This is a genomic window from Mycobacterium talmoniae (genome assembly GCF_001854525.1).
In the GTDB taxonomy this organism is placed as follows: domain Bacteria; phylum Actinomycetota; class Actinomycetes; order Mycobacteriales; family Mycobacteriaceae; genus Mycobacterium; species Mycobacterium talmoniae.
In genome coordinates, this window is sequence record NZ_MLQM01000018.1 from 1 (window position 1) to 49,456 (window position 49,456).

Annotated in this window: 44 protein-coding genes; 28 read left to right on the forward strand and 16 right to left on the reverse strand. The window is 69.0% G+C overall.

The genetic code is table 11. The annotated features are described in order from the left end of the window. The 3 genes from BKN37_RS05835 to BKN37_RS05845 form a co-directional block, all read right to left on the reverse strand. The coding region (locus BKN37_RS05835; RefSeq protein ID WP_165618297.1) for an AAA family ATPase at nucleotides 1-397 on the reverse strand (397 nt) is incomplete at its 3' end. A 9-nt stretch (nucleotides 398-406) separates the two neighbouring features. Then, a complete protein-coding gene (locus tag BKN37_RS05840; protein WP_071023115.1) occupies nucleotides 407-1,453 on the reverse strand; it encodes a DNA polymerase IV in 1,047 nt (348 codons plus the stop codon). Then, nucleotides 1,450-2,055 (reverse strand): TetR/AcrR family transcriptional regulator, encoded by a 606-nt coding sequence (locus BKN37_RS05845; protein WP_083341597.1) that lies wholly within the window; start codon nucleotides 2,053-2,055, stop codon nucleotides 1,450-1,452. Before BKN37_RS05845 ends, BKN37_RS05840 begins: the two co-directional genes overlap by 4 nt. A gap of 95 nt (nucleotides 2,056-2,150) precedes the next feature. Between BKN37_RS05845 and BKN37_RS05850 the strand changes: the two genes are divergently transcribed. Next, complete coding sequence (locus BKN37_RS05850; RefSeq protein WP_071023122.1) at nucleotides 2,151-2,696, forward strand: NAD(P)H-dependent oxidoreductase; 546 nt, start codon at nucleotides 2,151-2,153, stop codon at nucleotides 2,694-2,696. Nucleotides 2,697-2,885: 189 nt separating this feature from the next. Beyond that, on the forward strand, nucleotides 2,886-4,208 hold the full coding sequence (locus tag BKN37_RS05855; protein WP_242657106.1) for a sensor histidine kinase: 1,323 nt from the start codon (nucleotides 2,886-2,888) through the stop codon (nucleotides 4,206-4,208). On the opposite strand, the gene BKN37_RS05860 is transcribed toward BKN37_RS05855, so the two are convergent. Continuing rightward, nucleotides 4,184-4,858, reverse strand: coding sequence for a response regulator transcription factor (locus BKN37_RS05860; protein WP_071023127.1), 675 nt, complete (start codon nucleotides 4,856-4,858; stop codon nucleotides 4,184-4,186). The two genes, BKN37_RS05855 and BKN37_RS05860, sit on opposite strands and share 25 nt — an antisense overlap. 113 nt (nucleotides 4,859-4,971) lie before the next feature. On the opposite strand from BKN37_RS05860, the gene BKN37_RS05865 reads away from it, so the two are divergent. From BKN37_RS05865 to nrdE, 4 genes are all read left to right on the forward strand, one after another. Further along, nucleotides 4,972-5,637 carry a DedA family protein gene (locus BKN37_RS05865; protein WP_071023130.1) on the forward strand — a complete coding sequence of 222 codons (666 nt, stop codon included), beginning with the start codon at nucleotides 4,972-4,974 and terminating at the stop codon, nucleotides 5,635-5,637. A gap of 405 nt (nucleotides 5,638-6,042) precedes the next feature. Beyond that, a complete protein-coding gene (locus tag BKN37_RS05870; RefSeq protein ID WP_071023135.1) occupies nucleotides 6,043-6,282 on the forward strand; it encodes a redoxin NrdH in 240 nt (79 codons plus the stop codon). A gap of 57 nt (nucleotides 6,283-6,339) precedes the next feature. Then, nucleotides 6,340-6,789 (forward strand): class Ib ribonucleoside-diphosphate reductase assembly flavoprotein NrdI, encoded by a 450-nt coding sequence (gene nrdI, locus BKN37_RS05875; RefSeq protein ID WP_071023138.1) that lies wholly within the window; start codon nucleotides 6,340-6,342, stop codon nucleotides 6,787-6,789. Next, nucleotides 6,756-8,927, forward strand: a complete 2,172-nt coding sequence (gene nrdE / locus BKN37_RS05880) for a class 1b ribonucleoside-diphosphate reductase subunit alpha (RefSeq protein ID WP_083341599.1) — start codon at nucleotides 6,756-6,758, stop codon at nucleotides 8,925-8,927. Before nrdI ends, nrdE begins: the two co-directional genes overlap by 34 nt. Before the next feature lie 66 nt (nucleotides 8,928-8,993). Here nrdE and BKN37_RS05885 read toward each other — a convergent pair whose 3' ends face one another. After that, nucleotides 8,994-9,380: a DUF5997 family protein gene (locus tag BKN37_RS05885; protein ID WP_071023147.1), complete on the reverse strand. Its 387-nt coding sequence runs from the start codon at nucleotides 9,378-9,380 to the stop codon at nucleotides 8,994-8,996. A 28-nt stretch (nucleotides 9,381-9,408) separates the two neighbouring features. Between BKN37_RS05885 and BKN37_RS05890 the strand changes: the two genes are divergently transcribed. Beyond that, on the forward strand, nucleotides 9,409-10,122 hold the full coding sequence (locus tag BKN37_RS05890; protein ID WP_071023151.1) for a LysR family substrate-binding domain-containing protein: 714 nt from the start codon (nucleotides 9,409-9,411) through the stop codon (nucleotides 10,120-10,122). Between the two features lie 52 nt (nucleotides 10,123-10,174). Here the strand turns inward: BKN37_RS05890 and BKN37_RS05895 are convergent, their stop codons facing one another. Beyond that, nucleotides 10,175-10,900 (reverse strand): DUF6882 domain-containing protein, encoded by a 726-nt coding sequence (locus BKN37_RS05895; protein ID WP_071023154.1) that lies wholly within the window; start codon nucleotides 10,898-10,900, stop codon nucleotides 10,175-10,177. A 166-nt stretch (nucleotides 10,901-11,066) separates the two neighbouring features. Then, entirely contained in the window at nucleotides 11,067-12,251 is a 1,185-nt protein-coding gene (locus BKN37_RS05900; protein WP_071023159.1) for an NAD(P)/FAD-dependent oxidoreductase, read from the reverse strand. Between the two features lie 105 nt (nucleotides 12,252-12,356). Here BKN37_RS05900 and BKN37_RS05905 point away from each other — a divergent pair, with 105 nt between their 5' ends. The 3 genes from BKN37_RS05905 to nrdF all read left to right on the forward strand — a co-directional run bounded on the left by BKN37_RS05905 (nucleotide 12,357) and on the right by nrdF (nucleotide 15,874). Beyond that, the gene (locus tag BKN37_RS05905; protein WP_071023162.1) at nucleotides 12,357-13,094 is read left to right on the forward strand and encodes a TetR/AcrR family transcriptional regulator; all 738 of its coding nucleotides are present in this window, start codon (nucleotides 12,357-12,359) and stop codon (nucleotides 13,092-13,094) included. Nucleotides 13,095-13,260: 166 nt separating this feature from the next. Then, the gene (locus BKN37_RS05910; RefSeq protein ID WP_071023165.1) at nucleotides 13,261-14,796 is read left to right on the forward strand and encodes a flavin-containing monooxygenase; all 1,536 of its coding nucleotides are present in this window, start codon (nucleotides 13,261-13,263) and stop codon (nucleotides 14,794-14,796) included. Between the two features lie 103 nt (nucleotides 14,797-14,899). Beyond that, a complete protein-coding gene (gene nrdF / locus BKN37_RS05915; protein WP_095407006.1) occupies nucleotides 14,900-15,874 on the forward strand; it encodes a class 1b ribonucleoside-diphosphate reductase subunit beta in 975 nt (324 codons plus the stop codon). On the opposite strand, the gene BKN37_RS05920 is transcribed toward nrdF, so the two are convergent. Then, nucleotides 15,871-16,287, reverse strand: coding sequence for a hypothetical protein (locus tag BKN37_RS05920; protein WP_423212764.1), 417 nt, complete (start codon nucleotides 16,285-16,287; stop codon nucleotides 15,871-15,873). The two genes, nrdF and BKN37_RS05920, sit on opposite strands and share 4 nt — an antisense overlap. 171 nt (nucleotides 16,288-16,458) lie before the next feature. Between BKN37_RS05920 and BKN37_RS05925 the strand changes: the two genes are divergently transcribed. Continuing rightward, nucleotides 16,459-16,758 carry a DUF3349 domain-containing protein gene (locus BKN37_RS05925; RefSeq protein WP_071023261.1) on the forward strand — a complete coding sequence of 100 codons (300 nt, stop codon included), beginning with the start codon at nucleotides 16,459-16,461 and terminating at the stop codon, nucleotides 16,756-16,758. Nucleotides 16,759-16,762: 4 nt separating this feature from the next. On the opposite strand, the gene BKN37_RS05930 is transcribed toward BKN37_RS05925, so the two are convergent. Both BKN37_RS05930 and BKN37_RS05935 read right to left on the reverse strand, forming a co-directional pair. Beyond that, a complete protein-coding gene (locus BKN37_RS05930) occupies nucleotides 16,763-19,753 on the reverse strand; it encodes an MMPL/RND family transporter (RefSeq protein ID WP_423212763.1) in 2,991 nt (996 codons plus the stop codon). 418 nt (nucleotides 19,754-20,171) lie between these two features. Further along, nucleotides 20,172-21,224: an NAD(P)-dependent alcohol dehydrogenase gene (locus BKN37_RS05935; RefSeq protein WP_071023174.1), complete on the reverse strand. Its 1,053-nt coding sequence runs from the start codon at nucleotides 21,222-21,224 to the stop codon at nucleotides 20,172-20,174. Between the two features lie 178 nt (nucleotides 21,225-21,402). Here BKN37_RS05935 and BKN37_RS05940 point away from each other — a divergent pair, with 178 nt between their 5' ends. Beyond that, the gene (locus BKN37_RS05940; protein WP_083341603.1) at nucleotides 21,403-23,055 is read left to right on the forward strand and encodes a serine/threonine-protein kinase; all 1,653 of its coding nucleotides are present in this window, start codon (nucleotides 21,403-21,405) and stop codon (nucleotides 23,053-23,055) included. Nucleotides 23,056-23,182: 127 nt separating this feature from the next. Then, entirely contained in the window at nucleotides 23,183-25,096 is a 1,914-nt protein-coding gene (locus BKN37_RS05945) for a hypothetical protein (protein ID WP_071023180.1), read from the forward strand. Nucleotides 25,097-25,300: 204 nt separating this feature from the next. On the opposite strand, the gene BKN37_RS05950 is transcribed toward BKN37_RS05945, so the two are convergent. Then, a complete protein-coding gene (locus BKN37_RS05950; protein ID WP_071023185.1) occupies nucleotides 25,301-26,386 on the reverse strand; it encodes an iron-siderophore ABC transporter substrate-binding protein in 1,086 nt (361 codons plus the stop codon). A 141-nt stretch (nucleotides 26,387-26,527) separates the two neighbouring features. On the opposite strand from BKN37_RS05950, the gene ctaD reads away from it, so the two are divergent. The 9 genes from ctaD to BKN37_RS05995 all read left to right on the forward strand — a co-directional run bounded on the left by ctaD (nucleotide 26,528) and on the right by BKN37_RS05995 (nucleotide 36,278). Further along, the gene (gene ctaD / locus BKN37_RS05955; RefSeq protein ID WP_071023188.1) at nucleotides 26,528-28,261 is read left to right on the forward strand and encodes an aa3-type cytochrome oxidase subunit I; all 1,734 of its coding nucleotides are present in this window, start codon (nucleotides 26,528-26,530) and stop codon (nucleotides 28,259-28,261) included. Nucleotides 28,262-28,307: 46 nt separating this feature from the next. Then, nucleotides 28,308-29,540 (forward strand): phosphoserine phosphatase SerB, encoded by a 1,233-nt coding sequence (gene serB, locus BKN37_RS05960; protein WP_071023191.1) that lies wholly within the window; start codon nucleotides 28,308-28,310, stop codon nucleotides 29,538-29,540. Between the two features lie 119 nt (nucleotides 29,541-29,659). Further along, nucleotides 29,660-30,502: an ABC transporter ATP-binding protein gene (locus BKN37_RS05965; RefSeq protein WP_071023194.1), complete on the forward strand. Its 843-nt coding sequence runs from the start codon at nucleotides 29,660-29,662 to the stop codon at nucleotides 30,500-30,502. Further along, entirely contained in the window at nucleotides 30,499-31,317 is an 819-nt protein-coding gene (locus tag BKN37_RS05970; RefSeq protein WP_071023199.1) for an NUDIX hydrolase, read from the forward strand. Before BKN37_RS05965 ends, BKN37_RS05970 begins: the two co-directional genes overlap by 4 nt. Continuing rightward, the gene (locus BKN37_RS05975) at nucleotides 31,314-32,057 is read left to right on the forward strand and encodes an enoyl-CoA hydratase (protein WP_071023202.1); all 744 of its coding nucleotides are present in this window, start codon (nucleotides 31,314-31,316) and stop codon (nucleotides 32,055-32,057) included. The genes BKN37_RS05970 and BKN37_RS05975 overlap by 4 nt, the downstream gene beginning before the upstream one ends. A gap of 111 nt (nucleotides 32,058-32,168) precedes the next feature. Continuing rightward, nucleotides 32,169-33,308: a histidine phosphatase family protein gene (locus tag BKN37_RS05980; protein ID WP_071023206.1), complete on the forward strand. Its 1,140-nt coding sequence runs from the start codon at nucleotides 32,169-32,171 to the stop codon at nucleotides 33,306-33,308. 55 nt (nucleotides 33,309-33,363) lie between these two features. Beyond that, a complete protein-coding gene (locus BKN37_RS05985) occupies nucleotides 33,364-34,332 on the forward strand; it encodes a class I SAM-dependent methyltransferase (protein ID WP_071023209.1) in 969 nt (322 codons plus the stop codon). Further along, complete coding sequence (locus BKN37_RS05990) at nucleotides 34,329-35,495, forward strand: THUMP-like domain-containing protein (RefSeq protein ID WP_083341602.1); 1,167 nt, start codon at nucleotides 34,329-34,331, stop codon at nucleotides 35,493-35,495. The genes BKN37_RS05985 and BKN37_RS05990 overlap by 4 nt, the downstream gene beginning before the upstream one ends. A gap of 90 nt (nucleotides 35,496-35,585) precedes the next feature. Then, the gene (locus BKN37_RS05995) at nucleotides 35,586-36,278 is read left to right on the forward strand and encodes an esterase (RefSeq protein ID WP_071023219.1); all 693 of its coding nucleotides are present in this window, start codon (nucleotides 35,586-35,588) and stop codon (nucleotides 36,276-36,278) included. Between the two features lie 172 nt (nucleotides 36,279-36,450). Here BKN37_RS05995 and BKN37_RS06000 read toward each other — a convergent pair whose 3' ends face one another. Further along, nucleotides 36,451-37,740 (reverse strand): outer membrane protein assembly factor BamB family protein, encoded by a 1,290-nt coding sequence (locus BKN37_RS06000; RefSeq protein ID WP_423212765.1) that lies wholly within the window; start codon nucleotides 37,738-37,740, stop codon nucleotides 36,451-36,453. A gap of 113 nt (nucleotides 37,741-37,853) precedes the next feature. Here BKN37_RS06000 and BKN37_RS06005 point away from each other — a divergent pair, with 113 nt between their 5' ends. After that, a complete protein-coding gene (locus BKN37_RS06005) occupies nucleotides 37,854-38,591 on the forward strand; it encodes an acyltransferase (RefSeq protein WP_071023267.1) in 738 nt (245 codons plus the stop codon). A 25-nt stretch (nucleotides 38,592-38,616) separates the two neighbouring features. Continuing rightward, complete coding sequence (locus tag BKN37_RS06010; RefSeq protein ID WP_071023222.1) at nucleotides 38,617-39,120, forward strand: MarR family winged helix-turn-helix transcriptional regulator; 504 nt, start codon at nucleotides 38,617-38,619, stop codon at nucleotides 39,118-39,120. Nucleotides 39,121-39,132: 12 nt separating this feature from the next. On the opposite strand, the gene BKN37_RS06015 is transcribed toward BKN37_RS06010, so the two are convergent. Beyond that, a complete protein-coding gene (locus tag BKN37_RS06015) occupies nucleotides 39,133-41,208 on the reverse strand; it encodes an MMPL family transporter (RefSeq protein ID WP_071023226.1) in 2,076 nt (691 codons plus the stop codon). Nucleotides 41,209-41,289: 81 nt separating this feature from the next. Here BKN37_RS06015 and BKN37_RS06020 point away from each other — a divergent pair, with 81 nt between their 5' ends. Continuing rightward, nucleotides 41,290-42,594, forward strand: coding sequence for a PE-PPE domain-containing protein (locus BKN37_RS06020; RefSeq protein WP_071023230.1), 1,305 nt, complete (start codon nucleotides 41,290-41,292; stop codon nucleotides 42,592-42,594). Nucleotides 42,595-42,597: 3 nt separating this feature from the next. On the opposite strand, the gene BKN37_RS06025 is transcribed toward BKN37_RS06020, so the two are convergent. The 3 genes from BKN37_RS06025 to BKN37_RS06035 form a co-directional block, all read right to left on the reverse strand. Then, the gene (locus tag BKN37_RS06025) at nucleotides 42,598-43,842 is read right to left on the reverse strand and encodes a glycosyltransferase family 4 protein (protein WP_071023233.1); all 1,245 of its coding nucleotides are present in this window, start codon (nucleotides 43,840-43,842) and stop codon (nucleotides 42,598-42,600) included. Nucleotides 43,843-43,927: 85 nt separating this feature from the next. Next, nucleotides 43,928-45,454: a 1,4-alpha-glucan branching protein domain-containing protein gene (locus tag BKN37_RS06030; protein WP_071023238.1), complete on the reverse strand. Its 1,527-nt coding sequence runs from the start codon at nucleotides 45,452-45,454 to the stop codon at nucleotides 43,928-43,930. Next, a complete protein-coding gene (locus BKN37_RS06035) occupies nucleotides 45,451-46,248 on the reverse strand; it encodes a class I SAM-dependent methyltransferase (RefSeq protein ID WP_071023241.1) in 798 nt (265 codons plus the stop codon). Before BKN37_RS06035 ends, BKN37_RS06030 begins: the two co-directional genes overlap by 4 nt. A 209-nt stretch (nucleotides 46,249-46,457) precedes the next feature. On the opposite strand from BKN37_RS06035, the gene BKN37_RS06040 reads away from it, so the two are divergent. The 3 genes from BKN37_RS06040 to BKN37_RS06050 all read left to right on the forward strand — a co-directional run. Continuing rightward, entirely contained in the window at nucleotides 46,458-47,249 is a 792-nt protein-coding gene (locus BKN37_RS06040) for an electron transfer flavoprotein subunit beta/FixA family protein (protein ID WP_071023244.1), read from the forward strand. Between the two features lie 19 nt (nucleotides 47,250-47,268). Beyond that, nucleotides 47,269-48,225: an electron transfer flavoprotein subunit alpha/FixB family protein gene (locus tag BKN37_RS06045; RefSeq protein WP_071023247.1), complete on the forward strand. Its 957-nt coding sequence runs from the start codon at nucleotides 47,269-47,271 to the stop codon at nucleotides 48,223-48,225. Nucleotides 48,226-48,234: 9 nt separating this feature from the next. Beyond that, nucleotides 48,235-49,456, forward strand: a 1,222-nt coding sequence (locus BKN37_RS06050) for an AAA family ATPase (RefSeq protein ID WP_131823525.1), incomplete at its 3' end; no start/stop codon positions are given.

Consider the following 49,456-nt stretch of genomic DNA (forward strand, 5'->3'; position numbering starts at 1 on the left):
CCACCCCGCCCCCACCCCCCCCACACCCGCACCCGACCCCGCCAGCCGACGCGCCCGGACGCCGCGGGAGACCCAGAAGCACCAGCAAGCCGAAATCGTCGGCGGCGAAACCCAATTCCAGCGACACCGGTCGGGTGCGCGTGGTGCCCTGGCTGGTTCCGGTGCGCCGGGCACCGCGCAGTTGCTCGGGTCCGGCCCACAACACCGACTCCAGGCCGCCTTCGCGGGCCAGCGAGCCGATCACCTGGCCGGCGCCGCAGTCGGCCAGCAGCCGCAACGCCCGGTACAGCGAGGATTTGCCGGTGCCGTTGGCGCCGGTGACGACGGTCAGCCGCCCCAGCGGCAGCACCACCTCGCGCAGCGACCGGTAGCCGCGCACCGCCACCGTGGACAACATGCCCGCAGGCTATCGGGCCGGGGCGACAGCCGGCGGCATGGCCAGCTCCAGGCGCACCCCGAGCAGCCGGACCGGGCGATCCAGGTCGAACAGCTCGAGCACCTGCACGGCGGTGGCGGTGATAGTGGCGGCATCGGTGCTGGGCGCTTCCAGTTTGCGGATCTTGGTGCGGGTGTAGAAGGTGGTGGTGCGCACGGTGACCGCGACCCGGGTGACGATCCGCGCCTGGGCCACCACCTCGGCCAGCGTACGGTGCGCCAATTCGGTGACGGCCGCGCGCATTTCGGCCGGATCCGTCAGGTCGCGTGGGAAGGTGACGACGTGGCTGCGTGAGCGCGGTATCCACGGCTCGGTGCGCACCTCGTCATCGCCGCCGCCCTTGGCGAGCAGCAGCAGCCACAGCCCGGTGCGTGGCCCGAACGTCGCGGTGAGCAGTTCGGCGTCGGTGTGCGCCAGCTGCCGCACCGTGCTGATCTCCAGGGTGGCAAGGCGTTTCGTGGTCTGGGTACCCACGCCCCACAGCGCGTCGACCGGGCGTTCACCCATCACCGCCATCCAGTTGGCGTCGGTGAGCTGGTAGACCCCGGCCGGTTTGGCGAACCCGGTGGCGACCTTGGCGCGCTGTTTGTTGTCGCTGATCCCCACCGAGCAGTCCAGCCCGGTCTCGGCGGCGACCACGGTGCGGATCTGTTCGGCCAACGCCAGCGGGTCGGCCACCTCGGCGCCGATAAACGCCTCATCCCAACCCCACACCTCCACCGGGTGACCCAGGTCGCGCAGCAGGCCCATCACCTGCTCGGAGGCCTCGTCGTAGGCGGCCGGATCCGACGGCAGAAACGTCGCGTCGGGGCAGCGGCGGGCGGCGCTGCGCAGCGGCATCCCGGCGTGTACCCCGAACTCGCGGGCCTGATACGACGCGCAGGTGACCACCTTGCGAGCTTCGGTGGGATCGCCGTTGCCGCCGACGATCACCGGCCGCCCGGCCAGTTCGGGATGGCGGCGCAGCTCCACCGACGCCAGGAACTGGTCCAAGTCGACGTGCAGGATCCAGCTCATCGCCCGCAGAGCTTGCGCGCCAAGCTCTCCCACGCGTCGCCCAGCGCCTCCAGGGTCTGGCCGGGCTCGGTCAGCCGATGCTCGACGTAGTCGACATCCAGCAGCGCCAGCAGCGCGTCGGCCTGGGCGTCCAGGTCGCCGGTGCTGCCCGCGGTGGCCAGCAGCATCCGCACGTGGGTGCGGTGCACCGCGGCCGGGGCGCTGCTGCGGGTCTGCGGATCGCGGTTGGCCTCCGACAGCAGGGTGTGATGGGCGTGGACGAAGCACAGCCGCGCCCGCCCGAACGCCAGCAGCCGGTCCAGCGGCGGCGCATCCGGTCCCAGCGGGGGCGGGCCGAACAAAAACGCCTGCTGGTTGGCCCGCTCGTCGTCGTCGAGCAGCACCAGCATCAGCCCGGCGCGGCTGCCGAACCGACGAAACACGGTGCCCTTGCCGACGCCGGCGGCCGCGGCGATGTCGTCCATGCTGACCGCGTCCGCGCCGCGCTCGGCGACCAGCCGCCGCGCCGCATCCAGGATCAGGGCCCGGTTGCGGGCGGCGTCGCCGCGCTCCGGTGGCCCGGCGTCGGACACCGGCAGCGTGGGCAATCCGTCGACCCTCACAGCGTGTACTCTAGCCTCGCCGGAATAAACCGGACTGCGGTCCGGTTCAGACGTGCAAGGATGTACACCACGGATCGAAGGGATTTGAGTCAACGATGGCAGACATCACAGTGCTGGTGCTGGTGGGAAGCCTGCGCGCCGCGTCGGTGAACCGCCAGATCGCCCAGGTGGCGGCCGACAGCGCCCCCGACGGCGTGACGGTGACGGTGTTCGACGGGCTCGGCGCCTTGCCGTTCTACAACGAGGACATCGATACGCCGGCCGACACCCCGGCGGCGGTGACCGCGTTGCGCGACGCCGCCGCGGCCGCCGACGCCGCCCTGGTGGTCACCCCGGAATACAACGGGAGCATTCCCGCGGTGCTCAAGAACGCGATCGACTGGCTGTCGCGCCCGTTCGGCAACGGCGCGCTCAAGGACAAGCCGCTGGCGGTGATCGGCGCGGCGCTGGGGCAATACGGCGGGGTGTGGGCGCACGACGAGACCCGCAAGTCGTTCGGCATCGCCGGCCCGCGGGTGGTCGAGGCGATCAAGCTGTCGGTGCCGCTGAAGTCGCTGGACGGGGTGCACCCGGCCGAGCACGCCACGCTGGCGGCCGATGTGCGCGACGTGGTCGACAAGCTGGTCGCCGAGGTGAGCTGATCTCGCCGGCGCGGCGTTCAGCGTCTTCACAGCGGTATCGGGCCACGATGACGGGGCATGCGGTGTGACGCGACGACTCGGGAGGTGGCGGTGGCAGGGCGGATAGCCCGAGCGCTCGGCATCCTCGGGCGGTTCAACCCGCTGCAGGCCAGCGTGCGCACCCGGTCGGCGCTGGCGGCCGCGGTGGTGATGACGGTCTGCCTGGCGCTGGCCTGCGGGGTGCTGTTGCTGGTGCTGTACCTGTCGCTGGCCTACACCGGCCACACCGCGGCCGCCGCCCGCGCCGAGCGCATCGCCACCCAGTTGCGCACCGACGCGCCCCGTGATCTGGACCCGTCGCTGCTGGTGACCGACGGCCAGATCGGCGCCGTGCAGGTGCTCGACGACTCCGGGAAGGTGCTGGCCGCCTCGACCGGCGTGTCCCGCCGGCCGGTGGCGTCGCTGTCGCTGGCCGACGGACAGGTGCGTCGGCTGCGGGTCAAGAGCGCGGGGGTGGAGTACTGGGTGTCGGCCCGGGGCGTCGAAACGCCCGGCGGGACCGTCACCGTCGTGGTGGGCGTGGAGCGCGAGCCGGTGGAAGCCGTGGTGGAGACGGTGGGCATCCTGCTGGCCATCGGCGCGCCGTTCATCGTCGCGTTGGTGGCGGTGGCCACCTATCGGCTGGTGCGCGCGGCGCTGCGGCCGGTGGAGGCGATCCGCGCCCAGGTGGCGTCGATGTCGAGCACCGACCTGCGCCAGCGGGTCCCGGTACCGCGCACCCGCGACGAGATCGCCGAGCTGGCCCGGACCATGAACGCGATGCTCTACCGGCTGGAACGCGGCCGGGACACCCAACTGCGGCTGGTCAGCGACGCCTCCCACGAGCTGCGCAGCCCGCTGTCCACCATCACCACCGCCCTCGAGCTGGCCGCCGGCCGGCCCGACCTCATCGACACCGACCTGATCGACGAATCGTTGCTGCCCGAAGCCCGCCGGATGAATCAGCTGATCGACGACCTGCTGCTGCTGGCCCGCTCGGATGAGGGTGCGCTGGGGCTGCGTCACGACGACGTCGACGTCGACGACCTGCTGCTGGCCGAGGCGAGCCGGCTGGCCGGGCTGGGCGCGGTGGCCGCCGTGACCGACATTCAGCCGTGCCGGACCGTGGGCGACCGCGCGGCGCTGGCCCGGGTGGTGCGCAACCTGGTCGACAACGCGGCGCGCCACGCCACCAGCACGGTCACGCTGGGCTGCCGGCCGGACTCGGGTCAGGCCGTCATCACCGTCGCCGACGACGGCCCCGGCATTCCGGCGCCGGACCGGGCCCGGGTCTTCGAGCGGTTCGTGCGCCTGGATGCCGCGCGCGCCCGCGCGTCCGGGGGCACCGGGCTGGGCCTGTCCATCGTCGCGCAGGTGGTGCGCTCCCATCACGGCACCGTCACCGTCGGCGACGCGGACGGCGGCGGCGCGCTGTTCACCGTCACGCTGCCGCTGCAATCCGAGGCCGGTCAGGTGTCGGACAGCAGCCGGTAGCCCACCCCGCGCACCGTCTCGATGGTGGCCACGCCGAACGGGGCGTCGATCTTGCGGCGCAGATAGCCGACGTACACCTCGACGACGTTGTCGTCGCCCTCGTAGTTCGAATCCCACACCGAGCGCAGGATTTCGGCCTTGGTGACCACGTCGCCGCGGTGCCGCAGCAAGAACTCCAGCACCCCGTACTCGCGCGGGGTCAGGTTGATCACCGTCTCGCCGCGGGTCACCCGGCGGCGGGCCGGATCCAGGGCCAGCGTGCCCGCGGTCAGCACCGTCGGGCGGGCCGGGGCGCCGCGGCGCAGCAGCGCCCGCAGCCGCGCCACCAAGACGACAAAGGAGAACGGCTTGGTCAGGTAGTCGTCGGCGCCGATATCAAACGCGTCGGCCAGGTCGTATTCGCCGTCCTTGGCCGACAGCATCAGCACCGGCGTCCACACCTGCCGGGCCCGCAGCTCGCGCACCACCTGGTAGCCGCTGAGCCCGGGCAACATGATGTCGAGCACCACCACATCGAAGTCGCCGGTGCTGGCCGCGGCCAGTCCGTCCAGGCCGTCGTGTTCGACGTCGACGACGAATCCCTCGGCGACCAGGCCGCGACGCACCGTCTCGGCCAGCCGGGCTTCGTCCTCGACCAGCAGGACCCGCACCCCGCCCCCTTTCGCTGTCTCGCCCCAGTAGAGCAGATGGTCGGCGGGCTTCTCAGCGTCCCCACAGCGCCCACCGGCCAGTCTGGCCACAGATCGAAGGATTTGGAGGTCCGATGCTTGAGGTGCTCAACCCCGGCACGCTGATCGCGACGTTTGGGCTGGTCGGTCTGCTGGTCGTGGTGTTCATCGAAACCGGCCTGCTGCTGGGGTTCTTTCTGCCCGGCGATTCGCTGCTGTTCACCGCCGGCATCCTGGCCGCCCAGCAGCATCCGGCCATGCCGCTGTGGCTGCTGCTGCTCACCGTTCCGGTCGCGGCCGTCGCCGGTGACCAATGCGGCTTCCTGATCGGGGCGAAGGCGGGACCGGCGGTGTTCGAGCGACCCAGCGCCAAACGGCTGGGCCCGCAACACCTGGCCCGCGCCCAGGAATTCTTCGACCGGTACGGCCCGGTGGCCGTGCTGCTGGCCCGCTTCATCCCGGTGGCGCGCACCGTGGTCCCGGTGGTGGCCGGGGCCTCCCGGATGCCGCACCGCACCTTCCTGGGCTACAACGTGGTCGGTGCGCTGGCCTGGGGTGCCGGCGTCCCGCTGCTGGGCTACCTGCTCGGCGGGATCGCGTTCGTCGGCGACCACCTGGAAATGATCTTCACCGCGGTCGTGGTGGTCTCGGTGCTGCCGTTGGTGGCCGGCTATGCCCGAGACCGGATCCGTCGAGCCCTGGCCGCCCCCGCGGCGCTGCCCCGGCCGCTGGCCGAACCGGCGCTGGCCCACCAGCGGTAAGCCGTCCGACTTTGCTGGCCCGCTTTGCGGCCAGCGGCGTCGGCGGGGTTGTCGGTGGCCGGTGGTAGACCTGGTGTCATGACGAGCGGCACCGGTAAATGTGATCTGCGACACGCCGTGCGGCACGCCGCGGCAGGGCTTACGACCTGGGAATTTCACGAATGTTGTTCAGAACATCTTGTATCGCTTCTCAACGTCACCCACTAGGTGTAGTGTTTTGAGCACCGCCAGACCACAAGATCCACCCGAACGGCGGGCCACCAAGTCGGTCACCGGGAGTGTGATTGATACGGCCCTCCGAACGGGGAATTTCGCGGCCCGACGGTCCGCTGAACACCAGTGCGTAGGCAGTACCCGACCCGTTACCCGTCCGTTGTCAAATTTCGCTGAGGAGCTGTGCCGCCGATGACCATCACCGTGTACACCAAGCCCGCATGCGTGCAGTGCAACGCCACCTACAAGGCGTTGGACAAACAGGGCATTGCCTACCAGAAAGTCGACATCAGCGTGGACTCGGAAGCCCGGGACTACGTGATGGCGCTGGGGTATCTGCAGGCCCCGGTGGTGGTGGCCGGCGACGAGCACTGGTCGGGGTTCCGGCCCGACCGGATCAAGGCGCTCGCGGAGACCGCGCTCAGCGCCTAATCGGCGGTGTGTACGCGGGGTCGGCTCCGCGTGTGGGGGAGCACTTAGGAGGTCGTGATGCAGTCCGGCGGTTTGGTGTACTTCTCATCGGTCTCGGAGAACACCCACCGCTTCGTGCAGAAGCTGGGTCTTCCCGCGACCCGGATCCCGCTGCACGGCCACATCGAGGTGGACCAGCCCTATGTGCTGGTGCTGCCCACCTACGGTGGCGGGCACAAGACCCCGAACATCAACGACGGGGCCTATGTCCCCAAACAGGTCATCAAGTTTTTGAACAACGAACACAACCGGGCGTTGCTGCGCGGCGTCATCGCCGCCGGCAACAACAACTTCGGTGCGGAGTTCTGCTACGCCGGCGAGGTGATCTCGCGCAAGTGCGGGGTGCCGTACCTGTACCGCTTCGAATTAATGGGGACCGCCGAGGACGTGGAGACCGTCCGCGCGGGTTTGGCTGACTTCTGGAAGGACGACACGTGTCACCAACGGCCGCAACTGCAGAGCCTGTAACGACGTCCGCGCACACCGCGGAGCAGGGCGAGACGGACTACCACGCCCTCAACGCGATGCTGAACCTGTACGACGCGGACGGCAAGATCCAGTTCGACAAGGACCGCGAGGCCGCCCACCAGTACTTCCGCGAGCACGTCAACCAGAACACGGTGTTCTTCCACGACCTCGACGAGAAGCTGGACTACCTCATCCAGAAGAACTACTACGAGCGTGAGGTGCTCGACCAGTACAGCCGCAACTTCGTCAAGGAGCTGCTGGGGCGCGCCTACGCCAAGAAGTTCCGGTTCCCGACGTTTTTGGGCGCGTTCAAGTACTACACCTCCTACACGCTGAAAACCTTTGACGGCAAACGCTATCTGGAGCGGTTCGAGGACCGGGTCGTCATGGTGGCGCTGACACTGGCGGCCGGGGACACCGTGCTGGCGGAAAAGCTGGTCGAGGAGATCATCGACGGCCGGTTCCAGCCGGCCACGCCGACGTTTTTGAACTCCGGCAAAAAGCAGCGCGGCGAGCCGGTGAGTTGTTTTCTTTTGCGCATCGAGGACAACATGGAGTCGATCGGCCGGTCGATCAACTCCGCGCTGCAACTGTCCAAGCGCGGCGGGGGAGTGGCGTTGCTGCTGTCCAACATTCGCGAACACGGCGCGCCGATCAAGAACATCGAAAACCAGTCCTCGGGCGTCATCCCGATCATGAAGCTGCTGGAGGACTCGTTCTCCTACGCCAACCAGCTGGGCGCGCGCCAGGGCGCCGGGGCGGTGTACCTGCACGCCCATCACCCCGACATCTACCGGTTCTTAGACACCAAACGCGAGAACGCCGACGAGAAGATCCGGATCAAGACGCTGAGCCTGGGCGTAGTGATCCCCGACATCACCTTCGAGCTGGCCAAGAAGAACGAGGACATGTACCTGTTCTCGCCGTATGACGTCGAGCGGGTTTACGGGCTGCCGTTCGCCGACATCTCGGTCACCGAGAAGTACTACGAGATGGTCGACGACTCGCGCATCCGCAAGTCCAAGATCAAGGCGCGGGAGTTCTTCCAGACGCTGGCCGAGCTGCAGTTCGAGTCGGGCTACCCGTACATCATGTTCGAGGACACCGTGAACCGGGCCAACCCGATCGACGGCAAGATCACCCACTCCAACCTGTGCTCGGAGATCCTGCAGGTGTCCACCCCGTCGGAATTCAACGACGATCTGTCGTATGCCAAGGTGGGCAAGGACATTTCCTGCAACCTCGGGTCGCTGAACATCGCCAAGGCGATGGACTCGCCGGACTTCGCGCAAACCATCGAGGTGGCGATTCGGGCGCTGACCGCGGTGAGCGATCAGACCCACATCACCTCGGTGCCCTCCATCGAGCAGGGCAACAACGATTCGCACGCCATCGGGCTGGGGCAGATGAACCTGCACGGCTACCTGGCGCGGGAGGGCATCTTCTACGGGTCCGACGAGGGTGTGGACTTCACCAACATCTACTTCTACACGGTGTGCTACCACGCGCTGCGGGCGTCGAACCGGCTTGCGATTGAGAGGGGTACGCGGTTCGCCGGCTTCGAGAAATCCAAGTACGCCACCGGGGAGTTCTTCGACAAGTACACCGAGCAGGTGTGGGAACCAAAGACCGACAAGGTGCGTCGGCTGTTCGCCGACGCCGGCATCCGCATCCCCAACCAGGACGACTGGCGTCGGCTCAAGGCCTCGGTGGCCGAGCACGGCATCTACAACCAGAACCTGCAGGCGGTGCCGCCGACCGGGTCGATCTCCTACATCAACCACTCGACCAGCTCGATCCACCCGATCGTGTCCAAGGTCGAGATCCGCAAGGAAGGCAAGATCGGCCGGGTGTACTACCCGGCGCCGTACATGACCAACGACAACCTGGAGTACTACCAGGACGCCTACGAGATCGGCTACGAGAAGATCATCGACACCTACGCCGCGGCCACCCAGCACGTGGACCAGGGCCTGAGCCTGACGCTGTTCTTCAAGGACACCGCCACCACGAGGGATGTCAACAAGGCGCAGATCTACGCCTGGCGCAAGGGGATTAAGACGCTGTACTACATCCGGCTGCGGCAGATGGCGTTGGAAGGGACTGAGGTGGAGGGTTGCGTCAGCTGCATGTTGTAATGCGGGTGCCTCTACGCCGCGAGTCGGAATGTCCCGACGCTCAGTGGGCGTGTCGCGTCGCAGATTTCAGCCTCGGCGAGCGCGCTCCGCATGCAGCGCTTTGACGCGCCGCTGCTCGCTCAGCACGGCCTGGTAGCTCTCGCGTTCGGCGACCAGCCACTCCGGCTTCTCCGCGAGCAGCGCATTGATCTGCTCGGTGGTGAGTGCGTTCTCGACGCCGCCGCGCGCGAGACCGGCGATCGAGATACCCAGTTTGGCGGCCACGAGATTCTTCGGGTGCGGCCCGTTCTTACGCAGGTCCTGGAGCCACTGCGGCGGGTCGGCCTGCAGGGCGGCGAGCTCGGCGCGGGTGATCGGCTTCTGCTGGAATTCCGCCGGCGTCGCGGGCAGGTACACGTCCAGCTTCTTCGCCGCCGTGGCGGGTTTCATGGACTGTGTGTTCGGCCTGCTCATGGAAGCAGCCTATCGGTAGCCTGATGCGGTGACGCCGCTCCGTCTCACCCTCGGGTACGTCCCCGGCGGGACGCCCGCGAAGTGGGCGCGGATCTGGGCGGAGCGCCACCCGGAGGTGCCGCTGCAGTTGTGCGCGATCGCCGCGGCCGACGCGCCCGATGCCGTGCGGGCCGGCACCGTCGACGTGGCGTTGCTTCGGCTGCCGGCCGACACGTCGGGGCTGGCCGTCATCCCGCTCTACGAGGAGACCACGGTGGTCGTGGTGCCGACCGACCACCTTCTCACTGCCGCCGACGAGATCGCGGCCGCGGACCTCGACGGCGAGCCGAGGCTGCTCCCACTCGACGACGTCGTCGCCTGGGCGGGCGCTCCCGGAACCCCGGTCGAGCATCGGCCCGAAACCACCAAGGACGCAATAGAACTCGTCGCCGCAGGGATCGGTGTGCTCATCGTTCCGCAGTCGCTGGCGCGGCTATATCACCGCAAGGACCTCACCTACCGACCCATCACCGATGCGCCCACCTGCCCGGTGGCGCTTGCCTTCCCGGAGGGGCCGCAGTCGGCCCTGGTCGAAGAGTTCGTCGGGATTGTTCGGGGCCGCAAACCCGGCTCGTCGCGGGGGCAGGCCCAGCCGGCACCGAAACGCACCGCGCGGGAGAAGACGCTCGCGAAGCAGGCCGCCCGCGCCGCGGCGGGCAAGGCCGCCCGCAAGCCGCGCCGGGCCGGACGTGGACGACGCTGACCGACTACGCAAGCGAGTCACGCCGACGTTTAGCCGGCGACGGGAAACCTGGTCAGCCCAGCGTTCCCCGCAGCGCGGTGAGTCGGGCATACTCGTCGAATTCCGCCGTCGCGGCGTTGCCGCTTACCGGATCGGTGAGCTCCGCCCGGCCCCGGCCTCCGGTCCAGTCGATGGCCCACCCGGACATCTCGGCGAGGCCCTGGACGGCGGAGCGGTGATCCTCGATCGTGCCCGCCCCCAACCCCATCGGCACCCGGGTCAAGAACCGGTGGTCGAGGCGTGGCTGGGTGAAGTCGAGGTGGCCCAGCAGCAGCACTGCGAGTGCGCCTTCTCCGGCGGCGACGATGTAGGTGAGTCCGCCGCCCGTTACTGCAGCGACCACTGCGCCGATCTCGAGGGCGGCGTACTCGGCGGCGAGGGCGGGATCGTCGCTTGGGGGGAAGGCCACCTCGTCGTTCAGCAGGCTGGGGAGGCCGTCTTCGCGACCGCGTTCGAGAATCATCTGGGCGCCCGCGCGACCTCCGACCGGTAGCGCGCGTCCCCAGCGGATCGTCTGCGGCCCGGCCGCGACGCTGGCCATCATTTCGACCGTGGTTTCGATCGTCGCACCCGAGGCCTGGCCGGTGAAGCTGATGGAATCCGCCTTCAAATCCGCGGCAAAGTCGAACTCGCCGTCCAGCCGCTCCTGCAGGCCTTCCCGGAGTTGGAGTTGACTCAGCGCTGCATACAGCGCCCCATAGTCGTGCAGGACGCGCAAGTCCGCGAACGCGATCGCCATATGCCGACACTAATGGTGCGAGGGCCGCCACTCGTGAGGAGGTGTTGGTGTGGCCTCCCGCTAGTCACCGGCCCGATGTCACTCCCGATTGTGCGGATTGATACGCCGACACCGGGGTTTCGCGTATGAAACGGCACAGTCGGCGGCCAGAAAGGCGGCCGAAAGCCTAGTAGCGGTGCTCGGGCGCGCCCTCGGAGTGGGCGTACATGCGGCGCAGCATGAAGTCGCGGAACCGGCCGTTGTCGATGACCTTGATGCCGGCGTTGGCGATCGCCGGGATGCCGGCCAGCTTGTGAAACACCCGGCCGCGCTTGTACTCCCGGCCCCAGGCCGCTTCCATCCGCTGCGCGTAGTTGGTGAAGTTGTCGGGCCCGCCGTTGGTGAGCGCGGCGACCGCGCACTCCCCGGCGGCCAGCCCGGACTCCAGCGCCTTGGAGATGCCCGCCCCCGATGCCGGTTTGCCCGCGCCCAGCGAGTCGCCGGTGAACAACACCCCGGGGCGCCACGGCGGCCAGGCGGTAAAGCCCATCGGCAGCCGCCAGGCCCGCACGGTTTTGGACTTCTTCAACTCGTCGATGCCCGGCAGCTCCCACTCGCGCGGCAGCGTCGCCAAGAACTCGCCCAAGAACTGGGTGGCGTTGATGGCCTGCCAGTTCTTGTAGCTGTTGACGTAGCCCAGCCCGATGTTGACCCGCCCGCCGCCGAGCGGGAACACCCAGCCGTAGCCGGGCAGCTGATCGCCCTGAAACGCCAGCTTGAGGTAGATGTCGAGGGAATCGGTGTCGGGCCGATTGGCCGCCATCTCGGCGCGGATCGCGATCGCCGAGTAGCCGTTGTAGGCCGAGTCCAGTTTGAGTGCCCGCTTGATCGGGGAGTAGGCGCCGTCGGCGGCGATCACCGCGTCGGCCACGACCTGCTCGCCGCTTTTCAACGTCACCCCGGTCACCCGGCCGGCGTCATCCAGGATCGGGCCGACGACCTCGGCGGACTGGCGAACCTCGGCGCCGGCCGATTCGGCATGCTTCAGCAGCAGCGTGTCCAGCTCGGGCCGGCGGGCGACGTGGCCGTGGTCGGGCATGCCGGGGCGGCGCGGAAACGACAACTCCCAGGTACTGGGGCTAAACACCTTCACCCGGTTGACCCGGTGGAACTTGGCGACCTCGTCGGCCAGGCCCATCTTCTGCAGGTAGCTGACCGCCCGCGCGGTCAGGCCGTCGCCGCACGGTTTGTCGCGCGGAAACTCCGCCTTATCCAGCACGACGACGTGGGCGCCGGCCTGTCTGGCCTGCCAGGCGGCCGCCGACCCCGCCGGACCCCCGCCGACAACCACCAGATCGAATCGCTGCGTCACAACATCCCGTTTCGATATTTTCTACAACCGCTCCGATGCTATCGGACCGACGGGTGTCACCGGTCTGCCCTGGTCAGCAACTCTGCAAGCGGTAAGGTGCTTGACGTGCGCAGAGGGACTAAGCCGAGGCCCAGCGGAAACGCCGGGGTCAAGGTCGACGCGCGCAGCGAGCGGTGGCGCGAACACCGCAAGAAGGTGCGCGGCGAGATCGTCGAGGCCGCCTTCCGGGCCATCGACCGGCTGGGCCCGGATCTGAGCGTGCGGGAGATCGCCGAAGAGGCCGGCACCGCCAAGCCGAAGATCTACCGCCACTTCACCGACAAATCCGACCTGTTCCAGGCGATCGGGGCGCGGCTGCGCGACAAGCTGTGGGCGGCGATCTTCCCGTCCATCGACTTCGCCACCAACTCGCTGCGCGACATCATCCGCCGCAGCGTCGAGGAGTACGTGACCCTGGTCGATGAGCACCCCAACGTGTTGCGGTTCTTCATCCAGGGCCGTTTCCCGGAGCAGGGCGAGTCGACGATGCGGACCCTCAACGAAGGCCGCGAGATCACCCTGGCGATGGCCGAGATGTTCAGCAACGAGCTGCGCGAGATGGAACTCAACCGGGAAGCGATCGAGCTGGCCGCGTTCGCCGCGTTCGGCTCGGCGGCGTCGGCCACCGACTGGTGGCTGGGTCCGACGCTGGACAGCCCGCGGCGGATGCCGCACGACGCCTTTGTCGCGCACCTGACGACGATCATGATGGGCGTCATCAACGGCACCGCCGAGAACCTCGGCATCAAGATGGACCCGGACCGGCCGATCCATGAGGTGGTCCCCAACCAGCGACCCGCCTGAGGCGTTAGCGGGGCGCGGTGGCGCCACGCCGCACGAACGGCGCCAGCACCACGCCGACGGTGCAGGTGTGGACGCAAAACCGGACCAGAACCTGCACCCTCGGCGGGCACGACGGGCCGGAGTAGGATCGGCTATCCGGTACCGGCGTTCCCAGGAAGGACGCATCATGACGCTCACCGAGCAGGCCGCCGAGGACGCGGTGCGCCAAGCCCCCGTGCACACCCGGGCGGTCATCATCGGGACCGGGTTCTCCGGTCTGGGGATGGCCATCGCGTTGCAGAAGCAGGGCGTGGACTTCGTCATCCTGGAGAAGGCCGACGAGATCGGCGGCACCTGGCGCGACAACAGCTATCCCGGCTGTGCCTGCGACGTGCCGTCACACCTGTACTCGTTTTCGTTCGAGCCCAAGGCGACCTGGAGCAAGCTGTTCTCGCCGCAGCCGGAGATCCTGGACTACCTCAAGGGGGTCACCGATAAGTACGGTCTGCGCCGCTACATCCGGTTCGGGGCGCTGGTCGACCGCGCGCACTGGGACGACGCCGAATACCGCTGGCACGTATTCACCTCGGATGGCCGCGAGTACGTGGCCCAGTTCCTGATCTCCGGCGCCGGGGCGCTGCACATCCCCCGGCTACCGAACGTCGACGGCATCGACGAATTCGGCGGTGTCTCTTTCCATTCCGCCGAGTGGGACCACAGCGTCGACCTCGCCGGGAAGCGGGTCGCGGTGATCGGCACCGGGGCCAGCGCGATCCAGATCGTGCCGGAACTGGTGCGCGACGACGCCGGCGTGGCCCAGGTGCAGCTGTATCAGCGCACCCCGCCGTGGGTGGTGCCGCGGCCCAACGGTCTGTTCCCGGCGCTGCTGCGCGGCGCGTTCGCCACGGTGCCGGGGCTGCGGCTGGCGGTGCGCTCGGCGATCTACTGGTGGCTGGAGGGCCTGGGCTATGCGATGACCAAACGGCCCAGCCTGCTGCGCGCCGTCGAACTGGTCGGCCGGTGGAACATCCGGCGCAGTGTGCGCGACAAGGAGCTGCGCCGCCGACTGACGCCGCGTTACCGCGCCGGCTGTAAGCGAATCCTGTACGCGCCCAACTACTACCAGGCGGTGGCCCACCCGAAGACGGAGCTGATCACCGAGCGGATCACCCGGGTCACCCGGGACGGCATCGTCACCGCCGACGGCGTCGAGCACCCGGTCGACGTCATCGTGTACGCCACCGGGTTCCACGTCACCGACTCCTACACCTACGTCGACGTCAAAGGTCCGCGCGGCGAGGATCTGGTGGACCGGTGGAACCGGGAGGGGGTGGCGGCCCACCGCGGCGTCGCGGTCGCCGATATGCCCAACCTGTTCTTTCTGCTGGGCCCGAACACCGGGCTGGGCCACACCTCGGTGGTGTTCATGATCGAGTCGCAGATCCACTACGTCGCCGAGGCGATCGCCGCGGCCGACAAGGCCGGCGCCCAGGCGCTGGCGCCCACCCGCGCCGCCCAGGACCGGTTCAACGCCGAGTTGCAGGACAAGCTGGCCGGGTCGGTGTGGAACACCGGCGGCTGCGCCAGCTGGTATCTCGACGAACACGGGGTCAACCGGACCCTGTGGAGCGGGATGACCTGGCAGTACTGGCGGACCACCCGCAAGCTGCACCCGAGCGAATACCGGTTCTCCGGAGTGGGTTCCGGGGCGGGCGCCCGCTGATCCCCGACGACACGCCAAACACAAGACCTTGTGTTGCGGCGTGATGTCAGACCCCAGGGGTAGTGTCGGAAGCCTAGGTGCCGGCGGGTGAAATGGGGTTCTGGTGAGCGAAAAAGTGAAGCTGATTGACCGGGTGTCGGCGATCAACTGGAACCGGGTACAAGACGACAAGGACTCCGAGGTCTGGGACCGGTTGACCGGAAACTTTTGGCTGCCGGAGAAGGTGCCGGTGTCCAACGACCTGCCGTCCTGGGGCACGCTGACCGCCGGCGAGAAGCAGTTGACCATGCGGGTGTTCACCGGGCTGACGCTGCTGGACACGATCCAGGGCACGGTCGGGGCGGTCAGCCTGATTCCCGACGCGCTGACCCCGCACGAGGAAGCCGTCTACACCAACATCGCGTTCATGGAGTCGGTGCACGCCAAGAGCTACAGCCAGATCTTCTCCACGCTGTGTTCGACCGCCGAGATCGACGACGCGTTCCGCTGGTCGGAGGAGAACCCCAACCTGCAGCGCAAGGCCGAGATCGTGATGCAGTACTACCGCGGCGATGAGCCGCTCAAGCGCAAGGTGGCCTCCACGCTGCTGGAGAGCTTCCTGTTCTACTCCGGCTTCTACCTGCCGATGTACTGGTCCAGCCGGGCCAAGCTGACGAACACCGCCGACATGATCCGGCTGATCATCCGCGACGAGGCCGTGCACGGCTACTACATCGGCTACAAGTTCCAGCGCGGCCTGGCCATGGAGGATCCCGCCAAACAGCAAGAGCTCAAGGACTACACCTACGAGCTGCTGTTCGAGCTCTACGACAACGAGGTGGAATACACCCAGGACCTCTACGACGAGGTCGGGCTGACCGAGGACGTCAAAAAGTTCCTGCGCTACAACGCCAACAAGGCGCTGATGAACCTCGGCTATGAGGCGCTGTTCCCGCGGGACGAGACCAACGTGAACCCGGCGATCCTGTCGGCGCTGAGCCCCAACGCCGACGAGAACCACGACTTCTTCTCCGGGTCGGGATCGTCGTACGTGATCGGCAAGGCCGTCGTCACCGAGGACGAGGACTGGGACTTTTAAGTCCGCGGAACGACGCCGGCGGGGGCGCCGTACTCCTCGCCCCAGTTGGCCCAGGCCACATCGGAGGGGCCGACCCTGCTGGTGACCAGGCTCCAGCCTTGCCCACCGTCACGTAGTAGTGCCACATACCGTTTCGAATGGCTTCCGACCTCGAACGGTGTGCCGGTGTAGTCGATCCATTGGCCGTCGGGTGCTTTGATGAAGCCGTTGACGTACGCCCACCCCTGCGACACGTTCAGGGTTTTGACGTCCAGCTTCGCGGGCTTGCCGAGCTGGGTCGTCAGGTCGGCCAGGGCGGGCTTGAGGATCGCCTGGCCGTCGGTCGAGGTGGGATCGGGGCTGGTGACCGGATCGGCGGATGCCCACCCGGCGGTGCCCACACCGACACACAGCAACAGCGCGACCAGCCACATCCTCACCATGCTGGGGACGCTACCGGACCGTCGCGGCACCCCGGTGCACAAAGTTTTAGCTGGTGGCCGCAGCGGTGAACGACGCGTGAATTGTGGGCGCCGCGGTGGCGCCGGCGGCCACGGTGCCGGGACACTGGCCAGGTGACCACCACCGCGTCGCTGTTCAGCTCCATCCTGCGCTGGCTGCAGGTCGGCTACCCCGACGGCGTGCCCGGCCCGGACCGGGTGCCGTTGTTGGCGCTGCTGCGCAGCACCCCACTGACCGAGGATCAGGTGCGAGAGGTGGTGCACAACATCACCGCCGACGGCTCGCCGGCGTTGGCCGACGGGGAGATCAGCCACGACGAGATCGCCGAATTCATCTCCGACGTCACCCAATACGACGCCGGCCCGGAGAACGTGCACCGGGTGGCGGCCAAACTCGCCGCGGCCGGTTGGCCGTTGGCCGGCGTCGATTTCGCCGAGGCCTAACAAGCTACCTTTTCTGGCCCGCCAAGCTCATCGAACCGCGCGGGGCACAGAGGTTTTCGGTCGCGAGGCCGACAACGTCGAGCAGCGGGGCGGGCGAATCCGGAACGGTGACCAGCTCGGGCATGGTGGCCGGCTTCTCCAGCGTCGGCGCCGGGTCGTGCTGCCGCGCCGGCTTTTCCGATGCAGGCACTGATTCGTGCGGGACGGCGTCTGGTCGGTGCGGCCGGCCCCACAGGATCGGCCACCAGTTCACCTGACCGACCAGCACCGCCAGGGCGGGCACCGTGACGGTGCGCACCAGGAAGGTGTCCAGCAGCAACCCGGCGCCGATGATGCAGCCCACCTGCACCATGCCGTCGACACTGCCGAACAGCAGACCGAACATCGAGGCGGCGAAGATCACCCCCGCCGAGGTGATCACCCCGCCGGTGGAGCCCACCGTGCGGATGACGCCGGAGCGCAGGCCGCGCTGCGCGGATTCGTCACGGATCTCGGAGATCAACAGCATGTTGTAATCCGCGCCGACCGCGACCAACACGATGAAGGCGATGCCGGGCACGCTCCAGGACAACTGCTGGTGCAGGATGAATTGGAACACGATGACCCCGATGCCCAGCGCCGCCATGTAGGACACCACCACCGAACAGATCAGGTAGATCGGGGCAATCAGGGCCCGCAGCAACAGCACCAGGATCAAGAAGACGATGATGACGGTCGCGATGATGATGAAACGCAGATCGACGCTGTAGCAGTCGCGCAGATCCCGGTTCGCCGCCGGGAATCCCGTCATCGACACCGACGCGTCGGCCAGTGCGGTGTTGGGTTGGGCCGAGCGCGCCGCGGCGGTGATCGCGTTGACCTGATCCATGGCCGCGGTGCTGAACGGGTTGAGCTCGGTCTGGATCAAGTACCGCACCGCGTGCCCATCGGCGGAGACGAAAGCCGTGGCGGCCTTCTTGAAGTCGTCGCCGGTCAACACCTGCGCGGGAATGTAGAAACCCGCCATCGCCGGATCCGAGGCGCCGCGCTTGAGGGTGAGCAGATATTCCGAGGCCTCCTGCAGGCCGGCGCCGACCCGCTTGGCCTGATCGACCAGCTGCTGCACCCCGTCGGCCAGGCGCTGGCTGGCCTCGGCCAGGGCGGCGGCGCCCTGTTGCATGGCGGCCAGCTGGGCGCGGGCAGCACCGGGATTGGGCATCGCCGGCACGGCGGCGTTGGCACTGGTCAGCGTCCCGCGCAGGGTGTTGGCCTGCGCCTGGATGTTCTGTTTTTCCGGCGAGTCCGGCAGCTGACTGGCGAGCTGGGCGATCCGGCCGGGTGTCCCGTCGTTGGCCAGTCGCTGCACCGTCGCGCGGGCGTTCTGGATGCGGGGATCGCTCAGCGCGCTGATCACCCCGTTGGCCTGCGCGGCGGCCTGGTTGACCTGGCCGCGCGCCTCGGCGAGGCTGCGGGCCAGATCCTTGGCGCCCTTGGCCAACTCGTCGAGGTCGCTGGTGTGGTCGTTGATCAGGCGCGACGCAGTTTGCAGCTTGTCGCCGGCCTGCCCGGCCTGATACGCCACGCTGGCCTGTTCCGGTCGTTGGCCGTTGGGCCGGGTGATGCCCCGGACGGCGGTGATATCGGGCAGCTGGCTCACCCGGGCGGCCATCTGCTCCAGGTCGGCCAGCGCCTTGGGGCTGCGCAGATCGTGCGGCGACTGGATCACCAGGTACTGCGGAATGGTGGCGTTGAGCGGGAAGTGGCGGCTGACCGCGGCGTATCCGCGGTTGCTGTCGACGCTGTCGGGCAGCGTGGTGCGCTGGTCCCAGTTGTAGTGCACCATGCTGCCCAGGCCGGCCAACGCCGTCAAAATCACCAGGCTGCCGACCAGATAGCCGGTGGGGCGGCGCACAATCCGTTTGCCCAGGCGCTGCCAGAACCGGGTGGTCAGGTCGCGGCGGGGCGCGATCCACCCCCACCGGCCGGTCAGCGCCATCAGGGCCGGCAGCAGGGTCACCGCGGCCAAAAACACCACCGCGATCGAGATGGCCAGCGCCGGACCGATCGTCGACAACATGCCCAACCGGGCGAACACGATGCAGGCGAAGGTCACCGCCACGGTCGCCGCGGAGGCCGCAATCACCTTGCCCACCGAGGTCAGCGCGCCCACCACGGCCCGATTCGACGGGGCGCCCTGCCGCAGGTGATCGTGATAGCGGCTGATCAGGAAGACGGCGTAATCCGTTCCGGCGCCGGTCATCATCGCCGTCATGAACACGACGCTCTGGTCGGACACCGCCATGCCGTGCTGCGCGAGCGCGGCGACGATGCCGCGTGCGGTCACCATCGACACGCCGATCATGATCAGCGGCAGCAACATGGTGATCGGGTTGCGGTAGATGATCAGCAAGACGATGAGCACCATGATCGCGGTCGCGATCTCGATGATGTGCATATCGCGGTCGCTGGCGTCGGCCAGATCGTTGATGGTGGCCGCGGGTCCGGCGAAGTCGGCGGCCAGGCCGGATCCGGCTGGGGCCTGCTTAACGGCCTGTTTGACGATGTCGGTGACCCGGTCGTACGCGTCGTAGCCCTCGGGGGTCGCCAACTCGCCGGCGAGGCCGATCGGCAGCAGCCAGGCCTGGTGATCCTTGCTGGTCATGGCCTCGCGCAGGGCGGGGGTGTCGACGAAATCCTGCAGCATCACCACGTCGCGCTTGTCCTGGCGCAGCTTGCCGACGACGTCGCGGTAGACGTTCTCGTCGGCGGGGTTGACGCCCTTTTCGTTGGTCAGGACGGCGATCAGCAGGTTGTTCGAGCCGGACTCGTCGAAGGCCTTGGCCATCTGTTGGGCGGTGACCATGGCCGGGGTGTCGGCCGGCATCAAGCCGACCGGATGTTCGCGCACCATCTGGCCCAGCGGCGGCAAGTTCAGGAACAACGCCACCGCCAGCGCGACCCAGGCGCCGATGACGAATACCGGCCAGCGCACTACAAAGTTGCCCACCCGCTGCAAAACGTCCCTCCAACCAGCCGAAACGCCTATATGTTCAACTCGCAGACGCGTCCCGACCCACAAACGCCCGCACTACGGGGATGCTCGATATCACGAAAACATCACGGCCGACGGTACACACGCCTCACCAGTAACAGCTGGAACTTGGATCACTCGCGTGTCGGACTTTGGGACTTTTCGGGCGCGCTGGCGTGGTGGCGGCGACGCTGCTGCTTCGAACGTGCGCTGGCGGCGGGCCCCTGCGCCGAACGTGCGCTCACGGCGACCTTTTGGCGATTTTCCCGCCGTGGACGCACGTTCGGCGAGCCGCGGTTACGGTTTCCGGCCGATCAGACGCGTCACGGCCTAAACGAACGAGCCCGATGCCGAGGCGTCGGGCTCGTTCTAGGCACTCAGTTCGGTGCGGCAGGCTGGCCGTTTAGGCGGCCCGCAGCGAGGACGTGTCGATCACGAAGCGGTAGCGCACGTCGCTGGCCAGCACCCGCTCGTAGGCGGTGTTGACGTAGTCGGGTTCGATGACCTCGATCTCGGGGCGCACGCCGTGCTCGGCGCAGAAGTCCAGCATTTCCTGGGTTTCGGCGATGCCGCCGATCATCGACCCGGACAGGCTGCGCCGCATCCCGGCCAGCGGGAACGGCGGCACCGCCATGTCGTGCTCGGGCATGCCGAGCTCGACCAGGGTGCCGTCGACCTTGAGCAGGTTCAGGTAGGCGCCCAGGTCCAGGTTCGCCGACACGGTGTTGAGGATGACGTCGAAGCTGCCGCGCAGCTTTTTGAAGGTGTCTGGGTCAGAGGTGGCGTAGTAGTGGCTGGCGCCGAGCCGCAGGCCGTCCTCCATCTTCTTCAGCGACTGCGACAGCACGGTGACCTCGGCACCCATCGCCTTGCCGAGCTTGACGCCCATGTGGCCGAGGCCGCCGAGGCCGATGATCGCGATCTGCTTGCCGGGCCCGGCGTTCCAGTGCCGCAGCGGCGAGTACAGCGTGATGCCGGCGCACAGCAGCGGCGCGGCCGCGTCCAGCGGGATCCCGTCGGGGATGCGCAGCACATACTTCTCGTCGACGACGATCGCGCCGCTGTAGCCGCCCTGGGTGGGCTGCCCGTCGCGGCCGACTGAGTTGTAGGTCGCGATCATGCCGCCACCGATGCAGTACTGCTCCAGGCCGGCCAGGCAGTTCGGGCATTCGCGGCAGGAGTCGACGAAGCAGCCCACCCCGACGTGGTCGCCGACCTTGTACTTGGTGACTTCGGAGCCGACGGCGGTCACCACGCCGGCGATCTCGTGGCCGGGGACCACCGGGTAGTTGGGCTGGCCCCATTCGGCTTTGACGGTGTGGATGTCGGAGTGGCAGATGCCGGCGAAGTGGATGTCGAACGCGACGTCGTGCGGGCCGGGGTCGCGGCGGGTGATGGTGGTCTTGGTCAGCGGTCCGGTCGCGGAGGTGGCGGCGTAGGCGGAAACGGTGCTCATTTGGTGATATCCCTCGTATATAGAACTGTGCACATCTTTGCATAGCTTAGCGAAGTAAATTTGGATCTTGTTCCCGGGTCGCCCGCCGCGGCGTGCCGAGGGCACCGTTATCGCAGCGTGCAGACAGTCTAGGGCTGTCGAGTAATCTCTGACACATCGTCGGTGGGCAGGGGGAGTGGTGGCCGAGTCGTCGTTTGGCCGGTATGAGTTGCGCGCGACCCTAGGCCAGGGCGGGATGGGTCAGGTGTTCCGCGCGTATGACACCGCGACGGATCGTGAGGTGGCGTTGAAGGTGTTGGCGCCGCAGGTGGCCGCCGACGAGACGTTTCAGCAGCGGTTCCGTCGCGAGGCCCATCTGGCGGCCCGGCTCAACGATCCGCATGTGGTGCCGATCCACAGCTACGGCGAGATCGACGGGCGGCTGTATGTCGACATGCGGCTGATCGAGGGCCAAGATCTCGGAACGGTACTGCGGGCCGGGGCGCTGGACCCGGCGCGGGCGGTGCGGATCGTGGAGCAGGTGGCCGAGGCATTGGATGCCGCGCATGCGAGTGGGCTGGTGCACCGCGATGTCAAGCCGCCGAACATCCTGGTAACCGCGCGTGATTTCGTCTACGTGATCGATTTCGGCATCGCCCGCCAGACTGGTGCGACGCGGTTCACCAGTACCGGTGCGGCGATCGGGACGTTTGCCTATATGGCGCCGGAGCGGTTCGAAACCGGCGACGGTGGTCCGGGGGTCGACATTTATGCATTGGCGTGTGTGCTGCACGAGTGTTTGACCGGACGCTCGCCGTTCGGCGGCGGCAGCATGGAGCAGCAGATCGCCGGGCATCTGACCAAGCCGCCGCCGCGGCCGTCGGAGGCGGGGGCGTCGCCGGCGTTCGATGACGTCATTGCCATGGGTATGGCTAAGGATCCGGCACAGCGCTTCCAGTCGGCGGTCGCGTTGGCCGAAGCGGCGCGCGCGGCGCTGGACGGCGGGGCTCGCGCAATGACGCCAGAGGTGCCGCCGACCCTATTGGCGGCGACCCAGTTGGCACCGACGCATTTCGCGTCGACGCCACCCGTGCCTTTCGCGCTGACGCCGCCTCCAGTCGGCGCGGGTTGGCCATCGCCACCGGCGGAAGCGGGTTGGCCGCCGCCGCATCATCCGCAACGCAGCTATCCGGGTACCGGCCATGGCAGGTCCGGTGCCGATTCGGCGGCAGTTCAGCAAGTGAGGCGTTCTCCGTACTTCGCCGCAGCTGGCATTTCGATGATCCTAATCGCTACCCCGGCTGCTTTCGTGCTGTGGGCCCATCGGAGTGATAATCACGGTGTGCTTTTTCCAGGCCCCTGGATAACGACTTCGGTGTTATTGGGTCTAGTTGCTATGCCGTTTGCGCTTATCGCAATGGGTAGCAGGGCTGCCGGGCGAAGGACCGTGATCGCCTCGTGGGTCACATGCGTTGCCTTGTTCCTGGTTGCCCTAATCCGGCTATCGATGTTGAGTCCAGGGAAGTCAGAGAACAGCCCGACATTTCATTGGCTAGCGCTTATCGAGTTCGCGATTACTATCGCAGGTATGGTAGGTGTCGGAATAATTCCACGCTCGGTATTCAACTGGTTTGGAAAATTCTGGTCGATAATTTTGATAGGGGGTGGCGTGGTGAATGCGGCCACACATCTCGCGATTGTCGGCATAGAATTTGACTCGGCTTATCAAACGATGAAGGGATTTGCGGCCTTTGGGATTTCTCAGCTGATCTTCTTCCTCGCGGTCGTTGGACTCGGCGCAACCATTATTCTGAATCGAGTCGCGACGTCGAGTGCCGAAACGGTCAGGTAAGGATCGGGTTGACGAACTCCAGCGATGTCGACTGGGTCGACGGTTTACATTGCGACTGCGACCGGCGCAGCAGAAGCGGTGTCTGATCTGGTTAGCACTGTCGGCCCTCCCCGCTACTGTCCACCCCATGAGCACACGCCCCAAAGTCGACCGACTCGTCATGTACAAGCACGGCGTCGCCTTCGTCGGGCGCCGCGGCCCGGTCGATGGCGATTTCGCCCTGACGTTTCGCCGCGACGACATGAAGGACGTGCTCAAGTCGCTGACGGTCGAGGTCGCCGACGGCCAGGCGTCGGTGGGCACCGTCGCGTTCGACACCCCATCGGATCCCCGCACCGACCTGGCCAACCGCAACCTGCTCGTCCAGCCGGGGGAAGCGCTGCTCGGGCTGATCGAGGGGCTGCGCGGCCGCGCCGTCGAGGTGCACTGCGGCGATCGGCGGCATCGCGGCGAGGTGATCGGCGTCGACGACTCCGGGGAGAACCCGACCCGTCGGCTGCTGGTGCTGCGGTCGGAGTCCGGCGCGGTCAGCCTGGTCGACCTCGCCGACGCGCAGGGTCTCGAATTGCTGGAGGACCCGTCCCGTGACGACCTGGCGTACCTGATCGACCGATCCCGCGCCGCGACGGCCGGCCAGAACTGCGACGTCACCGTGCAGATCCGCGGCCGCACCGACGACGCCCGGGTGTCCTACATCGTGCCGGCGCCGATGTGGCGGGTGTCGTATCGGCTGCTCCGCGACGGCGACACGCTGGTAGTGGTGGCGATGGGCATCGTGCACAACCCGGTCGACGAGGACCTCACCGAGGTCGAATTGACCCTGACCACCGGTGAACCGGTGTCCTTCGACATCGACCTGTATCACGGCAAACAGGTGCAGCGGACCGTGGTCGAGGAGAGCCAACGCGTTGCCGCCGCGCCGGCCGGGAAACGCATAGCGAGGCACGCGGCGCCGATGCCGGTGCCGGCCGGCGGACTGCCCGAGCCCGCGGGCATGGCCGCTGACTATGAGGCCTACGCGTACGAAGGAGCCGCCGCCGAGGTTGAAACCGGCGACCGCGGCGAGTATTTCGAATACCGGCTGACCGCCCCGGTGTCGCTGAAGCGCGGCGGCGCGGCCATGGTCCCGTTAGCGGTGGCACCGGTCGACGCGGTGCGCCGAGAGCTGGTGTGGCGCGACGGCCCCCAGCCCGCACCCGACATCATGCTGGCGTTCACCAACTCCACCGGCGTCGTCCTGGAAGAAGGTCCGGCCGTGATCTACGAGCAGGGCAACTACGCCGGGGAAGCCATGCTGGACTTCACCGCCCGCGGTGCGAAGGTGCGGCTGAGCTTCGCCAAGGACCTCGCGGTGCGCTGCCGGCGCACCGCGACCAGCGACACCGTCACCGCCAGGGTGCGGCTGGCCGCCGACGCGGTGGTCGAAGAGCGGCGACAGGAGCAACGGCACACCCTGCGGGCGGAAAACGACCACGACGAACCCGTCGAGGTCACCTTCGAGCTTCCGCAGCTGTCGGGACGCACCTTCCAGCCGCAGGATGGCATCTCCAAAGCCGAGGCCAGCGACGACGGGGCGTGGCATCGCTTCGCCGTCGAGGTGCCCGGCCACCAGGTGCGCGAGGCCACGGTGCTGGAGACCTGGCCGACCTACTCGAAAATCGAGTACCACCAGCTGTCGCCGGGTCGACTGGAGCAATGGCTGGCGAGCCGGTCGCTGGACACGGACACCATCGACGCCCTGTCGGGCGTGCTCGGGCACTGGGAGCACGCCAACCTGATGGACAGCCAACGCCAGCAGCTGGAGGGCGAACGCGCCGACATCTTCGCTGCGCAAAGCCGCACCGCCGAACAGCTCAAGGTGCTCGGCGCCGACGGCGCCGAGGGCGAGCTGCGGCGCCGCCAGGTCGGTGAGTTGGAACAGCTGCAGAACCAGGTCGCCGACCTCGATGGGCAGATCCGCCGACTCCGGGACGACGCGGACACCGCCCGTCGGGCGGCCTCGGACGAACTGCGCCGGCTGATCGGCCAGCCCGCCAATTAACGAGGTGGGTGGCCACACCGACGCGGCCGCGTCGCCATTTTCTTGGGTTCGTTGCCGATTGCTGGAGGCGCTGCAGCGGTCAGGGCGCCAGCGCTACTGAAACGACATCCCAGCGGCCTGACCCCCCGGTTTTTCGGGGTCACATGTCAGCTGGGGTGTCGATCTCAGCACACATGGGCAGTACCGACGAATTTATAGGCCCGCTTAGTTGATCGGGGCGTTGATAAACCGCAGGTCGTCGAGGATGCCGCGGGCGGCGACCACCCCCTGCCCGGTCTGCCACACCTCGTTGTTGACCACGAACACCCGGTTGTCCTGGGCGGCCGACAGCCGCCGCCACGCCTTGCTGTCCAACACCGCCTCGGCGCGCTTCTTGGCGGCCGGCGAGGCAAACGACATGTAGACGATGTCGGCGTCGGCGGCGGAGAAGTTGGCGTGGTCCAGGTCGCCGGTGCCGATCTCCACGTAGGCCTTATCGGTGAACCGCTGCGAGGCGGGGCGGTCCAGGCCCACCGCGGACAGCACGCTGGCCGGGAAGTTGTCGGCCCCGTAGATCCGCATGGTGTTCTCGGTGAGCTGCACGATCGACGCCTGGAAGTGCGGGGCGTCGTGGTCGGCACCGACCTGGGCGGCCTTGGTGGTGAACCCGTCCACCAGCGCGTCGGCGGCCCCGGTACGCGCCGTCGCCGCGCCCACCCCGTGCAGGTTCTCCTCCCAGCCGGCGCCCGGCGCCCCGGTGAACACCGTCGGCGCGATCTTGGCCAGGTCCGGGTACAGCGTCGGGGTCAGCGTCGCCGAACCCAGGATCAAATCCGGGTGGGCGGCGGCGATACCGGCCACATCGGGGGAGCTGCGGCTGCCCACCGGCGGCAGATCGTGCACGACGGTGCCCAGATAGGACGGCTGGGCATCACTGCTGTCGGGCAGCGCGGCGGCCACGATCCGGGACTGCAGCCCCAGCGCGCACAGCGCATCGAGCTGATCGCCGGACAAAACCACGATGCGCTGCGGGTCGGCGGGCACCTCGGCGGTATCGGGTTCCACCCCGGCCGCGTTGTGAGCCTGCCGGGTGTCGCCGCCCGGATCGGCCTTGGCCGGTTCCGGTGCGCAGGACTCGTCGGGCCGGCGCTCGTTACCCAGCACCCCGGCGTCGACGATCTTGGTGGTGCTGGTGATCACCGACGACGCGGCCGACCCGCCGTCGTGCCCGGATGAGGTGCATCCCGCGCACACCGCCAGCACCGCGATCGCGGCCGCCAGAACCCCAGGTCGCACACCGTCGAGCCGCACGGGTGTGACGGTAACATCCGCCGCCGTCCGCGCCGGTAGCCAGCCAATTACGACGGTTTGTAGGACCCATGCCGACGCGGGGTGGTTCTCGGGCTAGGATTCCCAGAGAAGTTTCCCGGGATGCCCATGTTTGGAGGAGCCTTGACCGCCGAAGCGCCCCCACGCGGAGAACTAGAGGCCAGTCGCCCGTTCCCAGCCCGGCTCGGCCCCAAGGGCAGCCTGATCTACAAGCTGGTGACGACCACCGATCACAAGCTGATCGGCATCATGTACTGCGTCGCCTGCATGGTGTTCTTCTTCATCGGCGGCCTGCTGGCCCTGTTCATGCGGACCGAGCTGGCCGCGCCGGGGCTGCAGTTCCTGTCCAACGAGCAGTTCAACCAGCTGTTCACCATGCACGGCACGATCATGCTGCTGTTCTATGCCACCCCGATCGTGTTCGGGTTCGCCAACCTGGTCCTGCCGCTGCAGATCGGCGCCCCCGACGTGGCCTTCCCGCGGCTGAACGCGTTCTCGTTCTGGCTGTTCGTGTTCGGCGCGACGATCGCGATCGCCGGGTTCATCACCCCCGGCGGCGCGGCGGACTTCGGCTGGACCGCCTACACCCCGCTGACCGACGCCATCCACGCGCCCGGCGCCGGACCCGACCTGTGGATCATGGGGCTGGCCGTCGGTGGTCTGGGCACCATCCTGGGTGGGGTGAACATGGTCACCACCGTGGTGTGCATGCGCTGCCCGGGCATGACGATGTTCCGGATGCCGATCTTCACCTGGAACATCCTGATCACGTCGATCCTGGTGCTGATGGTCTTCCCGCTGCTGACCGCCGCGCTGTTCGGGCTGTTCGCCGACCGGCACCTGGGCGCCCACATCTACGACCCGGCCAACGGCGGCGTGCTGCTGTGGCAGCACCTGTTCTGGTTCTTCGGGCACCCCGAGGTGTACATCATCGCGCTGCCGTTCTTCGGCATCGTCACCGAGGTGTTCCCGGTGTTCAGCCGCAAGCCGGTGTTCGGCTACACCACGCTGGTGTACGCGACCATGTCGATCGCCGCGCTGTCGGTGGCGGTGTGGGCGCACCACATGTTCGCCACCGGTGCGGTGCTGCTGCCGTTCTTCTCGTTCATGACGTTCCTGATCGCCATCCCGACCGGCATCAAGTTCTTCAACTGGGTCGGCACCATGTGGAAGGGCCAGCTGACCTTCGAGACGCCGATGCTGTTCTCGGTCGGCTTCGCGGTCACCTTCTTGGCGGGTGGTCTGACCGGGGTGCTGCTGGCCAGCCCGCCGCTGGACTTCCACGTCACCGACACCTACTTCGTGGTGGCCCACTTCCACTACGTGCTGTTCGGCACCATCGTGTTCGCCACCTTCGCCGGGATCTACTTCTGGTTCCCGAAGATGACCGGCCGGCTGCTCGACGAGCGGTTGGGCAAGCTGCACTTCTGGTTGACGTTCATCGGGTTCCACACCACCTTCCTGGTGCAGCACTGGCTCGGCGATGAGGGGATGCCGCGCCGCTACGCCGACTACCTGCCCACCGACGGCTTCCAGACGTTGAACATCGTGTCCACCATCGGGGCGTTCATCCTGGGTTCGTCGATGATCGTGTTCTCCTGGAACGTGTTCCGCAGCTGGCGCTACGGCGAGGTGGTCACCGTCGACGACCCGTGGGGTCACGGCAACTCGCTGGAGTGGGCGACGTCCTGCCCGCCGCCGCGGCACAACTTCACCGAGCTGCCCCGGATCCGTTCGGAGCGTCCGGCGTTCGAGCTGCACTACCCGCACATGGTGGAGCGGCTGCGCGCCGAGGCGCACGTGGGACGCAGCCACCACACCCCGGAGCCCGAGCTCGCCGAGGCGCAGTCCAGCTGATGCGGGCACACCCTGTGCGGCCGGGTCGTTTGGGCGGCAACCGCGGGTGAGTACGCCCAAGGTGTCGGTGTTGATCACCGTCACCGGTGTCGACCAGCCAGGTGTGACGTCGGCCCTGTTCGAGGTGCTGTCCCGGCACAACGTGGAGCTGCTCAACGTCGAACAGGTGGTGATCCGCGGCCGGTTGACGCTGGGAGTGTTGGTGTCGGCCACCTCGGAGGTGTTGGACGACACCGCCTTTCACGACGAGGTCACCGCGGCCATCCACCGCGTCGGCCTGGACGTCACCATCGAACCCAGCGACGACTCGCCGATCATCCGGGAGCCGTCGACGCACACCATCGTGGTGCTGGGCCGGCCGATCACCGCCGAGGCGTTCGCCGGGCTGTCCCGTGAGGTGGCCGCGCTGGGCGTGAACATCGACCTGATCCGCGGCGTGTCGGACTACCCGGTGACCGGCCTGGAGCTGCGGGTGTCGGTGCCGCCGGGGGCCGGCAGGGAGCTGCAGACCGCGCTGACCCGGGTGGCCGCCGACCAGCGCGTCGACGTGGCGGTCGAGGACACCAGCCTGGCCCGCCGCGCCAAACGGCTCATCGTGTTCGACGTCGACTCGACGCTGATCCAGGGCGAGGTCATCGAGATGCTGGCCGCCCGGGTCGGCAAGGAGGCCGAGGTCGCCGCGATCACCGAGGCCGCGATGCGCGGCGAACTGGATTTCACCGCCTCGCTGCAGCAGCGGGTGGCCACCCTGGCGGGGCTGCCCGCCGCGGTGCTCGACGAGGTCGCCGACGAGTTGGAGCTGACCCCCGGGGCCCGGACCACGCTGCGCACGCTGCGCCGGCTGGGCTATCAATGCGGCGTGGTGTCCGGCGGCTTCCGTCAGGTCATCGAACCGCTGGCCGAGGAGCTGATGCTGGACTTCGTCGCCGCCAACCGGCTGGAGATCGTCGACGGCAAGCTCACCGGCCGGGTGGTCGGGGAGATCATCGACCGGGCCGGAAAGGCCAAGGCGCTGCGGGATTTCGCCGCACAAGCCGGGGTGCCGATGCAGCAGACGGTCGCGGTCGGCGACGGCGCCAACGACATCGACATGCTCTCGGCGGCCGGGCTGGGGGTGGCGTTCAACGCCAAACCGGCGCTGCGGGAGGTCGCCGACGCGTCGCTGACCTACCCGTACCTGGACACCGTGCTGTTCATCCTCGGTGTGACCCGCGGCGAGATCGAGGCCGCCGACGCCGTCGACGGCGTCGGCCGCCGCGTCGAGATCCCCCCCGAGTAGTCCCGGGCGTTACGGCGAGCAGTCCCCCGTGCGGGAGGTGCCCCCAACAAAAGCCCCGGTTTCCTGCCGAAATTGGGGGCCTTTGCGTCTGCTCGCGGGAGGTACGGCACGATGGTCGGGTGCCCGAAACAGGAAGTGACGCCGCCGCGGCCGACCTGCTGATCGACTTCCGAAATGTTTCGCTGCGCCGCGACGCGCAGGTGCTGGTGGGCCCGGTGGACTGGGCCGTCGAACTCGACGAACGCTGGGTGGTCATCGGACCCAACGGCGCCGGCAAGACCTCGCTGCTGCGCATCGCCGCCGCCGCCGAACACCCCTCGTCGGGCACCGCGCACGTGCTCGGGGAGCAACTCGGCCGGGTCGACTCCACCGAGCTGCGCTCCCGGGTCGGGCTGAGCTCCTCGGCGCTGGCCGAGCGGGTGCCCGGCGACGAGCTGGTGCGCGACCTGGTCATCTCGGCCGGCTACGCCGTGTTGGGCCGCTGGCGGGAACGCTACGAGGACGTCGACTACCACCAGGCCATCGACATGCTGGAAAGCCTGGGCGCCGAACACCTGGCCGACCGCAGCTACGGCACCCTGTCGGAGGGGGAGCGCAAGCGGGTGCTGATCGCCCGCGCGTTGATGACCGACCCGGAGCTGCTGTTGCTCGACGAACCGGCCGCCGGGCTCGACCTGGGTGGACGGGAGGAGCTGGTGGCGCGGCTGGCCGATCTGGCGGCCGACCCCGACGCACCGGCGCTGGTGCTGGTCACCCACCACGTGGAGGAGATCCCGCCCGGTTTTTCGCACTGCATGCTGCTGTCCGAGGGCGAAGTCGTCGCGGCCGGTTTGCTGTCCGATGTGCTGACCGCCGACAACCTGTCCGCGGCGTTCGGCCAATCGATCGCGCTGGACGTCATCGACGGGCGCTACTTCGCGCGCCGCACCCGCGCCCGCGCAGCCCACCGGAGGCGTGCATGACCGAACCCTTGACCCCACGGCCGGCGGCCACCGTGATGCTGGTCCGCGACGGCGCCGACGGTCTCGACGTGTTCTTGATGCGGCGGCACTCCCGCATGCATTTCGCCCCGCGGGTGATGGTGTTTCCCGGTGGTGGGGTCGACGATCGCGACCGCCACGCCGAAATCGCCTGGGCGGGACCGCCGCCCGACTGGTGGGCGCAGCGGTTCGGCGTCGAGAACGAGCTGGCCGAGGCGCTGGTGTGCGCGGCCGCCCGGGAGACGTTCGAAGAATCCGGGGTGCTGTTCGCTGGGCCGGCGGACGACCCGCACAGCATCGTCGGCGACGTGTCGGTGTACCGGGATTCGCGTCTGGCCCTGGCCGACAACACGCTGTCGTTCGCGGAGTTCATGCGCGCCGAAAACCTGGTGCTGCGCGCGGATCTGCTGCGGCCGTGGGCGAACTGGGTGACCCCCGAAGCCGAACGCACCCGCCGCTACGACACCTACTTCTTCGTCGGCGCGCTGCCCGACGGCCAACGCGCCGACGGGGAGAACACCGAATCCGACCGCGCCGACTGGACCACCCCCGAAGCCGCCATCGCGGACTTCGCCGCGGGCCGCAATCTGCTGTTGCCGCCAACCTGGACCCAGCTGGATTCGCTGGCCGGGCGCACCGTCGCCGAAGTCCTCGCGGTGGAACGCCAAATCGTCGCCGTGCAACCCGATTTGACGATCGACGGCGACAACTGGGTGTTCGAGTTCTTCGATTCCGAGCGCTACAACGCGGCGCTGCAGCAGCGGCCGGATTCGCTGCCCCCGGGGTGGGGACAGTGACCGAATTCGCCCGGCTGCACCTCAGCGCCGACCACCCCGGGGTCGCCACCCTGGTGCTGTCCCGGCCGCCCACCAACGCGCTGACCCGGCAGGCCTGCCGGGAGATCGCGGCCGTGGCCGCCGAGGCGGGCCGCCGCGACGACGTCGCCGCGGTGATCCTGTTCGGCGGGCACGAAATCTTCTGCGCCGGAGACGATGTTCCCGAACTGCGCACGCTGACCCCGGCCGAGGCCGACACCGCCGCCCGGGTCCGGCACGAGGCCGTCGCGGCCGTCGCGGCGATCCCGAAGCCCACCGTGGCCGCGGTCACCGGGTACGCGCTGGGCAGCGGGCTGGCGCTGGCGCTGGCCGCCGACTGGCGGGTGGCCGGCGACAACGTCAAGTTCGGCGCCACCGAGATTCTGGCCGGCCTGGTTCCCGACGGCGCCGGCATGGCCGGGCTGGCCCGCACCGTGGGCGCCAGCCGCGCCAAGGAATTGGTGTACAGCGGACGGTTTTTCGACGCCGAGGAGGCGCTGGCACTGGGCCTCATTGACGACATGGTGGCCCCCGACGGGGTGTACGACGCCGCGGTGGCCTGGGCGGGCCGGTTTGTCGACAGCCCGCCGCTCGCGCTGGCCGCGGCCAAGGCCGGCATCGACGACGTGTTCACCCTGTCCCCGGCGGAGCGACTGGCCGCCGGCCGGCGCCGCTACGTCGAGGTGTTCGCCGCCAGCCTCGGCGGCAACGTCCGCCGCTGAGACCACCGTCGACCCGTCCAATTCTTTGGAAAATTTCTTGTTTTCTCACGTTCTTATCAGCTAACGTACGCGTCAAAAGTGATGTCGGTCACCGTGAGAAAGAGCCGGTCCATGCAGCAACTCGCCACCCGTCCCTGGATCACCGCCGGTATCGCCCTCGCGGGCGCCAGCCTCATCGCCACCGCCCCGGTGACCGCACCGCCGCTGCCCGACGTGCACGTGTCCCGCCTGATCCAGCTGATCGCCGACGAAGCCGATATCACGATCGACCTCATCCGGCACGGCCAGTCGTTCGACAACGTGCAGGGCATTATCGGGACGGTGGCGCCCGGGGCCGGCCTGACCCCCACCGGTGCGGAGGAGGCCGCCTACCTCGCCGACCCCAGCAATCCGGTGCACCTCGCCGATCCGAGCAGCTACGGCGGGATCTTCGCCTCCGGGCTGATCCGCACCCAGGAGACCGCCGCGGACTGGCTCGACGCGGCGAATGCGGCGGGGACACCGGTGACGGACCTATCCGGGCTCAATGAGCTCAATGCCGGCATTTTCGAAGGTGCCCCGCAGAACGCCCTGACCGGTCTGGCGTATCTGGCCGCCCCGCTGGCCTGGACGCTGGGGCTGTACTTCGTGCCGGAGCTGGGCTCGTCGGACTACAACGGGATGGCGTTCGAGGACCGCTACAACGACGCCATCCAGACGATGTACGACGCGACCAGCCCCAACGGGGAGAGCGTGGGGTTCTCGCACGGGGCCGCGATGATGATCTGGACGATGATGAACGTCAACAACCCCAATCCGCTGCTCATCCTCGAACACCCGCTGGACAACACCGACCAGGTGGTGATCACCGGAAATCCCGAGGACGGCTGGACGCTGGTCAGCTGGGGCGGGGAAAGCGTCGCGCCGGCGAACCTGCTGCAGGACCTGTTCGTCAACACCCGCGACCTGATCACCACGCCGCAGATGGCGGCCTTCAACGTGTGGCAGGCGCTGCTCACCTTGGATCCGTCGACGATCCTGAACTCGCTCAAGGACGGCGTCGTCGACATCGCCCGGACGACGCTGAACTACCCGGTCGTCATGATCCAGGACATCATCGGTGCGTTCACCGGCAGCGTCCCGCTCGGCCTGGACTTCGGCGACCTGCCCAGTGAGCTGGCCGCGGCGTTGCCGGCGGCGGCCACCGACTTCAGCGCCCTGCTGCCCGGCGAGCTGGGCACGCTGATCGGCGACCTGTTCACCGCACTGTGAGGTGCGGGACCGGCGGTTACCTCGTCGGCCCAGCCTCCCACTAGGCTGAGCCATCATGACGAGTACCGATCCGGCACCGCAGCCGCATGCCACTGCCGAGCAGGTAGAGGCCGCGCGACACGACAGCAAGCTCGCCCAGGTGCTGTACCACGACTGGGAAGCCGAAAGCTACGACGAGAAGTGGTCGATCTCCTACGACCAGCGTTGCGTGGACTACGCCCGCGGCCGCTTCGACGCCATCGTCCCGGCCGACGAGTTGCGCACCCTGCCCTATGACCGCGCCCTGGAGCTGGGCTGCGGCACCGGCTTCTTTTTGCTCAACCTGATCCAGTCCGGGGTGGCGCGCCGCGGCTCGGTCACCGACCTGTCGCCCGGCATGGTCAAGGTCGCCACCCGCAACGGGCAGTCGCTGGGCCTGGACATCGACGGCCGCGTCGCCGACGCCGAGGGCATCCCGTACGACGACAACACGTTCGACCTGGTGGTCGGGCACGCCGTGCTGCACCACATCCCCGACGTGGAACTGTCGCTGCGCGAGGTGATCCGGGTGCTCAAGCCGGGCGGGCGGTTCGTGTTCGCCGGCGAACCCACCACCGTCGGCAACACCTACGCCCGCACCCTGTCCACCCTGACCTGGCGGGCCACCACCAACCTCACCCGGCTGCCCGGCCTGACCGGCTGGCGCCGCCCCCAGACCGAACTCGACGAATCCTCCCGCGCGGCCGCGCTGGAGGCCGTCGTCGACCTGCACACCTTCGAACCCGCCGACCTGGAGCGGATGGCCACCAGCGCCGGCGCGGTGCAGGTCGCCACCGCCAGCGAAGAGTTCACCGCCGCCATGCTGGGCTGGCCGGTGCGCACCTTCGAGGCCGCGGTGCCCGCCGGCCGATTGGGTTGGGGCTGGGCGAAGTTCGCGTTCAACAGCTGGACCACGCTGAGCTGGGTGGACGCCAACATCTGGCGCCGGGTGGTGCCCAAGGGCTGGTTCTACAACGTGATGGTCACCGGGGTTAAGCCGTCCTGACCTTCAGCCGGGCCGACGTCGGCTACCTGCGCTCGGAGCGCGGCGCCGCGGCCCTGCGCGAGGTCGCCGATCTGGCGCTGACCGACGCCACCCGGGTCGCCGATATCGCCGCCGCGCGGGCGCGGTTCGGGGATCGGGCACCCGCGCTGGTGGAGACCACGCTGCTGCGGCGCCGGGCCGCCGACAAGCTGCCCGGCACCGAGGATTGGCTGTTCACCGACGAGGCGCTGCAGCAGGCCAGCGCGGCGCCGGTGGCGCGGCACCGCGCGGCGCGGCTGTCCGGGGCCGTCGTGCACGACGTCACCTGCTCGATCGGGACCGAGCTGGCGGCGCTGCGGGACACGGCGACCCAGGTGATCGGCAGCGATCTCGACCCGGTGCGCCTGGCGATGGCCCAGCACAATCTGGGCGGCACCGTCGGCCTGTGCCGCGCCGACGCGCTGGCCCCGATCAGCCGCGCCGCGGTGGTGGTCGCCGACCCGGGCCGGCGCCGCGGCCGGCAACGCAGCTTCAACCCGCGCGATTACCAGCCCGCGCTGGATGCGTTGTTGGACACCTACCGGGGCCGCGAGCTCGTCGTAAAGTGTGCGCCCGGAATCGATTTCGGGTCGGTGCGGCGGCTGGGTTTCGACGGCGAGATCGAGGTCACCTCGGTGGCCGGCGCGGTGCGCGAAGCGTGTCTGTGGTCGGCGGGGCTGGCGGGCTCGGGGGTGCGTCGACGGGCCACCATCCTGGACCGCGGCGAACAGCTCACCGACGCCGAACCCGATGACTGCGCGGTGCGGCCGGCCGGGCGCTGGATCGTCGACCCCGACGGTGCGGTGGTGCGCGCCGGGCTGGTCCGCCACTACGGCGCCCGGCACGGGCTGTGGCAGCTCGACCCCGACATCGCCTACCTGTCCGGTGACCGGCTGCCGGCCGGCGTGCGCGGCTTCGAGGTGCTCGAGCGGCTGCCCTACAGCGAAAAGGGGCTGCGGCAGGCGCTGGCGGCGCTGGACTGCGGCGCGCTGGAGATCCTGATCCGCGGGGTCGACGTCGACCCCGATGCGCTGCGGCGTCGGCTCCGGCTGCGCGGCAGCCGGCCGCTGTCGGCGGTCATCACCCGACTAGGGTCCGGGGCGGCCGGGCGAGCAACGGTGTTCGTTTGCCGTTCCTCCCGCTGAGCGTCCCGGTAGGCTATCGGCAGTTACATTCAGGCCCCGGCCGGGGTTTCAGCCCGCAAGGACACGACGAGGCAAGCGAGACATTCGACGATGCGCATTCTGGTGGTGGCCGCCCTGTTGGCGGGTGGGCTCCTGGCGAGCTGGCCCGGCACACCGTCGGCGGTGGCGCAGACATCCTGCGCTGACCTGGGCGGCACCGTCGAAGCCGAGCAGATCTGCCATGTGCACGCGTCGAACCCGACCTACACGCTGGATTTGAAGTATCCGGTCGACTACCCGGATCCGGCGCTGACCGATTACGTGGCGCAAAACCGGGACGGGTTCATCACCGTCGCGCAGACGCAGGGGTCGCGTGATCTGCCGTATGAGATGGAGGCCACCACCGAGCAGCACCGCTCCGGGCAGGCCCCGAAGGGCACCCGCAGCGTGGTCCTCAAGATCTTCCAGGATGTCGGGGGACCGCACCCGTCGACCTGGTACAAGTCGTTCAACTACGACCTGGCCACCAACCAATCGGTGACCTACGACACGCTGTTTGCCCCGGGCAGCAAGCCGTTGGACACCATCTTTCCGATCGTGCAGCGGGAGTTGGTCCGGCAGGCCGGGGCGTCCGGCGCGCTGATCCCGCCCGGTAACGGCCACGACCCGTCGCATTACCAGAACTTCGCCATCACCGACGACGAGCTGATCTTCTACTTCGCGCCGGGGGAGTTGCTGCCGTTGAACGCCGGCGCCAGCACGGTGCGGGTGCCGCGCAACGCCATCCCACCGCTGACGGTGTAGCGGGCGGGTCACCCACCCGCGAGCGTGCACAAATGTACGGGTTTCCTGGTGCGTGGGCGTACATTTGCGCACGCTCGTCGCAGGGCTCGCGCGGCTCCCTGCGCGAGCAGACGCAGATTCGCACGATCCGGGCCCCGTATGTGCGAATCTGCGTCTGCTCGCCGTCAAAAACTCAGGCGGGCGTGAAGCTGTACACCTGACCGTCGCTGGTGGCCGTCACCACCTTGCGGTCGTGCGCGATCGACACCCCGAGCGGGAAACCGGTGGCCTCCGGCAGCGGATAGCTGTTGATGGTGTGCCCGTCGTCGGGGTCGAACACCAGCACCGACATGCCGGCCGGGCCGACCGTGGTCCCGCCCATCACGGTGTAGCCGACGCTCCCGGCCAGGCTCGAGGAGGACAGCGGGGTGACGTCGTCGCGCCGCCACGCGCGCTCGCCGTGGTCACCGGCGTCCTTGACCGCGACCAGCCGGGTGTCGGGGCCGCCGCCGGACACAATGAGTCCGCCCGGGGTGACCGCCGGCGGGGTCTGCGCCAAAAAGTCCAGCGGCGCAGACCATTTCGGTTTTCCGTCGGCGGCGTGCAGCGCCCACAGTTTCTGGTCGCGGCCGTTGACGTAGATCGTCTCGCCGTCGGCGGACAGCACCGGGCCGGCCAGCACCCCGGCGGACACCGCGTCACTGGTCCATTCCCTGGTGAGCAGCGGGATGTGTCCGGGGTGGTATTTCAGTCCGACCAGCACCGCCGCCTTGGCGTCCGGTTCCCACAGGCTGACCACCACCGTGCCGGTGGCGGCGGCGAAGGCCGGCGCGGCGGCCACCGGGCAGCCGGATTTGGCCGGGGCGCAGTCGGATAGACCGCGGGTGAAATCTTTGGGGTCCACGCCGTCGATCAGGTCCAGCGGATTGCCCACCACCGTGCCGCGGTGGGCGTCGAACACCAGCACCTGACCCAGGTGGGTGACCACCAGCAGTTGCCCGCCGCCGAGAAACCGTGGTGTGGCGGGCATCCCGATCACCGGTTGGCGCCACCGAATCCACTGGGTGGGCGGAAAGGACAGGATCGCCCCGGGCTGGCCGACGTAGACATTGTCGAATTGGTCGTACAGCGGGCCGAAGAATCCGCCGCCCTGGTACAGCCGGGTGCACCAGCGCTGCCTGCCGTTGTTGTTGTTCTCCCATTCCATCAGCGAGCAGCCGTCCCGGGTTTGGCCGTTGAGCGCCATCCAGCCCCGCCCGCTCAGCGCCGGCCCGGCCCCCAGCGCGCCCTTGACCGACCGGGTCCAGCCCAGCGTCAGGTTCTCCGCCCCGGCGGTGCCGGTGTAGCCGCTGTTGGACGCGTCGCCGTACTGGGCCGACCAACCGGGCGCCGCGGCGGCGTCCACCCACGAGTCGGTGTTGCCGCAGCCGCCGAGTGCGGCGGCGAGCGCGGCCGCCGACACCGTCGAGACCAGACGCTTCAGGCCGCCGCGGGGATGACGCCAGGACACGGTGGTGATTCCCCAATCCTTTGCGAAAGCGAGTCCAGGTGAGGGTAACCTGTGCCACCCAAATCGCTCGCGTAGGCTTTCCGGCCATGACGACCATGTGGGGTGCTCCGATCCACAAACGCTGGCGGGGCTCACGGCTGCGCGACCCCCGCCAGGCCAGGTTCCTGACCCTGGCGTCGCTGCGCTGGGTGCTGGCCAATAAGGCCTACACCCCGTGGTATCTGGTGCGGTATTGGCGGCTGCTGAAGTTCAAGCTGGCCAACCCGCACATCATCACCCGCGGCATGGTGTTCCTGGGTAAGGGTGTGGAGATTCAGGCCACGCCGGAGTTGTCCCAGCTCGAGATCGGCCGTTGGGTGCACATCGGCGACAAGAACACCATCCGGGCGCACGAGGGCTCGCTGCGGATCGGCGACAAGGTGGTGCTCGGCCGCGACAACGTCATCAACACCTATCTGGACATCGAACTCGGTGATTCGGTGCTGATGGCCGACTGGTGTTACGTCTGCGACTTCGACCACAAGATGGACGACATCAACCTGCCGATCAAGGACCAGGGCATCATCAAGAGCCCGGTGCGGATCGGGCCGGACACCTGGGTGGCGGCCAAGGTGACGGTGCTGCGCGGCACCAGCGTCGGCCGCGGCTGCGTGCTGGGGTCGCACGCCGTGGTCAAGGGCAACATCCCGGATTACTCGATCGCGGTCGGCGCGCCGGCCAAGGTGGTCAAGAACCGCAAGCTGTCGTGGGAGTCCTCGGCGGCCGAGCGCGCCGAACTGGCCGCCGCCCTGGCCGACATCGAACGCAAGAAGGCGGCCCGCTGAGCCCGGCGCGTCAACCCGGGCGGATATGCTGCACACCGTCATGGACCCTGAGCAGCATGCCGACGACCGGGCCGCGCTGGAGTCGGTGATATCGGCCGATTTGCGGGAGCTGACCGCCGAATCCGACGAGATCGGCCGGTTATTCGCCGGCGCGCATGATGTGCGGCCCACCGATTTTCGCGCCCTGCTGCACATCATGGTGGCCGAAACCGCCGGGCAACCCATCAGTTCCGGCGAACTCGGTCAGCGGATGGGGCTGTCGGGCGCGGGCATCACCTACCTGGTGGACCGGCTGATCGACTCCGGTCACGTCCGGCGCGACGCACATCCCGGCGACCGGCGCAAGGTCATCCTGCGGTACGCCGACCGCGGATTGGCCACCGCCCGTGCGTTTTTCACCCCGCTACAACAGCACACCCGGGCCGCGCTGGCCGACCTGCCCGACGCCGACCTGGCGGCCGCGCACCGGGTGTTTGGCGCCCTCACCGCGGCGATGCGCCGCTTCCAGGACGACCTGGGCTTGCCGTGAGCGACGGGGTGGTCAGCGGCGATGACGCGTGCCGGGCGGCGGTGGGCGCAGGGCGGGCCACCAGATCCGGTCGCCGATCAGCGCGAACAGCGCCGGAATGACCACGGTGCGCACCACGAAGGTGTCCAGCAGGATGCCGAGGCCGACGATGATGCCCAGCTGGGTCAACACGATCAGCGGCAGCACCCCGAGCACGCAGAACACCGCGGCCAACACCACCCCGGCGCTGGTGATGACGCCGCCGGTGGCCGCCACCGCCGCGACCATGCCGGCGCGGGTGCCGCGCTCGGCGGTCTCCTCGCGCGCCCGGGTGACCAGGAAAATGGTGTAGTCGACGCCGAGCGCCACCAAAAACAAGAACGCGAACAACGGTGTGCTGTTGTCCAGGGCGGGAAACCCGAACACATGGATGCTGGCCCAGCCGCCCAGGCCGAGCGCGGCCAGCGCGCTGAGCACGGTGGCGGCGACCAGCAGCGGCGGCGCCAGCACCGCCCGCAGCAGGGCGGACAGCACCACCAGCACGACCAGCAGGATCGCCGGGATCACCACCCGCCGGTCGCGGGCGGCGGCGTCGCGCACGTCGAGGGCCTGCGCGTCCGAGCCGCCCACCAGGGCGCTGGGATCCACCGCGTCGACCGAATCCCGCAGGGCACCAACGGCCTTGAACGCGGCGGTGCTGGACGGGGCGGCGTCGAGGATCACCGACCATTTGGTCAGCCCGGTGGGCGAGTGACCCGCCGGGTGCACCGACACCACGCCGGGGACGGCGGCGATGCGCCGCTGCATCTCGGTGCCGCGGTCGCTGGCGGCGATCACCACGGTCGGGTCGGAGGCCCCGCCGGAGAAATGCGCGGCCACCGTGTCGAATCCGGTGACCGAGTCGGCGCGCAGCCGGAACTGCTCGGTCTGGGACAGCCCGAGGCGGGTGCCCAGCAGCCCGGCCGTCGACGCCGCCAAGACGGTGACGGCCAGCGTGCAGATCGGGCCGGGGCGGCGACCGACCCCGTCGGCGACCCGGCGCCACATCCCGGTGGCCGCCGCCGGCGCCTCATCATCGCGGGGGATGAACGGCCAGAACACTTTTCGGCCGCACACCGCCAGCAGCGGCGGCAACACGACAAGCACGAAGAGCGCCGCGACGGCCAGGCCGCACGCCGCGCACAGCCCCAGGCTGCGGGTGCTCGGGGTGATCGCGGTGAGCAGGGTCAGCAGGGCCAGGACGACGGTGGCGTTGCTGGCCAGGATCGCCGGGCCGGCGGTGCGCACCGCCCGGCGCAACGCGCTGCGGTGACCGGCGCGCCCGCCCAGTTCGTCGCGGTAGCGCGAGATCAACAGCAGCGCGTAGTTGGTGCCGGCGCCGAACACCAGCACGCTGGTGATGCCGGAGGTGGAACCGTCCAAGCTGAGCCCGGTGGCCGCGGCGACGTGAACGCCGACCACGGTGGCCACCCGGTCGGCCAGCGCAATCACCGTCAGCGGCAGCAGCCACAACACCGGTGAGCGGTAGGTGGCGATCAGCAGCAGCGCGACCACCAACGCGGTCACCACCAGCAGGGTGACGTTCGCGCCGGTGAACGCGTTGGCGATATCGGCGCCGAACGCCGGCCCGCCGGTGACGTGCCCGACCAGCGGTGCGGGCAGGCCCTCGGCGGCGGCCGCCCGCAACGCGGTCACCGCGTCGGAGAGCGCGAACCCGGACAGCGTGGCGCTCAACGCCACGGTGGTGATCGCCGCCTTGCCGTCGCGGGACGGCACCACCGGTGTGGGCGGGCCGGCGAGCGCCTGCGGAACCCGGCGCATCCGGTCGCGGGCCCGCGCGGCGGCGCTGAGATCCGCTGGCGTCAGCACCGTCCCGTCGCGGCGGGTGGTGACCAGGATCGCCGCTGCCCGGTCACCGCCGGGGAACTCGCCCAGCGTGGCGGCGGCCCGGGCGGACTGCGCGGTGCTGGGCAGCGCCACCGGCGAAGAGGTGGCCGCGGCGTTGCCGCCGCTGAACCCCAGCAGCGCACCGGCCACCACCAGGACCGCGGCGGCCGGCAGCCACGAACGACGCCCGCTCACGGCGGCCGCGAAACGCTGCCAGACCATAGCGTGAGCATTTCATTAGCTTAAAAATCAATCAACTGAATAAATCGCGAGTATGGTGCTGGACAACCTTCGGAGGTGGCCATGACACGACATCGGTTGGCCCGGCTGGGTGCGGCGTTGTTGGCGAATGTCGGTGCCGCGGTGTGCATGTCGACGCTGCAGGCCGCACCCGCGGCGGCCGACGACGCCACCGACGGCCTGGCGTTCATCATGGGCGGCACGTTGAACCCGGATCCGGCGCCCAGCTATGTGAGCGCCATCGATGCGGCCTACCTGCAATCCAACCCGCTGTTCGCCGGGTACACCCCGTTCGGGTTGTACACCCCCGAGGGCGTCGACATTCCGTTCCTGAGCGGCCTGACCCTCGATCAGTCGGCGGCTCAGGGCGAATTGATTCTCAACAACGCGATCATGGACCGGCCCGCGGGCAGCGACACCCTGGTGTTCGGCTACTCGCAGAGCGCGGTGATCGCCAGCCTGGAGCTGAACGCCCTGGATGCGCTGCCCGCCGACGAACGACCCAGCCCCGAGGACCTGTCGTTCATGCTCACCGGCGACCTGGACAACCCCGACGGCGGCATCTTCGAACGCTTCGCGTTCAACATCCCGATCCTCGGGATCCCGTTCTACGGCGCGACTCCCGCGGATACCCCGTACCCGACGGACATCTACACCGGGCAATACGACGGCGCCGCCGATTTCCCGCAATACCCGCTCAATGTGGTGGCCGACCTCAACGCGCTGCTGGGGGCGCTCTACGTGCACACCCAGTATGCCAATCTCACGGCCGCCCAGATCCAAAGCGCGGTGCCGCTGGCCACGTCCCCGGGCTACGACGGGGTCACCCACTACTACATGATTCCGACCCAGGATCTGCCGCTGGTCGAACCGCTGCGGGCGATCCCGCTGGTGGGAAAGCTGCTGGCCGACCTGCTGCAGCCGGATCTGACCGTGCTGGTCAATTTGGGATACAACCCCAACGGTTACGCCGATGTGCCGACGCCGGCGCAGCTGCTGCCCGGCTTCAGCCCGCTGGCCGACATCGAACAACTGGCCAAACCGCTGCTCAATAGCCTCGGGGTCTATCTGCCCGAGTATCCGAGCGTTCCCGCCCCGGACTTCAACCCGCTCACCATCTTTGGCCAGCTGGTCACCGGCGCCTACCAGGGTGTCAGCGACGCGCTGGTGGATCTGGGCGTGCTGCCGGCGTCGGATTTTGCCACCACGTATCCCGCGGTGAACACCCCGGCCGCGGTGGCCGCGCTCGCGTCGGGGCTGGCGCCGGCGATGCCGTCGCTGCTGAGCGGCCTGGACTTGGGCTCGATTGCCGCCGCAGTAGGATTCGACCCCAGCTGGTTCAGCTCGGTGCTGGATTTGCTGGGCTAACCGCTACCGATCCGGCAGCGCGTGCTCGACGATCGGCCGGCGCGGCAGCGGTTCCCGCTCGGCGCGCTTGGCCGCCAGATACACCTGCGCGGTTTCGTCGGCCACCGTGTGCCAGTCGAAGTCGGCGGTGAGCCGCTCCCGGGCGGCCCGCGCCCGGGACTGCGCGGCCGCCGGGTCGTCGAGCACCGTGCGCACCGCGGCGGCCAGCGCGGCGACGTCGCGCGGCGGGCAGGACACGCCGGTCACCCCGTTGATCACAGCCTCGCCCAGCCCGCCCACGTTCGACGTCACCAGCGGGGTGCCGGCCGCGGCGGCTTCCAGGGCGGCCAGGCCGAACGGCTCGTAGTGGCTGGGCAGTACCGCGGCGTCGGCCCGGTGCAGCAACGCCAGCAGCTCGTCGTGGTCCAGGCGCCCGACGAACCGCGTCGCCTTGAGCACCCGGTGCTTGCGGGCGCACTCGAGCAGCCAGTCCTGCTGGGTGCCGTCCCCGGCGACGGTCAGCGTGGTGCCCGGGTGGGCGCGCCGGATCCGGGGCAGCGCGGCGATGGCCTCCTGGACACCCTTCTCATACTCCAGCCGCCCCACATACGCCAGCTCGGGCGGTCCGGTGCGTGGCCGTCGCGGCGCGAACGGCCACCGGGCCGCCTCGATTCCGTTGCGGATGACGGTGGTTTCGGCCAGGCCGGGGCCGAACAGCTCGGTGATCTCGTCGCGCATCGAGGCCGAACAGGTGATCAGCGAATCGGATTCGCGGACCAGCCAGGATTCCACCGCGTGCACCTGACGACTGATCCGGCCGGACACCCAGCCGGAATGCCGTCCGGCTTCGGTGGCGTGAATCGTGGAAACCAGTGGCACATCGTAGAATTCGGCCAGCGCGATCGCCGGGTGCGCCACCAGCCAGTCGTGGGCGTGCACCAGGTCGGGCCGCCAGATCCGCTGGCCGCCATGGGTCTTCAGCGACAGCCCGGCGCGGACCATGGAGTGGCCCATGGCCAGCGTCCAGGCCATCATGTCCGGACCGAAGGAGAATTCGTGCGGGTCCTGCGCCGCGGCCACCACCCGCACGCCCTCGCTGACCTCGTCGGACGACGGGTGGGTGCTCGGATCGGTGTCGGTGGGGCGGCGGGACAGCACGACCACGTCGTGGCCGGCGGCGGCCAGCGCGGTGGACAGGTGGTGGACGTGGCGGCCCAGCCCGCCGATCACCACCGGCGGGTACTCCCACGACACCATCAGGATCTTCACGCGCCGGCTCCCTGTCCGCGCGAGCGTGCGCAGAAACGGGTTTCGCCTCGGCGTGTCGACCGGGGACACGCACACTCGCGCCGAACTAGCACCGCAGCCTCCGAGCGTCCAGGGCGCCGAACAGGCCGTCGGCGCGGTTCCAACCGTCGGCCAGCCGCTGCGCGGTGTCGCGGCGGCCCGACGCCAGCGCCCCGGCGATCTCCCGGGTGGCATGCGCGTGCAGATGCGCCCGATACCGGGCGTAGTCGGCGGCAGAGTCCTTGCTCACCATAAACGGCCAGTCGCTGGACACCGTCAGCAGTGTCTCGCGCAGGATCTGGTCGGCGACCCGATCGCGTGGGGTGGGCCCATCCAACGTCTGGGTCAGCGCCTTGTCGACGGTGGACAGCGCGGTGTCCACCACTTCGGCGTTGAGCTGCACCAGATCGGCCACCTTGTCGCCGGTCCACACCTGCCAGTCTTTGCCCGAACCCCAAGAGCTGGGCGGCAATTCGACCGGAGCGCCGACATAGCCGGCGGTGATCGCATCGGACAGGGTGCCCACCTGCACCCCGGCGGCCGGCAGCGCCCGCAGCACCCGCTCCAGCCACAGCGGGCCCTCATACCACCAGTGGCCGAACAGCTCGGTGTCGAACGCGGCGACCACATGCGCGGGCCGCCCGATCCGTTCGGACTCCGAGACCAGCCGGCGCCGGACCACGTCGACGAAGTCGGCGACGTGACCGTCCACGGCGGCCGCCGCGCGCTGCGGGTCATAGGGCGCCTTGTCTTCCGGCGGCACGGCCCGCCCGGTGACCCGGGCCGGTTTGAGCCCGGTGCGGTGGTCGTGGGTGTGAAAGTCGCGGTAGGCGCCGTGGCCGGGATACCCCGATTTCGGCGACCACACCCGGTAGCTGACGGTCAGGTCCCGCCCGAACGCGACGACGTCGCTGCCCCCGACCGGGCGGCCCAGCGCGGTGTCGCCGTGCAGCGACGGGCCGTCGACCATGAAATGCGTCACCCCGGCGCCGGCGTAGTCGTGTTCCATCCCGGGGGCGTAGGCGCATTCGGGCGCCCAGATGCCGGCGGGGGTGTGCGCCAGCCGGTGCCGGGCGTCGGCCAGGCCTTCGCGCAGCGAGAATTCGCGCAGCCGCGGGTTCAGCAGCGGCTGAAACGGGTGGGCCAGCGGGCCGCCCAGCAACTCCACCGTGCCGGCCTGGACCAGCTCGCGCAGCAGCGGGCTGGCGCCGTGCCGCCACCGGGTACCGAAGTCGTCCAGGGCCCGCTCGGCGGCGGCGCATTCATGAATCCCGAAGCTGCGCAACGGTTCTGCCAGCGTGGTCGCCTCCACCGCGCGCAGCTGCCAGTTGGCCAGCCAGTGGTGCATACCGTCCAGGCAGTACGGGTCGTCGAGTTGGGCGGCCACCACCGGGGTAACCCCCAGGGTGATCAGCCGACGCCGATCCTCGCCGGCCAGGGTGTCCAGCACCCGCAGCAGCGGCAGGTAGGACGCCGACCAGGACTGATACAACCATTCCTCGCCGACCGGCCAGCGGCCGTGATGGGCCAGCCACGGCAGGTGGGTGTGCAGCACCAGGGTGAACAGGCCCGGTACCGGCTCGGCGCGGGTCACGGCCGCACCGCGATCGCCACCAGATCCAGGCTGTCGTCGATATCCCGGTCGCCCGCCTCGAGCAGGTCGAAGTCGGCGGTGCCGATCCCGGCAACGTCGGCCAGCAGCTGATCCGGCCACGGGGCGTCGGCCACCGCCCGGGCGATCTGCGCGTCGATGATGGAGCCCCCGTGGCGGGCGTCGAGGTCGGCCAGTCGCGGCCCGTGGAAAACGCCGTGCATCCCGTCCACGCGGAACCCGCCGTCGACCAGCAGCTCGGTCAGCTCCTTGGCGTTCAGTTCGCGGGTGTGGAACGGGTTGATCGGGGTGTCGCGGCCCGGCGAGAAGGTGATCCGGTTGGGGGTGGACACCATCAGCAGCCCGCCCGGGCGCAGCACCCGCGCGCACTCGGCGACGAACTGGGCCTGATCCCACAGGTGCTCGATGACCTGGAAATTAACAACGACATCCACCGCCGCGTCGGGCAGCGGCAGCTCGGCGAGGTTGCCGTGCATCACCTGCACCCGCGGATAGCGGGCCCGCACATGGGCCACGGTGGTCTCGTCGTAGTCCAGGCCGATCACCCGGCGGGCCACGCCGGCGATCAGGTCGGCGCCGTAACCCTCCCCGCAGCCGGCCTCCAACACCTCGCGGCCCGCGCAGCGCGGCGCCAGCCGCTGGTAGACCACCTCGTGGCGGCGGAACCAGTAGTTCTCCTCGGCCAAGCCGGGGATGGTGCGTTCGCCGGTCAGCGCCAAGGTGTCGGCGTCCGGCGCGGTGCCGGTATCGGGACCGTCGGTAGCGGATGTGCTCATTGCAACAGGCAGGCTATCTGTCAACCGGGTGGTTCGCGAATGCTTCACCCCGACGGGCAGGCAGAACCTGCACGGTGACCCGCTATGGTGTACGAGCGAACCGCACAAAGTTACCCGTGAGTAACATCGTTGTGCGGGGGCGTGACCGTGACCCAAGTTTTGCGACCCGGGGGTTGCAAGACTCCCTTCGAGGAGGACGAGCCAGTCTCATGACGAACATCGTGGTCCTGATCAAACAGGTCCCAGACACATGGTCGGAGCGCAAGCTCACCGACGGTGACTACACCCTTGACCGCGAGGCCGCCGACGCGGTGCTCGACGAGATCAACGAGCGAGCCGTCGAAGAAGCCCTGCTGATCCGCGAGAAAGAGGGCGGCGAGGGGTCGGTGACCGTGCTGACCGCCGGCCCGGAGCGCGCCACCGAGGCGATCCGCAAGGCGCTGTCGATGGGTGCCGACAAGGCCGTGCACCTCAAGGACGACGGCCTGCACGGCTCCGACGTGGTGCAGACCGCGTGGGCGCTGGCCCGCGCGCTGGGCACCATCGAGGGCACCGAACTGGTGATCGCCGGTAACGAGTCCACCGACGGCGTGGGCGGCGCGGTGCCGGCCATCATCGCCGAATACCTGGGCCTGCCGCAGCTGACCCACGTGCGCAAGGTGACCCTGGAGGACGGCAAGATCACCGCCGAGCGCGAGACCGACGACGGGGTGTTCACCCTGGAGGCGGCGCTGCCGGCGGTGGTCAGCGTCAACGAGAAGATCAACGAGCCGCGCTTCCCGTCCTTCAAAGGCATCATGGCCGCCAAGAAGAAGGAAGTCACCGTGCTCACGCTGGCCGAGATCGGCGTCGAGGCCGACGAGGTCGGCGTCGCCAACGCCGGGTCGACGGTGACCGCGTCGACCCCCAAGCCGCCGAAGACCGCCGGAGAGAAGATCACCGACGAAGGCGAGGGCGGCACCAAGATCGCCGAGTACCTGGTTGCCCAGAAGATCATCTAAGACGAGAGCGATATAACCCATGGCTGAAGTACTGGTGCTCGTTGAGCACGCCGACGGAGCGCTGAAAAAAGTCAGCTCCGAATTGATCACCGCCGCTCGCGTTTTGGGCGAGCCGGCCGCCGTCGTGGTGGGCGGCCCGGGCGCGGCCGCGCCGCTGGTCGACGGGCTCAAGGCGGCCGGCGCCGCCAAGATCTACGTTGCCGAGTCCGACACCGTGACCAACTACCTGATCACCCCGGTGGTCGACGTGCTGGCCGCGCTGGCCGAATCGGCCACCCCGGCCGCGGTGCTGCTGGCCGCCAACGCCGACGGCAAGGAGATCGCCGGGCGGCTGGCCGCCCGGATCGGTTCGGGCCTGCTGGTCGACGTGGTCGAGGTCAAGGAGGGCGCCAAGACGGTGCACTCCATCTTCGGTGGCGCGTTCACCGTCGACGCGCAGGCCAACGGCGACACCCCGGTGATCACCGTGCGGGCCGGGTCCATCGAGCCGGCCCCGGCCGACGGTGCCGGTGAGCAGGTCACCGTCGAGGTGCCCGAACCGGCCGAGAACGCGACGAAGATCACGTCCCGTGAGCCCGCCGTCGCCGGCGACCGGCCGGAACTGACCGAGGCCCCGATCGTGGTGGCCGGTGGTCGCGGGGTAGGTAGCGCGGAGAACTTCTCGGTGGTCGAGGAGCTGGCCGACTCGCTGGGTGCCGCCGTCGGTGCGTCGCGTGCCGCGGTGGACTCCGGCTACTACCCGGGCCAGTTCCAGGTGGGCCAGACCGGCAAGACCGTGTCGCCGCAGCTGTACATCGCGTTGGGCATCTCCGGGGCGATCCAGCACCGCGCCGGGATGCAGACGTCCAAGACGATCGTCGCGGTGAACAAGGACGAAGAGGCGCCGATCTTCGAGATCGCCGACTACGGCATCGTCGGGGACCTGTTCAAGGTCACCCCGCAGCTGACCGAGGCGATCAAGGCCCGCAAGGGCTAGTTTTTCTGCGTGAGCAGACGTAAAGGCCCCCTTTTCGGCACCGAAAAGGGGGCCTTTACGTCTTTTCGGGGGCGGGACGCCGAGTGCGGGCGGTTGCGGGAGCTGCTCGCGGCGGCGCGCGGCGGCGCCAGCCAGGTGCTGGTAGTCCGCGGCGAGGCCGGGATCGGCAAGACCGCGCTGCTGGGCTACCTCGTCGAGTCCGCCGCGGATTTTCAGCTGATCCGCGCCGTCGGCGTGGAATCCGATATGGAGCTCGCGTTCGCCGGTCTGCAGCAGCTGTGCCGCCCGCTGTTGGATCGAGTCGACCGGCTGCCCGAGCCGCAGCGCGCGGCGTTGGCCGTGGCGTTCGGGGCGAGCTCCGGGCCGGCCCCCGACCGGTTCTTGGTCGGTCTCGCGGTGCTGGGCCTGCTGTCCGCGGCGGCAGAGGACCGGCCGGTGCTGTGCGTGGTCGACGACGCCCACTGGCTGGACCGGGTCTCCGCGCAGACGTTGGGGTTCGTGGCGCGCCGGCTGCTCGCCGAACCGGTCGCCCTGGTGTTCGCGCTGCGTGAGCCGGTCGACGGCCTGACCGGGCTGCCGAAACTGATGCTGCGGGGGTTGGCCGACACCGACGCCCGCGCGCTGCTGGAGTCGGCGGTGCCCGGGCGGATCGACGCGCAGGTCGCCGACCGGATCGTCGCCGAAACCCACGGCAACCCACTGGCGCTGCTGGAGCTGCCCCGCGGCCTGTCGCCCGCCGAACTGGCCGGTGGCTACTACCGCCCGGATGTGGTGCCGGTGGCCGGACAGATCGAACGCCATTACCTGGCGCAGATTCGCGCCTTGCCTCGGGACTGCCAGCGGCTGCTGCTGGTGGCCGCCGCGGAGCCGCTAGGGGACGCGACGCTGCTGCTGCGGGCCGCCGCGGTGCTGGCCCTGCCCGGCGCCGCCCTGGCCCCGGCTGAGGAGGCGGGCCTGATCGAGGTGGGTGCGCGGGTGCGGTTCCGGCACCCGCTGGTGCGTTCGGCCACCTACCGTGCGGCCACCGGCGACGAGCGCCGCGACGCCCACCGGGCCCTGGTCGAGGCGACCGACCCGGCGCACGACCCCGACCGCCGTGCCTGGCACCGCGCGTACGCGGCGGCCGGCCCGGACGAGTCGGTCGCCGCCGAGTTGGAGCGATCCGCCGGCCGGGCGGCGCAGCGGGGCGGAACCGCGGCCGCGGCGGCGTTTTTGGCCCGCGCCACCGAAC

Bases quoted from the DNA above. Each gene is read 5' to 3' on its own strand.
- BKN37_RS05980 (WP_071023206.1), top strand. From the start codon at position 32,169: ATGCAGCAACTCGCCACCCGTCCCTGGATCACCGCCGGTATCGCCCTC.
- BKN37_RS05850 (WP_071023122.1), top strand. From the start codon at position 2,151: ATGGCAGACATCACAGTGCTGGTGCTGGTGGGAAGCCTGCGCGCCGCG.
- BKN37_RS05920 (WP_423212764.1), bottom strand. From the start codon at position 16,287: ATGTGGCTGGTCGCGCTGTTGCTGTGTGTCGGTGTGGGCACCGCCGGG.
- BKN37_RS05995 (WP_071023219.1), top strand. From the start codon at position 35,586: ATGCGCATTCTGGTGGTGGCCGCCCTGTTGGCGGGTGGGCTCCTGGCG.
- BKN37_RS06020 (WP_071023230.1), top strand. From the start codon at position 41,290: ATGACACGACATCGGTTGGCCCGGCTGGGTGCGGCGTTGTTGGCGAAT.
- BKN37_RS06045 (WP_071023247.1), top strand. From the start codon at position 47,269: ATGGCTGAAGTACTGGTGCTCGTTGAGCACGCCGACGGAGCGCTGAAA.
- BKN37_RS06010 (WP_071023222.1), top strand. From the start codon at position 38,617: ATGCTGCACACCGTCATGGACCCTGAGCAGCATGCCGACGACCGGGCC.
- BKN37_RS06005 (WP_071023267.1), top strand. From the start codon at position 37,854: ATGACGACCATGTGGGGTGCTCCGATCCACAAACGCTGGCGGGGCTCA.
- BKN37_RS05895 (WP_071023154.1), bottom strand. From the start codon at position 10,900: ATGGCGATCGCGTTCGCGGACTTGCGCGTCCTGCACGACTATGGGGCG.
- BKN37_RS06015 (WP_071023226.1), bottom strand. From the start codon at position 41,208: ATGGTCTGGCAGCGTTTCGCGGCCGCCGTGAGCGGGCGTCGTTCGTGG.
- BKN37_RS05865 (WP_071023130.1), top strand. From the start codon at position 4,972: ATGCTTGAGGTGCTCAACCCCGGCACGCTGATCGCGACGTTTGGGCTG.
- BKN37_RS05970 (WP_071023199.1), top strand. From the start codon at position 30,499: ATGACCGAACCCTTGACCCCACGGCCGGCGGCCACCGTGATGCTGGTC.
- BKN37_RS05985 (WP_071023209.1), top strand. From the start codon at position 33,364: ATGACGAGTACCGATCCGGCACCGCAGCCGCATGCCACTGCCGAGCAG.
- BKN37_RS05840 (WP_071023115.1), bottom strand. From the start codon at position 1,453: ATGAGCTGGATCCTGCACGTCGACTTGGACCAGTTCCTGGCGTCGGTG.
- BKN37_RS05910 (WP_071023165.1), top strand. From the start codon at position 13,261: ATGACGCTCACCGAGCAGGCCGCCGAGGACGCGGTGCGCCAAGCCCCC.
- nrdI (WP_071023138.1), top strand. From the start codon at position 6,340: ATGCAGTCCGGCGGTTTGGTGTACTTCTCATCGGTCTCGGAGAACACC.
- BKN37_RS05885 (WP_071023147.1), bottom strand. From the start codon at position 9,380: ATGAGCAGGCCGAACACACAGTCCATGAAACCCGCCACGGCGGCGAAG.
- BKN37_RS05870 (WP_071023135.1), top strand. From the start codon at position 6,043: ATGACCATCACCGTGTACACCAAGCCCGCATGCGTGCAGTGCAACGCC.
- BKN37_RS05945 (WP_071023180.1), top strand. From the start codon at position 23,183: ATGAGCACACGCCCCAAAGTCGACCGACTCGTCATGTACAAGCACGGC.
- BKN37_RS05935 (WP_071023174.1), bottom strand. From the start codon at position 21,224: ATGAGCACCGTTTCCGCCTACGCCGCCACCTCCGCGACCGGACCGCTG.
- BKN37_RS06035 (WP_071023241.1), bottom strand. From the start codon at position 46,248: ATGAGCACATCCGCTACCGACGGTCCCGATACCGGCACCGCGCCGGAC.
- BKN37_RS05855 (WP_242657106.1), top strand. From the start codon at position 2,886: ATGACGGTCTGCCTGGCGCTGGCCTGCGGGGTGCTGTTGCTGGTGCTG.
- BKN37_RS06040 (WP_071023244.1), top strand. From the start codon at position 46,458: ATGACGAACATCGTGGTCCTGATCAAACAGGTCCCAGACACATGGTCG.